General features: G+C 51.2%; 55 protein-coding genes (2 of these 55 running past the window's edge). 35 read left to right on the top strand and 20 right to left on the bottom strand.

The window, feature by feature from the left end:
- The 5 genes from B0B12_RS08415 to B0B12_RS08395 form a co-directional block, all read left to right on the top strand.
- A protein-coding gene (locus B0B12_RS08415) for a complex I subunit 1/NuoH family protein (RefSeq protein WP_076667419.1) crosses the window boundary here: on the top strand, positions 1–278 show its final stretch. 826 nt of this gene lie to the left of the window's left edge; the window shows 278 of its 1104 coding nt (coding positions 827–1104); its start codon lies off the left edge, out of view; it ends in the stop codon at positions 276–278.
- A gap of 184 nt (positions 279–462) precedes the next feature.
- The gene (locus B0B12_RS08410) at positions 463–1068 is read left to right on the top strand and encodes a NuoI/complex I 23 kDa subunit family protein (RefSeq protein ID WP_076667416.1); all 606 of its coding nucleotides are present in this window, start codon (positions 463–465) and stop codon (positions 1066–1068) included.
- 108 nt (positions 1069–1176) lie between these two features.
- A complete protein-coding gene (locus tag B0B12_RS08405; protein ID WP_076667413.1) occupies positions 1177–1689 on the top strand; it encodes an NADH-quinone oxidoreductase subunit J family protein in 513 nt (170 codons plus the stop codon).
- On the top strand, positions 1689–2003 hold the full coding sequence (nuoK, locus tag B0B12_RS08400) for an NADH-quinone oxidoreductase subunit NuoK (RefSeq protein WP_076667411.1): 315 nt from the start codon (positions 1689–1691) through the stop codon (positions 2001–2003). The genes B0B12_RS08405 and nuoK overlap by 1 nt, the downstream gene beginning before the upstream one ends.
- Positions 2004–2289: 286 nt before the next feature.
- Positions 2290–3597 (top strand): phage tail protein, encoded by a 1308-nt coding sequence (locus tag B0B12_RS08395; protein WP_076667408.1) that lies wholly within the window; start codon positions 2290–2292, stop codon positions 3595–3597.
- A 107-nt stretch (positions 3598–3704) separates the two neighbouring features.
- Here B0B12_RS08395 and B0B12_RS08390 read toward each other — a convergent pair whose 3' ends face one another.
- The 4 genes from B0B12_RS08390 to B0B12_RS08375 all read right to left on the bottom strand — a co-directional run bounded on the left by B0B12_RS08390 (position 3705) and on the right by B0B12_RS08375 (position 6199).
- The gene (locus tag B0B12_RS08390) at positions 3705–4031 is read right to left on the bottom strand and encodes a HesB/IscA family protein (protein WP_076667406.1); all 327 of its coding nucleotides are present in this window, start codon (positions 4029–4031) and stop codon (positions 3705–3707) included.
- A gap of 13 nt (positions 4032–4044) precedes the next feature.
- Positions 4045–4452: a hypothetical protein gene (locus tag B0B12_RS08385; protein ID WP_076667404.1), complete on the bottom strand. Its 408-nt coding sequence runs from the start codon at positions 4450–4452 to the stop codon at positions 4045–4047.
- A 15-nt stretch (positions 4453–4467) separates the two neighbouring features.
- The gene (gene iscU / locus B0B12_RS08380; RefSeq protein ID WP_076667401.1) at positions 4468–4881 is read right to left on the bottom strand and encodes a Fe-S cluster assembly scaffold IscU; all 414 of its coding nucleotides are present in this window, start codon (positions 4879–4881) and stop codon (positions 4468–4470) included.
- Positions 4882–4984: 103 nt separating this feature from the next.
- Positions 4985–6199, bottom strand: coding sequence for an IscS subfamily cysteine desulfurase (locus B0B12_RS08375; RefSeq protein WP_076667398.1), 1215 nt, complete (start codon positions 6197–6199; stop codon positions 4985–4987).
- A 116-nt stretch (positions 6200–6315) separates the two neighbouring features.
- Between B0B12_RS08375 and mce the strand changes: the two genes are divergently transcribed.
- The 3 genes from mce to B0B12_RS08360 all read left to right on the top strand — a co-directional run bounded on the left by mce (position 6316) and on the right by B0B12_RS08360 (position 8970).
- Positions 6316–6717, top strand: a complete 402-nt coding sequence (gene mce, locus B0B12_RS08370; RefSeq protein ID WP_076667823.1) for a methylmalonyl-CoA epimerase — start codon at positions 6316–6318, stop codon at positions 6715–6717.
- A 97-nt stretch (positions 6718–6814) separates the two neighbouring features.
- Positions 6815–7387, top strand: a complete 573-nt coding sequence (locus B0B12_RS08365) for an L-threonylcarbamoyladenylate synthase (RefSeq protein ID WP_076667396.1) — start codon at positions 6815–6817, stop codon at positions 7385–7387.
- A gap of 155 nt (positions 7388–7542) precedes the next feature.
- The gene (locus tag B0B12_RS08360; RefSeq protein ID WP_076667393.1) at positions 7543–8970 is read left to right on the top strand and encodes a CCA tRNA nucleotidyltransferase; all 1428 of its coding nucleotides are present in this window, start codon (positions 7543–7545) and stop codon (positions 8968–8970) included.
- 121 nt (positions 8971–9091) lie between these two features.
- On the opposite strand, the gene B0B12_RS08355 is transcribed toward B0B12_RS08360, so the two are convergent.
- Both B0B12_RS08355 and B0B12_RS08350 read right to left on the bottom strand, forming a co-directional pair.
- Entirely contained in the window at positions 9092–11617 is a 2526-nt protein-coding gene (locus B0B12_RS08355) for a GIN domain-containing protein (protein WP_076667390.1), read from the bottom strand.
- Positions 11614–11958 (bottom strand): PadR family transcriptional regulator, encoded by a 345-nt coding sequence (locus tag B0B12_RS08350; protein WP_076667388.1) that lies wholly within the window; start codon positions 11956–11958, stop codon positions 11614–11616. Before B0B12_RS08350 ends, B0B12_RS08355 begins: the two co-directional genes overlap by 4 nt.
- Positions 11959–12242: 284 nt before the next feature.
- Here B0B12_RS08350 and B0B12_RS08345 point away from each other — a divergent pair, with 284 nt between their 5' ends.
- From B0B12_RS08345 to B0B12_RS20265, 3 genes are read left to right on the top strand one after another with little or no spacing between them, the layout of a single operon-like run.
- On the top strand, positions 12243–13337 hold the full coding sequence (locus tag B0B12_RS08345) for a putative type IX sorting system protein PorV2 (protein WP_076667384.1): 1095 nt from the start codon (positions 12243–12245) through the stop codon (positions 13335–13337).
- A gap of 28 nt (positions 13338–13365) precedes the next feature.
- Positions 13366–18423, top strand: a complete 5058-nt coding sequence (gene porU2 / locus B0B12_RS08340) for a putative type IX secretion system sortase PorU2 (protein ID WP_076667382.1) — start codon at positions 13366–13368, stop codon at positions 18421–18423.
- A 60-nt stretch (positions 18424–18483) separates the two neighbouring features.
- Positions 18484–18645 carry a hypothetical protein gene (locus B0B12_RS20265; RefSeq protein WP_170871833.1) on the top strand — a complete coding sequence of 54 codons (162 nt, stop codon included), beginning with the start codon at positions 18484–18486 and terminating at the stop codon, positions 18643–18645.
- Here B0B12_RS20265 and B0B12_RS08335 read toward each other — a convergent pair.
- The 3 genes from B0B12_RS08335 to B0B12_RS08325 form a co-directional block, all read right to left on the bottom strand.
- Complete coding sequence (locus B0B12_RS08335; RefSeq protein ID WP_076667379.1) at positions 18620–19111, bottom strand: dihydrofolate reductase; 492 nt, start codon at positions 19109–19111, stop codon at positions 18620–18622. The genes B0B12_RS20265 and B0B12_RS08335 overlap by 26 nt on opposite strands.
- Positions 19112–19235: 124 nt before the next feature.
- The gene (fmt, locus tag B0B12_RS08330) at positions 19236–20162 is read right to left on the bottom strand and encodes a methionyl-tRNA formyltransferase (protein WP_076667376.1); all 927 of its coding nucleotides are present in this window, start codon (positions 20160–20162) and stop codon (positions 19236–19238) included.
- Between the two features lie 4 nt (positions 20163–20166).
- The gene (locus B0B12_RS08325) at positions 20167–21399 is read right to left on the bottom strand and encodes an exo-beta-N-acetylmuramidase NamZ family protein (RefSeq protein ID WP_076667374.1); all 1233 of its coding nucleotides are present in this window, start codon (positions 21397–21399) and stop codon (positions 20167–20169) included.
- Positions 21400–21503: 104 nt separating this feature from the next.
- Here B0B12_RS08325 and B0B12_RS08320 point away from each other — a divergent pair, with 104 nt between their 5' ends.
- Entirely contained in the window at positions 21504–22718 is a 1215-nt protein-coding gene (locus B0B12_RS08320) for an ABC transporter permease (protein ID WP_076667371.1), read from the top strand.
- Positions 22719–22805: 87 nt separating this feature from the next.
- On the opposite strand, the gene B0B12_RS08315 is transcribed toward B0B12_RS08320, so the two are convergent.
- From B0B12_RS08315 to B0B12_RS08305, 3 genes are all read right to left on the bottom strand, one after another.
- Entirely contained in the window at positions 22806–23660 is an 855-nt protein-coding gene (locus B0B12_RS08315; RefSeq protein WP_076667368.1) for a mechanosensitive ion channel family protein, read from the bottom strand.
- Between the two features lie 90 nt (positions 23661–23750).
- Positions 23751–24452, bottom strand: coding sequence for a peptidoglycan DD-metalloendopeptidase family protein (locus B0B12_RS08310; RefSeq protein WP_076667365.1), 702 nt, complete (start codon positions 24450–24452; stop codon positions 23751–23753).
- Between the two features lie 46 nt (positions 24453–24498).
- A complete protein-coding gene (locus tag B0B12_RS08305) occupies positions 24499–25053 on the bottom strand; it encodes an HNH endonuclease (RefSeq protein WP_076667363.1) in 555 nt (184 codons plus the stop codon).
- Positions 25054–25310: 257 nt separating this feature from the next.
- On the opposite strand from B0B12_RS08305, the gene B0B12_RS08300 reads away from it, so the two are divergent.
- The 3 genes from B0B12_RS08300 to B0B12_RS08290 all read left to right on the top strand — a co-directional run bounded on the left by B0B12_RS08300 (position 25311) and on the right by B0B12_RS08290 (position 29553).
- Complete coding sequence (locus B0B12_RS08300) at positions 25311–26396, top strand: ferredoxin--NADP reductase (protein WP_076667360.1); 1086 nt, start codon at positions 25311–25313, stop codon at positions 26394–26396.
- Between the two features lie 132 nt (positions 26397–26528).
- Positions 26529–28241, top strand: a complete 1713-nt coding sequence (locus tag B0B12_RS08295) for a M3 family oligoendopeptidase (protein WP_244554639.1) — start codon at positions 26529–26531, stop codon at positions 28239–28241.
- A gap of 187 nt (positions 28242–28428) precedes the next feature.
- Positions 28429–29553, top strand: coding sequence for a copper resistance protein NlpE N-terminal domain-containing protein (locus tag B0B12_RS08290; protein WP_083704110.1), 1125 nt, complete (start codon positions 28429–28431; stop codon positions 29551–29553).
- Positions 29554–30377: 824 nt separating this feature from the next.
- Here B0B12_RS08290 and paaD read toward each other — a convergent pair.
- The 5 genes from paaD to B0B12_RS08265 all read right to left on the bottom strand — a co-directional run bounded on the left by paaD (position 30378) and on the right by B0B12_RS08265 (position 34089).
- Positions 30378–30863 carry a 1,2-phenylacetyl-CoA epoxidase subunit PaaD gene (gene paaD, locus B0B12_RS08285; protein ID WP_076667351.1) on the bottom strand — a complete coding sequence of 162 codons (486 nt, stop codon included), beginning with the start codon at positions 30861–30863 and terminating at the stop codon, positions 30378–30380.
- A gap of 106 nt (positions 30864–30969) precedes the next feature.
- Positions 30970–31725, bottom strand: coding sequence for a 1,2-phenylacetyl-CoA epoxidase subunit PaaC (paaC, locus tag B0B12_RS08280; RefSeq protein WP_076667348.1), 756 nt, complete (start codon positions 31723–31725; stop codon positions 30970–30972).
- Between the two features lie 2 nt (positions 31726–31727).
- Positions 31728–32357 (bottom strand): phenylacetic acid degradation b, encoded by a 630-nt coding sequence (locus B0B12_RS08275; protein ID WP_076667346.1) that lies wholly within the window; start codon positions 32355–32357, stop codon positions 31728–31730.
- A gap of 91 nt (positions 32358–32448) precedes the next feature.
- Entirely contained in the window at positions 32449–33435 is a 987-nt protein-coding gene (gene paaA / locus B0B12_RS08270) for a 1,2-phenylacetyl-CoA epoxidase subunit PaaA (RefSeq protein WP_083704109.1), read from the bottom strand.
- A gap of 81 nt (positions 33436–33516) precedes the next feature.
- A complete protein-coding gene (locus tag B0B12_RS08265; RefSeq protein ID WP_076667344.1) occupies positions 33517–34089 on the bottom strand; it encodes a TetR/AcrR family transcriptional regulator in 573 nt (190 codons plus the stop codon).
- A 306-nt stretch (positions 34090–34395) separates the two neighbouring features.
- On the opposite strand from B0B12_RS08265, the gene B0B12_RS08260 reads away from it, so the two are divergent.
- The 10 genes from B0B12_RS08260 (at position 34396) to B0B12_RS08215 (ending at position 42707) form a co-directional block, all read left to right on the top strand.
- The gene (locus B0B12_RS08260) at positions 34396–35205 is read left to right on the top strand and encodes an enoyl-CoA hydratase/isomerase family protein (RefSeq protein ID WP_244554638.1); all 810 of its coding nucleotides are present in this window, start codon (positions 34396–34398) and stop codon (positions 35203–35205) included.
- Between the two features lie 44 nt (positions 35206–35249).
- Positions 35250–35759, top strand: coding sequence for a sterol desaturase family protein (locus tag B0B12_RS08255; RefSeq protein WP_083704108.1), 510 nt, complete (start codon positions 35250–35252; stop codon positions 35757–35759).
- Complete coding sequence (locus tag B0B12_RS08250; RefSeq protein ID WP_076667340.1) at positions 35732–36619, top strand: MerR family transcriptional regulator; 888 nt, start codon at positions 35732–35734, stop codon at positions 36617–36619. Before B0B12_RS08255 ends, B0B12_RS08250 begins: the two co-directional genes overlap by 28 nt.
- A 210-nt stretch (positions 36620–36829) precedes the next feature.
- The gene (locus tag B0B12_RS08245; RefSeq protein ID WP_076667338.1) at positions 36830–37339 is read left to right on the top strand and encodes an RNA polymerase sigma factor; all 510 of its coding nucleotides are present in this window, start codon (positions 36830–36832) and stop codon (positions 37337–37339) included.
- A 36-nt stretch (positions 37340–37375) separates the two neighbouring features.
- Positions 37376–38878 carry a phytoene desaturase family protein gene (locus B0B12_RS08240; protein ID WP_076667336.1) on the top strand — a complete coding sequence of 501 codons (1503 nt, stop codon included), beginning with the start codon at positions 37376–37378 and terminating at the stop codon, positions 38876–38878.
- A gap of 15 nt (positions 38879–38893) precedes the next feature.
- Complete coding sequence (locus B0B12_RS08235) at positions 38894–39727, top strand: phytoene/squalene synthase family protein (protein WP_076667334.1); 834 nt, start codon at positions 38894–38896, stop codon at positions 39725–39727.
- Between the two features lie 4 nt (positions 39728–39731).
- On the top strand, positions 39732–40268 hold the full coding sequence (locus B0B12_RS08230; RefSeq protein WP_076667332.1) for a hypothetical protein: 537 nt from the start codon (positions 39732–39734) through the stop codon (positions 40266–40268).
- Positions 40269–40274: 6 nt separating this feature from the next.
- On the top strand, positions 40275–40973 hold the full coding sequence (locus B0B12_RS08225; protein WP_076667330.1) for a lycopene cyclase domain-containing protein: 699 nt from the start codon (positions 40275–40277) through the stop codon (positions 40971–40973).
- Positions 40974–40979: 6 nt separating this feature from the next.
- Positions 40980–41831: a 4-hydroxy-3-methylbut-2-enyl diphosphate reductase gene (locus B0B12_RS08220; protein WP_076667328.1), complete on the top strand. Its 852-nt coding sequence runs from the start codon at positions 40980–40982 to the stop codon at positions 41829–41831.
- A gap of 186 nt (positions 41832–42017) precedes the next feature.
- Positions 42018–42707 carry a fatty acid desaturase gene (locus tag B0B12_RS08215; protein WP_076667326.1) on the top strand — a complete coding sequence of 230 codons (690 nt, stop codon included), beginning with the start codon at positions 42018–42020 and terminating at the stop codon, positions 42705–42707.
- Positions 42708–42891: 184 nt separating this feature from the next.
- On the opposite strand, the gene B0B12_RS08210 is transcribed toward B0B12_RS08215, so the two are convergent.
- The 3 genes from B0B12_RS08210 to B0B12_RS08200 all read right to left on the bottom strand — a co-directional run bounded on the left by B0B12_RS08210 (position 42892) and on the right by B0B12_RS08200 (position 46049).
- Positions 42892–43242 (bottom strand): heavy-metal-associated domain-containing protein, encoded by a 351-nt coding sequence (locus B0B12_RS08210; protein WP_076667324.1) that lies wholly within the window; start codon positions 43240–43242, stop codon positions 42892–42894.
- An 89-nt stretch (positions 43243–43331) separates the two neighbouring features.
- Complete coding sequence (locus B0B12_RS08205) at positions 43332–45554, bottom strand: TonB-dependent receptor (RefSeq protein ID WP_076667322.1); 2223 nt, start codon at positions 45552–45554, stop codon at positions 43332–43334.
- A gap of 81 nt (positions 45555–45635) precedes the next feature.
- A complete protein-coding gene (locus B0B12_RS08200) occupies positions 45636–46049 on the bottom strand; it encodes an HYC_CC_PP family protein (protein WP_244554637.1) in 414 nt (137 codons plus the stop codon).
- Between the two features lie 392 nt (positions 46050–46441).
- Here B0B12_RS08200 and mraZ point away from each other — a divergent pair, with 392 nt between their 5' ends.
- The 10 genes from mraZ to murC all read left to right on the top strand — a co-directional run.
- Positions 46442–46909, top strand: a complete 468-nt coding sequence (gene mraZ / locus B0B12_RS08195; protein WP_076667320.1) for a division/cell wall cluster transcriptional repressor MraZ — start codon at positions 46442–46444, stop codon at positions 46907–46909.
- Positions 46909–47811: a 16S rRNA (cytosine(1402)-N(4))-methyltransferase RsmH gene (rsmH, locus tag B0B12_RS08190; RefSeq protein ID WP_076667318.1), complete on the top strand. Its 903-nt coding sequence runs from the start codon at positions 46909–46911 to the stop codon at positions 47809–47811. Before mraZ ends, rsmH begins: the two co-directional genes overlap by 1 nt.
- A gap of 63 nt (positions 47812–47874) precedes the next feature.
- Positions 47875–48297, top strand: coding sequence for an FtsL-like putative cell division protein (locus B0B12_RS08185; RefSeq protein WP_342039362.1), 423 nt, complete (start codon positions 47875–47877; stop codon positions 48295–48297).
- Positions 48287–50386, top strand: coding sequence for a penicillin-binding protein (locus B0B12_RS08180; RefSeq protein WP_076667316.1), 2100 nt, complete (start codon positions 48287–48289; stop codon positions 50384–50386). Before B0B12_RS08185 ends, B0B12_RS08180 begins: the two co-directional genes overlap by 11 nt.
- On the top strand, positions 50386–51852 hold the full coding sequence (locus B0B12_RS08175) for a UDP-N-acetylmuramoyl-L-alanyl-D-glutamate--2,6-diaminopimelate ligase (RefSeq protein ID WP_076667314.1): 1467 nt from the start codon (positions 50386–50388) through the stop codon (positions 51850–51852). The genes B0B12_RS08180 and B0B12_RS08175 overlap by 1 nt, the downstream gene beginning before the upstream one ends.
- Before the next feature lie 40 nt (positions 51853–51892).
- Positions 51893–53113: a phospho-N-acetylmuramoyl-pentapeptide-transferase gene (mraY, locus tag B0B12_RS08170; RefSeq protein ID WP_076667312.1), complete on the top strand. Its 1221-nt coding sequence runs from the start codon at positions 51893–51895 to the stop codon at positions 53111–53113.
- Positions 53114–53132: 19 nt separating this feature from the next.
- Positions 53133–54476: a UDP-N-acetylmuramoyl-L-alanine--D-glutamate ligase gene (murD, locus tag B0B12_RS08165; protein WP_076667310.1), complete on the top strand. Its 1344-nt coding sequence runs from the start codon at positions 53133–53135 to the stop codon at positions 54474–54476.
- Positions 54477–54502: 26 nt separating this feature from the next.
- Positions 54503–55651 (top strand): FtsW/RodA/SpoVE family cell cycle protein, encoded by a 1149-nt coding sequence (locus B0B12_RS08160; protein WP_076667308.1) that lies wholly within the window; start codon positions 54503–54505, stop codon positions 55649–55651.
- Positions 55644–56756: an undecaprenyldiphospho-muramoylpentapeptide beta-N-acetylglucosaminyltransferase gene (gene murG, locus B0B12_RS08155; protein WP_076667306.1), complete on the top strand. Its 1113-nt coding sequence runs from the start codon at positions 55644–55646 to the stop codon at positions 56754–56756. The genes B0B12_RS08160 and murG overlap by 8 nt, the downstream gene beginning before the upstream one ends.
- A protein-coding gene (murC, locus tag B0B12_RS08150) for a UDP-N-acetylmuramate--L-alanine ligase (RefSeq protein ID WP_076667304.1) crosses the window boundary here: on the top strand, positions 56753–57487 show its 5' portion. The gene runs 660 nt beyond the window's last position; 735 of the gene's 1395 nt are visible here — the first part of the coding sequence; its start codon is at positions 56753–56755; its stop codon lies beyond the right edge, outside the window. The genes murG and murC overlap by 4 nt, the downstream gene beginning before the upstream one ends.

Here is a 57487-nt window from a genome sequence, read left to right as displayed (position 1 = left end):
TGTTTCTGGGAAGTTGGAACACGCCACTGCCAAACCTGACCACGCTGAAATTTGCCAACTGGACAACCGGCACGATAGGAGAGCTGTCCGGCATTCTGTGGGGCAGCTTCTGGCTATTGAGCAAAACTTTTGTGCTGCTGTTTCTGCAACTGCAGATCCGCTGGACCTATCCGCGCCTGCGCGTAGACCAACTGATGCACCTCTGCTGGAAAGTGCTCACACCTGTAGCATTAGGCCTTGTGCTGCTGGCAGGAATCTGGCGGCTGCTGATGGTATAAGTGTAGGAGTTGGAGAGTTTAGGATTAGGATCGTATAGTAATTAAGAGTTTTCGGTTTAGAGAGTTTGGGTTCAAGGGATCGAGCTGTTATTGAGTAGATGTTGATCTCGCTTCGACAGCCCAAGTATAGATCGTATTAATTTCCTGGGGAGGCCTGAATTCAGCTGAGCCCATTTAACAAGGTATGGAAAGATCGTCCGTAACACATAAAACTGGTTTTTGGGAAGTGACCAAGTCGCTGCTGAGTGGCTTGTGGCTGACCTGGCGGCATTTCCGGAATGCAGATAAAAGACGTGCCCCAGTGCCGGTGATGGACGGTGACTACTTCAAGCAGCCTGAGGGTCTGGTAACGCTAACGTATCCGTATGAGGCTATACCTGTTCCGGAAAACGGCCGCTACCGGCTGCACAACGAAATCGACGATTGCATTGTGTGTGACCTCTGCGCCAAAATCTGCCCGGTGAACTGCATCACCATCGAGTCAGTGAAGGCGACCGAAGACATTGGCATGACTTCCGACGGCACCAAAAAGCGCCTTTACGCGCCTGTATTCGACATCGACATGGCCAAGTGCTGCTACTGCGGCCTCTGCACCACCGTCTGCCCAACCGACTGCCTGACCATGACGCCCGTGTACGATTTTGCTGAAGTGGATATCAAAAACATGATCTACCACTTCACAGACCTGACGCCGGAGCAGGCCGATGAGAAGAAACAGCTGCTGGCCAAACAACAGGAGGAAATGGCCGCTGCCAAAGCAGCAGCCCTGGCGGCAAGGAAGCAACAATAGATTGTTGAATTGCTACATTGTTAAATAAACAGTAGCTACTTGATTGGTCATTAATTGACAGTTCACTTTCAACCGACGTAGTTTTAACTATAAGCGAGAATTCAGGAAATGCTTTTTTACATCTTCGCTGCTATTGCCGTACTCTCGGGAGCCTACATGGTGCTGACGCGAAATCTGCTTTACGCCGGTTTCTCGCTGCTCCTCACTTTGCTAAGTGTAGCTGCCATATACGTACTGCTCTTCGCTGATTTTGTGGCCGTCACACAGTTGATGGTATACATAGGCGGTGTGCTGGTGCTGATTCTGTTCGGGATCATGCTGAGCAGCCGGGTGCACGATAAGTCTGTGATGTCAGAAAATACGAATGTAGGCTGGGGCATCACCATTTCGCTGCTCACCCTCATTGGCTTAAGCTATACGATCTGGCAAGCAGGCTTCAGTTCTCTACCCTGGATTCAACAGGCCGGTACCGATGTGCTGGCTGGTCAGAAGAGCACCGTGCAGCTGATAGGTGTCAAACTGATGACTGACTTTGTGCTGCCTTTCGAAATAGCCTCTTTGCTGCTACTAATTGCGCTTATGGGAGCCGCCTACATCGCCACCGATAAACAGAAGGTATAATGCTGACTCAGGTTTCCTTAGAACATATCCTGCTATTGAGCGCCGCCCTGTTCACGATCGGCATACTGGCAGTCATTACCAAGCGCCATGCCGTGGTCGTGCTGATGGGTATAGAGTTGATCTTCAACGCCGCCAATCTTAACCTGGTCGCCTTCAGTCGCCACGATCCGCAACTGATACAAGGGCAGCTATTTTCGCTTTTCGTCATACTTGTTGCCGCTGCTGAGGCTGCTGTGGCACTGGCCATTGTACTCAGGGTGTACCAGCATTTCAAAACGGCTAATCTGAATCAGATAGTAAGTAAGGAGGGGTAAAAGCATTTCCCATCTTGTTGTCGCATGCCGTCCTAGCAGTCTTCAGTGCTCAGAACACTATATCTTCTCCTCTTCCAATCTAACTCCAAACTCTGCCATTAGTGATTTATCAGCTGATTAGTCAGTATGATGCCTATCTATTTCTGTTGTTTAAACATTGTTTGTACTTTCCAAATATTTTTAAATCCTTTTTGAACTTTCGGTATACGGTTAAGAGTTAGTGTAAATATTTTATAATAAAGTAGTCTTACTATAGGAATTTACAACTTTACTTTTAGCCATTAACATGAGGGGGATTTTTACTCATGCCGCACAAGTAGCGGCATTGGGGTTGCTATGGTGCGCAACAATCTTAGTTATACCTGCGAACGGGCAGGCAATTGAAATGGGGCGGTTTGTGACAACTTACACGCAGGATTTTAATACATTACCCACTACTACCAGTTCTTCTGTAGTCACGGTTCAGCTTGGTGTAGAAGCATTTATACCAGATGGTTGGACAGTACATCGGTCAAAGCCTGGGACTACTATCAACATTAATAACGGCTCATCTAATACGGGTGGTCTTTACAGTTATGGACATACAAATTCGATAGATAGAGCATTAGGTGGTATAACTGCAGATGTACCCGGTGAGTTTACCTATAACTTATTGCTGCACAATACCTCTGGCAGAACAATCACAGCGCTTGACATTGCCTTCGCTGCCGAACAGTGGCGAGTCGGGAGTAGAAATACAGATGTGCAGCGTCTGTTGTTTACATACGCTATTGCTGAGTACCCGTCCTCCTTCAATCGGACAGTAAAACTCAATACACCAGGCTGGACTATAGTCCCATCCCTTCAATTTAATAGCCCTGTTAACAAAACTACGGCCGGACACTACGACGGTAACGCGCCTCAACACCGAAAAGAATTCACCTATACCTTGCCCGAAGCTATACCTGATGGATACTATGTGATGCTGCGTTGGTATGATCCAGACGAACTTGAACAAGACCATGGATTAGCGATCGACGATGTCAAAGTAACATGGAATTTCGAACCTGATTACGTGGCACTTCCAGTTGAGCTGACCAAGTTTAATGCCCGAACAACTGGCAAAGCAATCGAACTGAACTGGACGACAGCCTCAGAATTAGACAGCAAGCATTTTGAGATTGAGCGTAGTGCAGATGCCAAAAACTTTACCACCATAGGTATTGTGAACGCCAAAGGTACCACTAGCCTAACTACAAACTATACCTTCCACGACAACGAACCCCTACTAGGAACTTCCTATTACCGACTAAAGCAAGTTGACGAGGACCTTACGTATACCTACTACCAGGTTGTGGCAGTTACGAATCAACATGCCAAGTTAGCGTCTGTATATCCGACGCTCGCTCAGCAAGAGTTGAAAGTAGAGTTACCATTCGCTCACATGGCTTACAACGCAGCTGTGTATGACAAAATGGGACGGGTGGTGTTGCGTCAAAACTTAAAAGGCTATACGCATGCGCTGGATGTAAGCCGCCTCGGACATGGCAACTATACCTTAGTACTCTCGAATGAAGTAGGAGAGAAGCAGACCTTACGATTCCTGAAGAAATAGCTATACCTGAGGCATAGCTATACCTGCCAAAGGTAAAAGGTATAATAGCAGAAGAGCCCGCTACATATGTAACGGGCTCTTCTGCTCTGTATAAGCTGCTGTTATCTTTAAACGGAGAAGCTGTCGCCGCAACCGCAGGTACGGGAGGCATTCGGGTTGTTGAAAAAGAAACCCTTACCGTTCAAACCGTCCGAGAAGTCAAGTTCGGTGCCGGCCAGGTATAGGAAGCTCTTCATATCCACCACCACCTTAATGCCTTTGTCTTCAAACTCCTGATCCATCGGCTTCACTTCATCGTCGAAGTCGAGGTTGTAGGAGAGACCAGAACAACCGCCTCCAGCTACAGATGCACGTAGGCGAAACGTATCGTCAAGCTGAGCGTCCTGCTTCAGTTTCAATACTTTGTCTTTTGCCTTATCTGATACTGTTATCATAACAATTCTTTCTTTAAGATACCGGATTCAATACAACACTGAACACCGTGATTGTGTTCATGTCACGGCCGAAGTAGAGCTTGTCCAACGCCTCATACATATTGCGGGCCCTGAAGTAGGAAGTGTTTAGTTCCTTGTCTCCGCGGGCCATCCACTGCACGGTATAAGGGCTTTCCTTTTCCTTATAACTCTGCACGTAGTCCCACATTTTACGGAGCGTGTCCACTCTGTCATATCCTATTTCGGTATGAAACAGGAAAGACTGATGGTGGCGCGGGTTTACCGTAATCAGGTCCAGACGCACTTTGTTGTCCAGCTTTCTGAATTCGAAAAGCAGACTGTCACCGCTCAGTCCCAAGTGGTTCTCAATCTGCTTTTGAATGCGTGCACTTTCTACATGCACCTCGGTCGTTGACTCCATTCGCGAGTCTGGTTCTTAGTGGTGAGACTTAGCCATCTCCAGCGCAGGAAGGCCGTTCTTTACTCTGTAGTCGTTGATGGCAGACTTAATCGCGTCCTCAGCCAGTACGGAGCAGTGGATCTTCACAGGCGGCAATGCCAGCTCTTCCACGATGTCCATGTTGTCGATGGCCAGGGCCTCGTCAACTGTCTTACCCTTCAACCACTCGGTAGCCAGAGAAGAAGAAGCGATAGCAGAACCACAACCGAAGGTCTTGAACTTCGCGTCCGTGATCACCTGGTTCTCGTCTACTTCAATCTGAAGGCGCATTACGTCACCGCACTCAGGCGCACCTACCAGGCCAGTACCCACGTTGTTCTTTGCCTTGTCAAGCGTACCAACGTTGCGTGGGTTATTATAATGGTCGATTACTTTATCTGAATAAGCCATAGCTGTTTATAATTACTAGTTAATAATGACTAATGATTAATGTATAATGAGTAATACAGAAGTTTAATTATTCATTACTCATTATACATTACTAATTAAAATCTTAATGTTCTGCCCACTCAATGGAGTTCAGGTCGATGCCTTCTTTGAACATCTCCCAAAGCGGAGACATTTCACGAAGCTTGGCAACTGCTTCTTTCACGTGTGAGATGGCGTAATCTACTTCTTCGTCTGTTGTGAAGCGGCTCAGGCCGAAACGCAGCGAAGAGTGCGCCAGGTCATCGCTCAAGCCTAATGCTTTTAGCACATAAGAAGGTTCCAATGAAGCGGAGGTACAGGCAGAGCCGGAAGAAACGGCAATGTCCTTCACACCCATCATCAGGCCTTCACCTTCTACATACTTAAAGGAAATGTTGGTTACATGCGGCAGACGGTGCTCACGCGAACCATTCACATAAGACTCCTCGATTGTCAAAAGCTCTTTCTCGAGTCTGTCGCGCATTGCTGAAAGGCGGGCTGTGTCTTTTTCCATGTCCTGCTTGGCAATCTCGCAAGCCTTACCAAGGCCTACAATACCTGGAACGTTCAGCGTGCCGGAACGCATGCCGCGCTCGTGTCCGCCACCGTCCATCTGGGCAGTTACTTTCACGCGTGGGTTTTTGCGACGCACATACAATGCACCAACACCTTTGGGGCCGTACATTTTGTGGCCAGAGAAGGCCATCAGGTCGATGCCGTCAGCTTCTACGTCTACCGGAATCTTGCCCACCGCCTGGGTAGCATCTGTGAAGAACAGGATGCCGCGCTTCTTGGCAATGGCGGAGATCTCGCGGATCGGCTGGATCACGCCCACTTCGTTGTTACCATACATGATGGAGATCAGGATGGTCTTGTCAGTGATGGCTTCTTCCAGTTGCTTCAGGTCGATCAAACCTTCCGCATTAACCGGCAGGTACGTTACTTTGCCACCGATCTTCTCGATGTGCTTACACGTATCAAGCACTGCTTTGTGCTCGGTAGTGGCCGTAATAATATGGTTTCCTTTTGAGGCATACATCTCAAACACACCTTTGATGGCCAGGTTGTCTGATTCAGTTGCGCCGGAAGTAAAGATGATCTCTTTTGGAGAGCAGTTGATAAGTGAGGCAATCTGCTCACGTGCATAGTCAACAGCCTCCTCAGCGTGCCAGCCAAAAGCGTGGTTGCGGGAAGCAGCGTTACCAAACTTACCTGTGAAGTATGGCATCATAGCCTCCAGCACGCGCGGATCGAGCGGCGTAGTGGCGTTGTTGTCTAAGTATATCGGAAATGTTAGCATATCACTATTTTTTATCTCTCGTTGTACTGTTTTATAAACAGATGGAAGAAATTATTAGTTTTGAATCCCTGCAAATTTAGCAAAAAAAGCTTACTTAGACTAATTACAAATTGAAAATGGTAAACGTAGAACATATAGGTATAGCAGTTAAGAATTTTAGTGAGGCAAACGCCCTCTATTTTAAGCTGCTGGGCGTAGAGCCCTATAAGACAGAGTTCGTGGAATCGGAGGCGGTGAACACCTCCTTCTTCAAGGTGGGCGGCACCAAGATCGAGCTGCTGGAAGGCACCACGCCCGATAGCGCCATCAGCAAGTTCATCGAAAAGCGCGGCGAAGGTATACACCACATCGCCTTTGAGGTAGAGGATATTCTGGCTGAGATGGAGCGACTGAAAGGAGAGGGCTTTACGCTGCTGAACGAAACGCCCAAGAAAGGTGCCGACAACAAGCTGGTGTGCTTCGTGCACCCAAAAAGCGCCAACGGCGTGCTGGTAGAACTGACGCAGGAGATTCGATAATTGTTGATTGTTAATTGCTGATTGATTTCCCCATTATTTTGGATCAATCACAAGAGGAGAATCAACAATTAACAACCAACAATTAACAATTATAATCATGAAAAACCTGGTGAAAGAGGTACAGGCGGCGGAGGAAGAATTGCTGGTAGGCAACGTAATCCTATACCCGACTGACACGGTATGGGGGATCGGCTGCGATGCTGAGAATGCAGAGGCCGTGAAGAAGATTTTCAAGATCAAAGAGCGGGAAGAGTCCAAGTCGATGATCGTGTTGGTGAGTGATGTGGAGATGCTGCGCCGCTACATTGAGAACGTACCCGAAGGCTTTGAAAAGCTAGCCGAGTCGCAGGAACGGCCGACGACCTTTGTGCTGTCGGGTGCCAAAAACCTGCCCAAAGAGCTGATCGCAGAGGACGGCAGCATCGGCATGCGCATTGCCAAAGACGAGTTCTGTCACCGGCTGATACAACAGATTGGCCGCCCGCTGGTATCCACCTCAGCCAACGTAAGCGGCGAGCCTTCCCCAAAAGCTTTCTCTGAAATCTCTGAAACGATAAAGGAGCGGGTAGACTACGTGGCGCTGTGGCGACAGGACGAAGAAGTGGAGTCAAGACCATCGCGGATTATAAAGCTTGATGAAAGCGGCAGGCAGACGGTTATTCGGGATTAGGGCATAAGGTATAGGTATAGGTATAGATATAGGTGCAGACCTGCTATACCTGTATTTTAGAGCTGAGGCAAAATTTTGGGCGCGTGCTTAAATTTTATCTCTTTATTTTTGTGCCTCAGGCGTTCCTATACCGCCTGAGGTTTTGATTTTTTTGAATGGATACAATAAAATTACCGGAGCACCCCATTTTTGACACTGTGGCCGCCGCTGCCGAAGAGGTGGGTGTAGATGCCTATGTGATTGGGGGCTTTGTGCGCGATCTGGCCCTGAAGCGGTCATCTAAAGATATTGACGTAGTGTGTGTGGGCGATGGCATCGAACTGGCTGAGCGCGTGTCGAAGAGGTTGCCGCACAAGCCGAAGGTGTCTGTTTTCAAGAACTTTGGCACCGCCATGCTGCGCTCCGGTGATTGGGAAGTGGAGTTTGTAGGAGCCCGAAAGGAGTCCTACCGCGAGCATTCCCGCAAACCCGAGGTAGAAACCGGAACACTCGAAGATGACCTCAAACGCCGCGACTTCACCATCAACGCCTTAGGTATAAGCCTGAACAAGGACAGCTACGGCCAGCTGATCGACCGCTTTGATGGACTGAAGGACATGAAGCGCAAGATCATCCGCACGCCGCTGGAGCCGGGCATCACTTTCTCCGATGACCCGCTGCGCATGATGCGCGCCATCCGCTTCGCCTCCCAACTCAACTTCGACATTGCCCCCGAAACCTTTGACGCCATTATCGACAATAAAGATCGGATCAAGATCGTGTCGCAGGAGCGGATTACCGACGAGCTGAACAAGATCGTGCTCTCGCCGAAGCCCTCTTATGGTTTCAAATTACTATTCGCCTCGGGACTGCTGCAGCTAATCTTCCCAAAGATGGCCGAACTTCAAGGAGTAGAGACCATCAAGGGCAATTCGCATAAAGACAACTTCTACCATACCCTGCAGGTTCTCGACAACGTGGCGGAAGTGTCGGATGACCTATGGCTGCGCTGGTCAGCCATTTTGCATGACATTGCCAAACCCGACACCAAACGCTATCACGAAAAGGCGGGCTGGACCTTCCACGGCCACGAGGAGCGCGGTGCCCGCATGGTGCCCAAGCTGTTCAAGGACCTGAAGTTGCCGTTGAACGAGCACATGAAGTTCGTGCAGAAACTGGTGCGCCTACACTTGCGCCCGATTGCCCTTGTAAAGGATACAGTAACCGATTCTGCTATCCGCAGGCTCCTGTTCGAGGCCGGTGACGACATTGACGCGCTGATGAAGCTTTGCCGCGCCGACATCACCTCCAAAAACGACAACAAGGTGAAGCGCTACCTGCAAAACTTTGACAAGGTAGAGAAACGCCTGGTAGAGGTAGAAGAAAGCGACAAACTGCGCAACTTCCAGCCGGTGATCACAGGAGAGGTCATCATGGAGACTTTTGACCTGAAGCCAAGCAAAACGGTAGGAGAGCTGAAGGAAGCGCTGACGGAGGCGATACTGGAGGGGACTGTTAAAAACGAGTTTGGCGAAGCCTTCGCTTTCCTCCTCAGCAAGGGAGAAGAGATGGGACTTCGCCAGGTAAACTCACCAAACAACTAAACAAATTGAGCAGGTATTAAACCTGTAAGTGGGTATATAGTTTTATTTTGTACTAAGAGCAGGTATAGTAAGGTATAGAGAAGGGATAAGCCAGGCGGCTTATCCCTTTTTTGTAGACTTCTTACATGCGCGACACTTTGCTTGCGCCGGCCACATCGGTAACCACGTTGTCCGGGTTGCCTCTATAGCGCACCTTGCTGGCACCAGCGGCATCGGCACGCAGGGTGTTGGTGGCGTGCACATCTACGTTACAGGCACCGGCAGCTTCCACTTCAACTGTATTTGCTACCAGTCGGGTGGCGTCCAGTTTGCTGGCACCCGCAATATCCATGTCAAGGTAGTCTGCACGGCCGGTGAATGTGCTTTTCGAGGCGCCCGTTATATCGGCCTTCAGCCTGTTTACGTTCACATCCACGAAAGCCTTCGTCGCTCCTGTCAGGGCAAGGGTGAGGTTGTCTGTCTTGATATGCCCGATATCGGCTTTCACAGCACCACTCAAATCGAGGCTGCGCAGCTCAGGAACCGTGATCTGAATCAGCACCGGATCCTGTTTGTCGAAAAACTTGAAGGTTCTGTCTTTGTGCTCTACTACCAGTTCACCATGGTTCTGGCTGATATTGAGTTTCTCCAGGTCGTCTGCGTCGCCACTGGCGGTTAGGCTGTAGGCATTGCCTTGGGTAACTTGCACATGGTAAGCACCGTTGACTGTGATCGCATCGAAATTGCTGAACTCATAGGTCTTCTTGTTAGAGCTATACTCTGATTCATCCATCAGCACGCTTCCGCCAGCGCCCATTGTGGCAGCGGCAGCGTAGGCAAAGTCGCTTTCAGCTACGTCGAGCGTATCAGAAGCGCAGGTGATGCAGCTTAACAGGTTGCCCTTTACCTGCCAGAGGTTACGCAGGGTTTTTTCGCGGCTGTACTCTTCTTCAAAGGCACTGCTAGGCACCATGCGCAGGAAGTTGCTGGTGAGGCGCAGTTGTTTGTCCTGCGGAATCATCAACGTCACGTCCATGCGCTGGCTGCGATAAGCCGCACCCGAGGCAAACTCAAAGCTGTCGTCGAAACGGAGCACAGAGTCGGTCTGAACCACGCGGTAAGTCACCATGCGGGCGTTTTGCTGCGCCTCGGCTTCGGTTTTGCCTTTGGCCTGCAGGCGTTGCTGCACTTGCACATCGGAACCAGTGTGACCTTGTACATCAAAATAGATGCGGTTTTCAAAAGACGAGTTCGTGTTATACCCATCCAGCGTAATGGTAGGGTATGGCCCCACCGGGAATGACTGGGTGTTCATCACTTCGCCGGAGCGACGGAAGTTATCAGCGTGCGCCGCGATAAAGGCGATCATGGTGAACAAGCTGATCAGCCAGATGCCGAACAGAGACCAGCCTACCAGCGGACGCATAAAGAAGCGCTTCGCCAACAGCCCGATAGAAAGCAGGATCAGGAACAGGATCGGGATAAGGCCTACAAAAAAACCAGCCACCAGTCCGAGCCGGGGAAAGCCCTCCAGAAGGACGGAGGCCGGAAAATCACCCATGCTTATCATATCGCCATCTACAATGCCCAGGGACACAAACAAGGAGGTGAAAAGCGCTACAGAAAGACCGAGCGAAATGACCAGCAGGGTAACGCCGGCAGCTACTCGTATCAGTGTCACCAGCACGCCCAGGATAGGACCCAGGGCACGACCCAGCCAGTTAATTATCTGCGAGATGATGCGAAAAGGCAGCAGCAGTACCTTAGCGGCAGTGCTTTCCTCGCCGTTCTGGTCTTTCATGTTCAGGTTTTCCTTGAGCGTGTGCTCAATACTGGCCAGCGTAACCGGGTTGCCCTGCATTTGCATACGTTCTGTCAGGCTGGCCGCCTCCGGGACCGCTACCCAGAGGATGATATAGGCCAGTATACCGAAACCACCCGCGAAGATCAGGGCCAGGAACAGAATGCGCACAACGGCCACATCTACCCCGAAATACTTGGCGATGCCACTTGCCACACCCGCCAGTTTCTTGTCGTCCGGGTCACGGAATAGCTTTTTCACCGTGATTTCAGGCAAGGTATAGTTTACTGGCAGCGCAATCCAAAGGATGATGTAGAGGACCAGGCCGAAAGAACCTGAGATGCCCTCTGTTATCGGCGTACCGATCACCAGGAACACGAAGATCAGGCGAATCCACACCGGGTCCACGTTCAGGTAGTTGGCTATACCTGCCGACACACCGCTTACCACTTTGCGGCTCACGTCGCGGTACAGGCGTCTTGGTCGGGCTGCCGTTGCAGCGGCTGCGGCTGCGGCACCACTACCGGCCTCGGCGAACCCAGGCTCAGGAGCGCCGGTGCTGTAGGCCTGTCTGGCGTGCGGCATTTCCACCTCCATCGGCTCGAGGATCTCGAAATCAGTTACTTCACCCATCTGCGCTACCAGGTCCTGCACATCTTCCAGTGTGATTACCTGTTTGCCCGGAGAGAGGCGCATTGAAAAAATCTCCGCTATACGCGCCTCAATGTCAGCTACGATCTCCTCGTGCCCTTCATAGCTCGAGAAGTAGTTGCGGATAGAGGAAAGATAGCGGCCCAGTTGCTCATACCCATCCTCCTCGATGTGGAAGATGATGCCTTGCAGGTTGATGTTTATGTTCTTTTTCATGATTGCTGCGCTTTCTTGTTTTGCATGATGAATTCAGTGGAAGCTACCAGTTCGCCCCATGTTTCCCGGAGCTGTTCCAGAAAGGTGCTTCCGGTTTCGGTCAGTTTGTAATACTTGCGGGGAGGCCCGGAGGTAGATTCGACCCAACTGTAGTCGAGAAGCCCCGCATTCTTGAGGCGAGTAAGGAGAGGATAAAGGGTTCCCTCCACTACTATCATCTTGGCAGCTGTCAGCTCCTCCAACATATCGGACGCATATACCTCACCACGAGCGATAATCTCCAGGATGCAGAATTCCAGAATTCCCTTCCGCATCTGCACTTGTGTGTTTTCTACTTTCATGATGATTCCGTTTAATGTTGAAGCAAAGTTAATAAAAGGTACTATGTGACGCAAGGTACTGTGTAAAAATAATTACGAAACTTTTTTGAAAGGGTTTATGCAGCACCTTATTGTGGATAAAAATGATTATTTTTGGATGCGAAAAAATGTCGCAGAAAGTCAACTAATTCAGTTTCTGAAGTGTTAGGAGGCAAATTGCCCTGCCAGGAGAGCGGTAAATATTTTTTTAACCGAGCGGACATATTTCTTTTTAAGACCCCTGAAGTGACAGTATACCTGTGCCTATGAACAGATTTACCCTTTCTCTACTTATTGCCGTGCTGTGTATTGTGAGTGGGGCTGCCGTGGCGCAGGTGTCCACGCCGAAGTACAGCAACGAGTTCTTGAACATTGGCGTGGGAGCCCGGGCGCTCGGCATGGGCAACGTGCAGGTAGCCATAGCCGACGATGCCACGGCTGGCTTCTGGAACCCGGCCGGTTTGGTGCAGCTTCGCAACAGGTATAACATCGCCTTGATGCACTCCGAACTATTTGCGGGCATCGCCAAAAATGACTTCGGTAGCTTTGCCATGCCCATCGACTCGAGCAGCGCGCTGGCCGTTTCAGTCATCCGCCTCGGCGTAGACGACATCGTGGATACCCGCCGCCTGCAGAACGAGTACGGCTACATCCAGTACGACAGCATCCGCTTCTTCTCCGTGGCCGATTACGCGATGCTGCTTTCCTATGCCCGCAAGAGCAATCTAATTGAAGGCCTTACACTAGGGGTGAATGCGAAGATCATTTACCGTAACGTAGGCGAGTTTGCCAATGCCTGGGGATTCGGTTTCGATGCAGGCGCCCAACTGCGCCGCGGCACCTGGCAGTTCGGCGTAATGGCCAAAGACGTGACCACCACCTTCACTGCCTGGACGCATAATGTGGAGGCGCTGGAGGAGACTTACCAGCAAACCGGCAACGACCTGCCCGAAAGCACAGCAGAGCTCACCCTGCCGCGTCTGGTGCTGGGAGCCGCCAAGAACTTCACCTTTTCCGATAAAATAACAGGCATTCTGGCCACCGACGTGGACTTTACTTTCGACGGTCGACGCAATGTGCTCCTCAAATCTGATTTTGCCTCTGTAGACCCGCATGTGGGGATGGAGCTGGCCTATGCCCAGACCGTGTTTGTGCGCGGCGGCCTGAACAATTACCAGCAATTCCGGAATTTTGACGGAGGGATGTCCTCCAAAGTGCAGCCAAACTTCGGTGTTGGCTTTCAGAATAATGGATTGAACATCGACCTGGCCATGTCGCGCATCAACGGACGCGATGGGAACACGGCCAACGCGGCAGGGCTTTACTCCATTATCATTTCCTTAGGGTATTCTTTCAATTAGCAACATACGGTTTTAAGTTTTACAGCCGATGAAAATACATAGACTCTTCCTACAGTTTTTGTTCGTTAGCGTGCTGGCATTCGGTCTGCAGGCAACGGTCCAGGCCCAATCGCCCACGCCCTACGGCAACGAGTGGATCGACTACAGCAAAACCTACTACAAGCTCAAGGTGGTCAACACAGGCCTCCACCGCCTCAGCTACGGCTTCCTGGATAGTTTAGGCCTAGCCGGAACCAACCCACAGCACTTCCAGCTCTTCAGAAGGGGCAAGGAAGTCGCCATTCACGTGGCCGGCGAAGCAGATGGTCGTCTGGATAGGGAGGACTTCATCGAATTCTACGGCGAGCGCAACGACGGCCGCCTGGACCAGGATCTGTATAAGAATCCGGCCCATCAGCCACATCAGCTTTACAGTTTATATACAGATACTGCCGCCTACTTCCTGACAGTGAATCCTACCGGAGGAAAGCGTATGCAGGAGGTCAATCCTTCACCGGCGGGGAAAACGCCGGAGCCGTATCACTTGCATAAAGCCACTCAGTTTTTTGTGGACAGGTATCACTATGGTCAGCAACACGGAACGCCTAAATCCTTACTTTCCTGGATGGACGAAGGCGAGGGATATATGTCAGTTCATGCAAGAGTTGCTAAGAACTATGATGTGTCTGGCTTAATAAACGCTGAGCCAACAGGGCCGAAGCCCAGATTTGAGGCGGTAGTTTTCGGCGTGAATGCCAATATGCACGAAGGCAACTTAAATGCTGTGCCGCCTGTGGGCGCGGCCAGGACGTTAACCCGTTTCAAAATAGAAGGGTATGGCTATCAGAAGATATCCGGGGGCTTAGAATACAGTGATTTGTCTGCGAACGGGCTTTTCAGAGTACAGACACAGCCAGATGCCACTCCATCAAACGATGTATCACTGTCTTATGTAGCTGTTACTTTTGCTCGCAAGAACACGTTTGTCAGTAATGCCTTAGTGTTTTATACTGACTCTACACGTGCTTCTACTCCCTACTTTTTGTTTAATGGTGCCAACGAGACTACTGTGGCTTATGACATTACAGACCCCGCTAACCCTGTGCGCATAGTAGGACACATGAGCGGACAAGCGAAAGGTTTTGCAGTGCCTACAGAAAACAGAACGCACAAGATATTATTAGCCAATACAAGTCGTTCTTTTAAAGCATCTGGGAATGCAGAGACGTTGCGCTTCAGAAATATCAGTGCAGATGCACATAATTACATTATACTGACCAACAAACGCCTTATGAAACCTGTGGGAGCATCAAGGCCTGCCCCAGTAGAATATGCAGCTTATCGGGCATCGGCAGCTGGTGGTGGTTACGATACGTTGTTAGTGCATGTAGACCAAGTGGTTGACCAATTTCATTATGGTGAGTATTCGTCGAATGCGGTGCGCAAGTTCATGTCATACATGCTCACTGCCAGCCGCGAGAAACATTTGTTTATAATCGGGAAGGGGATGAAATATGCCTGGGATGATTACAGAGCGGTGCATAATAATAAGTGGAGTTTTTACCATATTGGAGACCGTCACCCCAAAGTGTATGAATATGACCTGGTGCCGACGGGGATGATACCATCATCTGATGTTTTCTTTACCGCCGATTTTAGGAACAATCGGTATGAACCCCGTGTGCCCACTGGCCGACTGCCTGCCACGACGCCTGAAGACATCATTTCCTATTTGAATAAAATGAAGGAAAATGAAGCACTTCCGGAAGGCTTGGCCTGGCGTAAGAATATGATGCATCTGGGAGGAGGGGCAACCAGTGCTCAAATCAGCCTATTTAAAAATTGGTTAACAAACTATAAGAATATAGCTAAGGGGCCTTTCTTTGGAGCAAACGTACTTGAAATGTTCCGTCAAGAAGTAAGTGAAGCAATTACCAGACTTAATGTTTCTGAAGAGGTAAATGCTGGACTTTCTTTAATGACATTTTTTGGGCACTCAGGTGTGAATACATCTGAAATTGATATTGGGTATGTATCCGAAAGCATTCACGGATATAAAAATAAGGGTAAGTATCCAGCTGTATTAATGAATGGCTGTTACAATGGTGATGCTTTCATTTATAATTTCAGGTCATTTGGCGAGGACTGGATATTAACACCTGAAAAGGGAGCCCTCTCTTATATGGCTCAGACCTACATTGCAGCTGATGGACCTCTAAATGAGTTCTCCAGTAGGGTTTATCAAGTGGCTTTTGCTGATAATGCTTTTTGGGGACGCACGATCGGAGAGATTCAGCAAGAAGTAATTAAGCGCTATTATTCTACAAGTTCAGCTTATCACCGAGGGGAGCATGTCGCTACAATGACCCAGATGGTATTGCAAGGAGACCCTGCATTTAAATTCTACTCCCCTGCCAAGCCAGATTATGCTTTCGAGAACAATAACTATAGTTTAAGAGATGCTGACGGGAATGTGGCTATTGCAGCAACAGAAAATCTTGTACTGACTGTCAATGCAATAAATCTTGGTAAAGCTATAACAGATTCTGTGTCTGTAACTGTAAAGCGAACATTACCTGATAACACGCAGTTAGCTCCTGTCATTATAAAAGTGAAGCCAATATTGTACAGAGAGCAATTAACGCTTCCTCTGTCCAATAAAGAGTTCACATTTGTTGCAGCGGGCATGAACAGGATTGAAGTAATTTTAGATAGTCCGTCGAATATTGATGAAATAAATGAAGGCAACAATACCTTGATATTAAATCATTTTTTTCCCAGTTCAGGTATTTCCTTGCTCGCTCCGATGGAGTTTGCAATTATAAATTCGCCCAAGGTGAATCTGGTTGTTCAGTCTACTCAGCTCAGGGCCGAACCTAAAGGAGTTTACTTTGAAATTGACACGACACATAAATTTAACTCTGGGTTAAAACAGTTTAAGCAAGTTCAGGCAGGCACTCTGCCCGCATGGGAGGTTTCACTTCCAATTCAAAACACTAATACGGATAGTACAGTATTTTACTGGAGAGCACGCTTTGCCTCCTTTGCTGAGTCCGAAGATACAGTCTGGGTCAATAGTTCATTCAGGTATGTAAAAGATAGCCAAGGGGGATGGTCGCAAAGCCATGCGGGGCAGTTTAAGTCAGCTAAGAAAAGTGGAGTTGAAATCAAGGATAAAGAACAAACCTGGAACTTCAGCGAACTTTATAAAAATATTGAGATAAGGACTATTGGAGGAGATAAAAGATTTACCTATCCGATTCACACTATTGTCAATAATGGAATCGCAGAGTTGGACCCAGCTTGCGGTAACTATCGCACTTCAGCTGTTCCACGCATGTTCTTCATCGTTTTTGATGATAAGAACTTAAACAAGTCAAGGGTGCCGGGATTCAATCCGTGCTCTATTATACCAAACATATATCAATTTGGAGACTTAAATAACCCAACTATACGGGCAAACTTACAGCGATTTCTGACAAACATTCCTGCAGGCTATTATGTGGCGGGAGTTAGTGTTAATCAAGTGCCGTTTGAATTATTTACACCCGAACTGAAAGCGGCGTTTAGAAGTGTCGGTTCAAGCTTAATTGATGAATTAAAGACAGGTTACCCGTTTGCCTTTGTCGGTCATAAAGGTGCTGAACCTGGTAGCATACAAGAATTAGGCCCTAATCTTTCGGATGAAATTTTACCTACTTCTCAAGAAATTGCTTTACGAGCTACCATTAATACTTTCAGCATCCAAGGTTCCATCACCTCCACCTTAATCGGTCCTGCATTGAAGTGGGGCACCCTGCACCACAACATTGAGCGTTATAAGGCAGGCAATGACAGCTATCTACTGAAGCTGTTTGGAATTGGAATTGACGGAAATCGTGAGTTACTGAATGATGCGGTAACGACCAAATCCTTTGACTTAAGCCAGATAGATGCCGCAAGGTACCCGCATCTGCAGTTGCAGGCAGAATTATCGGATACAGAAAACCAAACAGTACCGCAACTGAAACAATGGCTGGTATATTATCAGGCAGCCCCAGAAGGGGTAATAAGGCCTGACTTGGTAGAAGTAAGTGATGAAATAGTGGGACAGCAAGCAAACCGCGGCAGGATAGAAATGCCGATGGCATTCCAAAATGTGACACCTTATGCATTCCGTGATTCGATAACAGTGGAGGTAACACTTACCGGTGAAGGTATAGAGCCCCGTGTGTCTCAATTTAAAATCGAGGCACTAGAAGGAAATAAAACAGCCACGTTCAATTATACGATGCCAACGCTCGACCTAGATGGGAATTATAAGCTGAGCATGTACGTGAACCCGCAGTTGCAGCCGGAACAGCAGTACCAGAACAACATCTATGAAGTGAACTTTGGGGTAAAATCGAAGTTACACCCGATTATGGATGTGGCTTTTGACGGCGTACATATTATGGATGGAGAACTAGTGGCGCCAAGTCCTCTCATCAGCATTACCATGAAAGACGAAAACAAACATGTCTATTTAGAAAATGCTGATGCAATGGAAGTCTACTTAACTAATAATGCAACCAATGTCTCAGTTGATGTTAGAGAATCTGCAAAGCCGAGTGAGCTTCGTGTTTTCCCGGCAGACGAAAAAAATGATTTCCGTTTCGAGTACAAGCCAGAACGTCTGGAGAATGGCATCTATACCTTGGAAGTAAAGGGCAAAGATGCGACAGGAAAAGCCTCTGGTAATTCTTCATACAAAATCAACTTTGAAGTAGAGAACGAGTCTAAGATCACGAACTTTTACCCGTACCCAAATCCTTTCTCTACCAAGACGCAGTTCATTTTTACGCTAACCGGTGGCGTAATTCCAAATGATTTTAAAATCCAGATCATGACCGTGACGGGCAAGATTGTAAAGGAGATTATGCGGGAGGAGATCGGTCCGATCCGTATTGGCAATAATAAAACGGAGTATGCTTGGGATGGTACCGATATGTATGGCGACAAGCTAGCTAACGGGGTGTACCTCTACCGTGTAGTAATGCCGAAAGATACAGAGGAGATGAAGCATATCTGGAAGAAGGGTGACAAGGGCTTTGTGAACGGGTATGGCAAGGTTTACATCCTGCGGTAAGCCGAGTACCTAAATTCACATTCAAATAGAAAAGGAGCACCGTTAGGTGCTCCTTTTCTATTGCGGCTATACCTTGCGGCTATACCTTGCGGCTATACCTTGCGGCTATACCTTGCGGCTATACCTTGCGGCTATACCTTGCGGCTATACCTTGCGGCTATACCTTGCGGCTATACCTTGCGGCTATACCTTGCGGCTATACCTTGCGGCGAAGCTCTTTGAAGGTATAGGCATACTTGTTTTTCTCGTCCGGATCATGGCTTTCCGCATATACTTCCTGCCAATCCTCCTCCTTCAACTCCGGAAAGAAAGTATCGCCCTCAAATGCATGATGCACTTGTGTCAGGTATAGCGTGTCTACAAACGGTAAGGCTTGCCTGTAAATCTCAGCGCCTCCCACAATGCTTATCTGTTCGCTGTCCAGTTCCTTGCCTTTTTCGATCGCTTTTTCCACGGAGTTCACTACAATACAGCCTTCGGCCTTGTAATCTTCCTGCCGCGTTACGATGATGGTGGTGCGGCCGGGGAGGGGCTTGCCGATAGACTCGAACGTTTTGCGACCCATAATCATGGGATGCCCCATGGTCTTTTGCTTGAAATGGCGCAAGTCGGCGGGCAGATACCAGATTAACTGGTTGTCCTTCCCGATGACGTTGTTTTCGGCAATGGCGACGACGATAGCGATCATAGTGTAATGTGCTAATTTATTAATGTGCTAATGTGCGAATTGGATACCGTGCAAGGGTAATATATATGTTGAAGGAGGCCTTGCTATACCTTCACCTTGCACGTTATACCTAAACTGACTTTTGCTATACCTCAAACTTATATCCCCTGAGCAGATCCTGCACCGGCATGCGCTTTTTGCCTTCCATCTGGAGGTCCAGGATTGAAAGAGCTCCCTCGGCAGTCTGTACGTGCAGGTAGGTTTTGTTATCGGTTTTGATTTGGCCAGGTGTTAAGGTATAGCCAGCGTTTTCCAGCACTTCCGTCTTGAAGATTTTAAATGTCTTGCCATCAAATCGCGTCCAAGCAGCGGGGTAAGGGGAAAGGCCACGGATGAAATCTCTTACCTGACGGGCAGGCTGATTCCAGTCTATCTCGCAGGTTTCTTTGAAAATCTTAGGCGCATGCTTCGTCTCAACAGTGGTTTGCTGTGGTTGGGGCTGTATTTCGCCTCGTTCGATGGCCTGCACGGTACGCACGGCAAGCTCGGCCCCTTTGTGCTTCAACTTCTCATACATACTGCCGAAATCATCTTCCTCCAAAATCGGCACGCGGTCCTGGAAAATCAGGTCGCCGGTGTCGATTTCGTGTTTCAGGAAGAAGGAGGTAACTCCTGTTTCCTTTTCGCCATTGATGATGGCCCAGTTGATAGGGGCGGCACCGCGGTATTGCGGCAGCAAGGAGCCATGTATGTTGAAAGAGCCCAGTTCCGGCATCGCCCACACCACTTCAGGCAGCATACGGAACGCCACAATGATCTGCAGGTTGGCCTGGTAGCTGCGCAGCTCATCCAAAAAAGCTTCCGACTTCAGATTGGTAGGTTGCAGCACGGGTATACCTTGCGACACGGCGTATTCCTTCACCGGTGACTGCTGAATCTTCTGACCACGACCCGCTGGTTTGTCAGGAGCAGTGATGACGGCTACTACGTTATACTTATTCTCAACGAGTGCTTGCAGGGTAGGCACGGCAAAGTCGGGCGTACCCATAAACACGATGCGCAATTCGGGCATGGTTCTATTCAAAATCAGGGTATAGCAAGTAGTTTTTGCGGAGCACTTTGTAATCCGAAAGCTCCGGCTCCCAGCTGGCTTTTATCTCAGCTTCTGTTTTGCCGGCAATCACTTGCTTGCGCAACTCCGAGGTGCCCGCCAGCTTCTCGAAGAAGTTGTTGAAGAATTTCTCTTTATTCGACGAGTTGTTGTACATCTCCAGCAGGTACTTGAGCGTGAAAGGCTGTGCATGCGATACGTCAGTCAGATCCATGCCATAGCAGGTTACGCCTTTGTGGGGTGGGTCAGTGGCGCCCGGCATGCTCACAGGAGTAAACGAGTAATCCTCCTTCTGGTAGAACGGCGAGCCGATTACCTGAAACGGAGTAGGTGTGCCGCGGCCTACGCTCACGTTCGTGCCCTCAAAGAAGCAGATCGAAGGATATAGCGCGATAGACTGCGTGTTCGGCAGGTTCGGGGAAGGACGCACAGGCAGTTCGTAAGCCATCGTGTGGTCGTAGTTGTCCATTTTAATCACGGTCAGGTCGCAGCTTCTCTCGCCTTCCAGCCATTTCTCGCCGTTGATCATCTCAGCCAGTTCGCCTACGGTGAGGCCGTGCACAATCGGAATCGGGTGCATGCCTACGAAGGACTTGTGTGCCATATCCAGCACAGGGCCGTCTACATAGTGACCATTCGGGTTCGGACGGTCCAGCACGAGCATCTTTTTACCATTCTCGGCGCAGGCCTCCATGGCGTAGTGCATCGTACTGATGTAGGTGTAGAAACGCGTGCCCACGTCCTGAATGTCGAACACTAGCACGTCGAGGTTCTTCATCTGGTCTTTCGATGGCTTCTTGTTGCTGCCATAGAGCGAGATGATTGGCAATCCCGTTTTGGTGTCTTTCGCGTCCTTGATGTGCGCACCAGCGTCGGCTTCGCCACGGAAACCGTGCTCAGGGGCAAAAATGGTGGTCACTTGCACGCCACGGCTGATCAGGGTGTCTACCAAATGCGTCTTGCCAATCACAGAGGTCTGGTTCACGACCATGCCTACCCGCTTGCCTTCCAGTTGCTTCAGGTAACGGTCCATTTGCTCAGCGCCCAATACCAGGGGCTTGGCCGCAGGCGCTTCCGGGGCAGTGGTGGTTTCGGTTACGGGTGTGTTCTGTTCTGCGGTAGCAGCAGGGCTTTGCTTCGGCGAACAGCTGTTGAGGCCAAGTACTAAGGCACCGAGGATTAAGATGGGTTGTATCATGCGTGTTGGGTAAGTGTATGTGTGTGTTTAGGTGGCAAAAACGAATTTAAGCGGTACGAAGTCAAAATTCATACCTATATTTAAGGCAGTTTAGACGCAAGCGAGTGAACGTATCCAAATTCATATCTGATAAGATTTCCGAAGTACAGGCAGGTTCCTTCACCACGTCTGTGACAAAAATAGCAATTATAAGCATAGCTGCAGGCATTGCCATCATGATTGTGTCGTTTGCGATTCTGGAAGGCTTCCGTGACGAGATACGAAACAAGATTTTCAGCTTCGGGGCACACCTGCAAATCAGCAAGTACGACACCAACAATTCCTTCGAAGGCGCTCCCATCAGCACGGCCACAGGTATAAACAGCACCGAAGAAATAGCAGGTATACAGCACATCCAGTCCTTTGCCCGCAAAACGGCGATCATCAAAACCGACGACGAGGTGCTGGGTGTGGTGATGAAAGGCGTGGACAAAGAATACGACCTGAGCGCCATGCAACAGAACCTGGACGAGGGTGGCGTGGTGACTTTTTCGGACACGGCTTCTTCCAAAGACGTGATGCTCAGTCGAAAAATCGCCAACAAGCTGCGGCTGAAGGTGGGGGACGAGGCAATTTTCTACTTTATCCAGAACCCGCCGCGTGCCCGAAAGCTGAAGGTAGTGGGTGTTTTTAACACAGGACTGGAGGAGTTTGACGAGGTGTTCGTGATCGGCGATTTGCAACTGGTTCGGGAGCTCAACAACTGGCCCGATACCCTGGTGGGCGGCGTAGAGATTTTGCTCAGGGACTTCAACCAGATTGACCAGGTAGCCGACCAGGTGTTCGATCAGATGAATTACGACCTGCAGCTCGAGAAAATAACTGACCGCCACGCCCAGCTATTCGACTGGTTGCAGCTCCTGCGCAAAAACGTGGTTATCTTTCTGGTGCTGATTATTTTTGTGGCGACCTTCAACATGGTGTCCACGGTGTTCATCATGATCATCGAACGCATCAGCATGATCGGCGTACTCAAAGCCATCGGTGCCACCGACGCCCAGATCCGGAAAATCTTCTACTTCCGCGGCCTCAGCCTTACGCTCAAAGGTATGCTCTGGGGTAACATCATCGGCCTGGGCTTCTGTGCCATCCAGTACTACTTCCAGCTCATCCCGCTCGACCCCGAAAACTACTACATGGACACCGTGCCCATCAGCTGGAACTTCGGTATCATCATCGCCCTCAATGTGATTACCCTCCTGATGACCATGCTCGCCATCCTTATACCTGCTGCCATGGTCGCGCGCATTAAGCCGGTAAGGGCGATTAAGTTTGATTAAGAGAAGCAGTAGCTTATAAAAAAACAAAAACGGCAGCCCTTACCTGAGCTGCCGTTTCCATTTCCATTTCCATCAATAACCTCCAACCTATACCTGAGCCGCCGCTTTCGGAGCCGGCCCACTGGCACTGCCCACCATTTCTCTGCGTGGCACTGGCATTTGTATACCTTGCTCCTCGAAGGCTGATTTAGCGTGTTCGTTCATGTCCCAGAAAAAGGCCCAGTAGTTCTCTTTGTTCACCCATACCCGCACGCTCAGGGTCAGGGAATGCTCGGCAAAGTCTGTTACCACAATGGCAGGCGCCGGATCGGGTAGCACACGCTCGTCGGCTTGTATCAGGTCCTGCAAAATCTGGCGCACTTTGCCAATGTCGTTGTTGACAGATACGGCAAATTTCAGCTCCACGCGGCGGGTTTTCTCGATCGTAAAGTTTACCACCACGCTGTTGGCCAAAGGGCCGTTCGGTATAAAGATCGTTTTGTTATCCGGCGTTTTGAGCACCGTGTTGAAGATATTGATCATGTCCACGGTGCCTGACTGCCCCTGCGCTTCGATGAAGTCGCCCACACGGAAAGGCTTTATGGTCAGGATGAGCACCCCGCCCGCAAAGTTGGAAAGGCTACCCTGCAAAGCCAGACCAATGGCCAGACCCGCCGAACCCAGTATGGCAATGAACGAGGTCATCTCAACGCCCAGCTGCGCAATAACGATGATAATCAGGAGGATGCGCAGCGCCACAGCAAATACGCTTTTCAGGAAAGGGCGCAGTGAAATGTCCACATCCTTTTTCACCATCAGGTTAAAAATAACGCGGTTGAGCCAGTTGATAACCCAAAGACCGACCAAAAGTGTAATAATGGCAGCTACCAAACGCATGCCATAGACCATCACAAAATTGGTGATGTTGGCGCTGTAGGTATCGAAATCAAAGAGGTTTTGCATATTTCTCGTTGTGGGTGAAAATAAAAACTCTGGTACCCCTGCAGGGGTACCAGAGTCCAAATTTGGTCAATTTCTATAGCAAAGGCAAAACTAAGCCAGGTGGCGGCAGTTCAGAATCAGGTTGGGGTCCGGGCAAATCGCCTCGTACATAGCCTGTTCAGACAGCCGTGCCACGCCCGGGTAGTCGCCTTCTTTTCCGTCCATCGAGCACATCACCTGAAAGTGCAGGTGTGGCGGCCAGTCGCCGTTTTCGGGGTATGGTCCTACCTCGGCGATCTTGTCGCCTTTGTGGATCTCTTTTCCAACCGATAAACCCTGAAGGCATTCCTCATTAAGGTGCCCGTACAAGGTAAAGAACGTCACGCCCTCGAGTTCGTGCTCCAGGATGATGGTAGGGCCATAGTCGCCGAAGTTGGCGTTGTCGGCAAAGCTGTGCACCCGGCCGTCGAGCGGGGCGAACACGGCTGTGCCCGCAGGCAGCCACACATCTATACCCAGATGCAGGTCGCGGCTCTCCTCGGCCACGTCGAAGTGCTGACTGCGGCGGTAGATGAAGCGATTCTCCATGTAGCCGCCCACCCCGATGGTGGCATTCTGTTCCCGCAGCATCTGGTCCACGGCTTCGTTGAAGGTGGCAGTGTTGCGCAGGTCGGTTTGTTGCAGCAGCTGGTTGGCTGCCGTAAAATCAAGACGGCACACATGTTCGCCGTTCAGGTCCGCATCGAGTACGGGCCCGAAGGCAACAGTGTGCCGTCTTAGAATGTCGCTAAGTTTCTTTTCGGTATTCAGCATGTATAGGTAAGGCGGGGAATGTGCCGCCACGCAAGTATAAGAAGAATTATGCGAGTTCTTCTACATACTTGGAGAGTGTCTTCAGGCTTTTGGTCTTGCCAAAAAGCTCTTCAGACTTTTTGCTGTAAGCCTGCGCCGCTTCCTGCAACGTGTCGAAGGTGCCGAGGTTGATGCGCTGCTTGTTGTGGTGGATGATGGCACGGTACTTTTGCGCCTCTTTGTGCACGCCGCGCACGCCCAGTTTGTTCTCTGTTTTGGAGGTGTTGCGCACAATCTTGCAGAGCGGAGCCCACTCCAGGTTTTCGAGGCGGCAGTCGAGTTTGTTGCCGTTCTTGAAATGCACGTAAAGCTTAATGTTGCTTTCTGGCTTCTCAATCAGCTGCTCGCCAATCATCTTGTGCAGGTAAATGGTTTCGTTGCGGTACTTGCCGTTTTTCAGCGGCCAGTTCTTCTGGAAGAAAGCATACCCGTTGGAGTGGATGCGCAGGTGCTTCAGAAAGTCAATTTGCTGCAGGTAAGCATTGTTTTGAATATACTCGTAGGTGCGGTCGTCCACCATTACGGTTTTTTCACAGTTTTTGAGAGTTAGTTTGTAGAGCATTGGTGTTTTCAGTAATTGTATGGTAAAGAACGGAACGTGAGGTTGGTTATTACCCCACTACAGCACTTGTATGTACTATGTTACAAATGTGCAGTTTTTTTTTCATTCAGCATTCCTTCTGTTAATGATTTGGTTATAATACGTGATTCGTGAAATCGGTTTTAAAAATTCCCCGAAATTTTCACTCAACAGGCCAGATTGTCGTAACTTTCAGTTTGAAACCATGTTTCCCCCTAAAAGACTAGTAATAAAACGATATGAGTAACCCTTATTTCATGCTGAAGGTGGTGGAGATAACCCGCGAAACCTCAGATGCGATTACGATACACTTAGAAGATCCCGATAAAAAACCGATTCCATTCAAGGCAGGGCAGTTCCTGACACTTATCCTTCCGATAGACGGAAAGAAAGTCCGCCGTTCTTACTCACTGTGTTGCGCCCCGAACGAGGGGAGTCGACTGTCAGTAACTGTTAAACGTGTGGCAGGCGGTCTTGTTTCCAATTATTTGCTTGATAATCTGCAGGTTGGCCAGGAAATTGAGGTTATGGAGCCACTCGGCAATTTTAACCTTGTGCCGGAGGCTGGCAAAAGCCGCCAGATCATCCTTTTCGGGGCCGGAAGCGGCATTACACCACTTATGTCGATGCTCCGGGCAGCACTGCGCGAGGAGCCCAACACGAAGGTGGCTCTGCTATACGGCAACCGCGACGAGGACTCGGTTATTTTCAAGCAACAGCTGCAGGAACTGCAGGCTGCCAACCCGGATCGCCTGCACGTGGAGTACATCTACAGCCAGCCCAAGCAGGCCTGCGACTACCGCGGACGCATGAACCAGAGTGTCATACTCAAGATTCTTGAGCGCCTGCAGCTGGCCAAACCAACGGATGCGCTCTACTACATGTGCGGACCGGAGGGGATGATGGAGGAGGTGCGTAGGGCACTGAATGTGCTGCACGTGCCAGCCGATCGCATTTTCCGGGAGAGCTTTGTGAGCAACAAGCTGGTGGAGCAACAGGAGCAGGAGCACCACGGAGCCGTGTCTTCGTCTGACGACGACGGCGAGATTACGACCCAAACCGTGACCATCATTTACGAAGGCGCCGAGTACAGCGTGGTGGTGGAGCCGAACCAGACCATACTGGAAGCGGCGCTGGACCAGGACGTGGACCTGCCTTACTCTTGCCAGGCCGGACTGTGTACTGCCTGCCGTGGCAAGTGCCTGAGCGGAAAAGTGCACCTGGACGAGCGCGAGGGACTTTCTGATGCCGAGCTCGACGAAGGTTACGTGCTCAACTGTGTGGGCCATCCACTGACTTCCGATGTGGTCATCGAAATAGGATAGAATTAACTGTTGGAACTTCATTTTAGCTGCACTATATTTTACATATATAGTGCAGCTTTTTTTTTGCACTTTCAGGAGAAGTGTCTATATTACCTCTTCTTTACAGAACTATCGATGAGTAAAACAGAAGCTATGATACAAGTACCCGAACGAAAGAAGCGGGTTTACCTGTCCGAAGACTTTAAAATAGATAATTGGGAAACCATACAGCCATATTTTGAAGAACTGAAAAGCCGCGCCATCCATTCGGTGGAGGAGCTGGAGAAGTGGATGAAAGACCGCAGCGAACTCGAGAGCGTGCTCTCCGAGGACCTGGGCTGGCGCTACATCCGCATGACCTGCGACACCCAGAACGAGGAAATCACGAAGGCTTTCCAGTATTTCGTGTCAGAGATTGAACCCCAGATCGCCCCTTACGACCACGAACTCAACCTGAAGTTGATGCACTCGCCATACGTAAACGGGATCGACAAAGACAAATACCGCATTTACCTGCGCGGCGTAGAACGTGCACTGGAGATTTTCCGGGAAGAAAACATTCCGCTCAACACCGAAATCAGCACCAAACAACAGCAGTATGCCGCCATAACCGGCGCCATGACCGTGACGCTGGATGGCGAAGAAATGACGCTGCAACGCGCTGCCGACCGCCTGAAGCGCAACGAGCGCGAAGTGCGCGAGGAAGCCTGGCGTGCCATACAGGAACGCCGCACGCAGGACCGTCAGAAGCTCGACGATCTGTTCGACGAACTACTGAAGCTCCGTACACAGGTGGCCAAAAACGCCGACTTCGACAACTTCCGCGACTACATGTTCGCTGCCATGGGCCGCTTCGACTACACCCCACAGGATTGCTTTGATTTCCACCAGTCCATCGAAGAGACCATTGTGCCCGTGCTGACAGGCATAGACCGCGAGCGCAAGCAAAAGCTAGGTATAGCCGACCTGCGCCCCTGGGACCTGGACGTAGACCCGAGTGGAAAAGCCCCGCTGGAGCCGTTCACTTCGGGCGAAGAATTGCTCGAGAAAACCATTCAGGTATTCTATAACCTCGACACCTACCTGGGCGACTGCCTGGCCACCATGCGCGAGATGGGTCACCTCGATCTGGAATCCAGAAAAGGGAAAGCCCCGGGTGGGTATAACTATCCACTCGACGAGATCGGCGTGCCGTTCATTTTCATGAATGCCACCTCGAGCCTGCGCGACGTGATTACGATGCTGCACGAAGGCGGCCACGCCGTGCACTCCTTCCTGACCCGCGACCTGACGCTGGGTGCTTTCAAACACCCGCCATCCGAAGTAGCCGAGCTGGCCTCTATGTCCATGGAGCTGATTTCGATGGATTATTGGGATACCTTCTTTAGCGATGAAGACGAGCTGCGCCGCGCCAAACGCACCCATCTGGAGAGCGTGCTTGAGACCTTCCCGTGGGTGGCCACCGTGGACAAATTTCAGCACTGGCTGTATGAGCATCCGAGCCATTCGCAGGAAGAGCGCCATCAGGAGTGGCTCAATATTTTCGGCCGCTTCAACCACCAGGAGGTGAACTGGAGCGGACTTGAGAAGTACAAGCCCTTTATCTGGCAGAAACAGCTGCACATTTACGAGGTGCCGTTCTATTACGTGGAGTATGCCATGGCACAACTAGGTGCGATCGCGGTTTGGAAGAACTACAAAGAGAATCCTGCCGAAGGGCTGGCCGCCTACAAGCGCGCCCTGAGTCTGGGCTATACCGTCACGATCGGCGAGGTGTATGAAGCCGCTGGCATCAAGTTCGATTTCAGTACTGAGTACATCAACAGCCTGGTAGATTTTGTGAAAGGAGAGATGGCCAATATTTAAGGTATAGCTATACCTGGGCAGAAGCCCCGTCGTTCCGAAAGCGGTGACGACGGGGCTTCTGCATTAATAGGCGGTTGCTGTTAGCGGTTTGGTAGGTATAGCATCCTCGCCAGTTTTATTTTTGGTACTCCAACTACCTGTGCAAAGAGCTTTTTCGTAGAGATTTTTATACCTGTCCGAAAGAAAAATGAACCCGCTCAAACTATTGCTTCCCGTTGGGATTCTTTTGTTTTGCATCGTTGCAGCCTGCTCTAATGCGCCAACTTCCGTAACACAATCGGATGCGCCCATGTCGAATGCCGAGGTGGCGCGGGCAGCTGTGGGTTCGTGGGTGGGCACCATCCCCTGCGCGGATTGCCCGGGCATCGCCTATACCCTGGACCTGAATCCGGACAGCACCTACCGGGAGCGCATGGTCTACCAAGGTCGGAGTGCGACTCCCTTTGTGCAGTCAGGCACGTGGGGTGTGGGTAAGGGTAGGGTACAGTTGAAAAAGCAAGGCCCGGGTAACAGTCAGTTTGCCCTGGACGGCGATGCGCTGGTGATGCTGGATGGCGACGGAAATCGCATTGAGTCAGCACTTGCCGATGCATACCGATTGCGCCGCAAGAACCCGGATGAACCCGAGGACAACCCCAGTTTGTGGCGTGAAAAGTACGAGAGAGGAGTAGACTTTGCCGCTATTGGGAACGAGCCGTTCTGGTCACTGGAAATTGACCTGGAAAAAATGCTCGAGTTCAGATTGCTGGATGAAGAAGATGGCAGTGTGCTGACGCCTATACCTGTTGCGGAAAAACCTGAGTCAGGTGAGGGTACAATCTACCACGTTCAGACCGTGTCGGGCAGCCTTGAGATTCGACTGATGAAAGAGACCTGCATCAACACCATGACAAGCCGCGAATTCCCCTATACGGTTACAGTCCTGAAAGACAGTGTGGAGTACAAAGGCTGCGGCATGTACCTCCGCGACTCCCGCCTAGAAGGCTCCTGGAACCTGGTGGAACTGCAGGGCAAAGCAATCAATTCGAAAGACTTTGAGAGAAACCCGCCGACTTTGTCGATCGACCTGGCAAAGGGTAGTGTGTCAGGCAGTGCAGGTTGCAACAGAATTACAGGCACGCTCGAGCCGATCGGTGATCGAATCAATTTCGGGCCTCTTACAGCCACTAGAATGGCTTGCCTGAATATGGAGGTGGAAACTCAATTTTTGGGGGTTTTGAATAATGCGGACTTAAGGTATAAGGTAAGAGAAGAGTGGCTGGAGCTGATATTGGATGGCAAGGGGGTGATGATGTTTAAGAGAGGTGAGTAGGTATAGCCATTATCCAAGGCATGAGCATTCACACTCGTGTCTACTATCGTGAGGCCTTTGGCCTGGGTTAGGTATACCTACCGTGGGTTCTGTATTGCTATACTTGGCGTGTCTTGTTTTATAGCTTCGCCTGTGCGGCGGGCACTCACTTTTTGTCTTGACACAAAAAGTAAGCAAAAAAGTCAAGACCCTCCAAACTCGCTGACCGCTCAAACAGTGGAGTGTCAATTGGTGCACTGGGCACCGCTTTCTGTTTCATTGGTCAAGTGCAAGTTAGTCTTGCTATACCTATCAGTGTTTATTTGCTACAGGGCTATACCTGTGAGAAGGCAGTGGCCAAACTCTCCCCTTGAGGACAAGTGAGACGCGAGTCGAAACTTGGGAGCGAAGCTCACAGAGGGGTGTAATCGTGTACTAAGATGCCTTTACTACAGCACCTATACCTTTAAACTGGCGACTCCAAGTTCCCCGCCTTAGAAAAGGAGGGGTTAGGGGTGGTTGGACCCGGCATAGTAAAACAGAAAATACAGAGCTTATACCTATAGAAATTAGTAATAGTAAAAACAGTCCCTTTGGAGGGGACAGGGAGATGTTAATCGTGCACCGGAATCCTGTTAATTCTTTAATCCTGAAAATCTTGATTCAGACAAACTATACCTGCGTAACTAATAAGACCCTCGCAAGTCTAAAAAAACTACAAGTTCAGCGCTTTCGATACCACATTTCTAGGAGTAGCTGCTCATCTTTAAATTCTCCAAACCCCACTATAAAACATAAATCGCCTGTCGTTTCCAACAGGCGATTTCATTTCATAATCCAACTCTTTACAGCGGTTTGAATTGCTCGAACATCTGCCGGCAATCGTTGCAGTAGTGCATGGAGCGGCAGAGGGTGGGGCCGAAAGGCGTGCGCAGGTCGGTGTTTTCACTGTCGCAATAGGGGCACTTCACATGCTCCAAAATATCCAGGTCAAGGATCAGGTCGTACTTGGGCGGTGGGGCCAAACCGAACTCTTTTAAGTGCTGACGACCTTTCTCTGTAAGCTTGTTGCTGTCCCAAGGCTTATCGAAGGTCATAGTAACGGTGTGGTTCGTAATGCCGTGCTTTTCCAAGATGCGCTCCACGTCTTTTTTCATGTAGTCCATGGCAGGGCAGCCGGCAAAAGTCGGTGTCATGTTCACGGTTACATGTCCTTCCTCCGAGATGTCCACACCCGTGATCACACCCAGGTCCACCAGCGACAACACCGGTATCTCAGGGTCTTTCACCTCTTCCAACAGGGTCAATATGTTTTCCTTGGTCAGCTCCATTTTGTTTGATGCGTATCAAGTACCACGTAGCAGGTATCAAGACTTTTTCATGATTTACTCGCTGAGTATGTGTGCTACTTGAAATGTGTGTCATGATACGAGATAACTACCATTCAGCCGTCGGATCGATCTTGAATACCTCGGCCATTTCATCCAACAGCGGTTGCAGGTGCTCCGTGTGCTCGCCGTGACGGCCTCCAAACTTGGGCTCGATCGTGTTCAGGTCTGGCAGTTTCAGGTCTGTCTTTTCGATTACCGCCTGTATGCGCTTCAGCCACTCAACTTTAACCGCTTCCTCACCAGCGTATACGCCCGCTTCAATTAACTCCTGCTCGTACTGCGATGGCTCAAACATACCCAGAGCGTAAGGTATAGCTTCATTCAGCGACGCCTGCAGACGCAGGATGGCTTCTTCCGTTGATGTGCCCAGGTTTTTGATCCAGGTGTTGGCGTGCAGCACGTGATACTTCACTTCGCCTTTCAGCTTGGTGGCCACCTTGGCAATCGGCTCGTAGCTCGATTGGCTCAGCATTTCGAAGCGGATGATTTCGGCGTTGTCGTAGAGGAAGTGGCGGATCAGGCTGAAATCGTACTCACCATTTGGCAGCTCTACCAGCTGGCTGTTGTGGAACTGATTGGCGTTGCGGGTGAAGGCCACCGTGTCCGGGTCGGCTTCGCCAAGCTCCTGCAGCAAGGTATAGAAAGCCAGGCTGTGGCCGATCTTGTCCTGCGCCATCGACGAGAAAGCAATGTCCTCTTCCAGTATCGGGCCGAAGCCGGTCCACTCGGAGTTGCGGTGCCCCAGTATCAGTTGGTCATCGGCCAGTTTGTACAACAGGTCTTTTATTGCGAGCTCGTTCATGCTTAAGCAGTCGTTTTGTTTTCTTCTTTATACTTGGTGATTTTGTCCATCACTTTATAGGCGATGGCTTCGCGGTACTTCTTTTCAGGTATAGTCGTCCACATGTCTTTGTCCTCTTCCGCTGACTGCAGCACATGCTTCGATTTCACCACCCATACGTTCACAATCGGGCCTTTCTCGCCAAATTGGGTACGGGCTTCGTGCAGTGCCTCCTGGTAAGAAGTCGCCATGACACGACCCGTATGGGTATGGGCTTTGCCACGCTTCTTCAGGTGGAAGATCTCGTACGGCTCCGGCTGCTCGCTGCGCTCTGCAGGTTCTTCTAGGCGCATCAGGTCGTATACGTTTTCCTGGTCGCCGGCATAGGGTGTCACCATGATGTTTTCAGTGCGCACAATCCACAAACCTACGCAAGGGAAGCGGCGGCTGTACTGCTCTTTGGCGAACAGGAAGGCCACATCTTCGTTCGGGGCATGTACCGGACCAACGTAGGTATGGGCAGTACCTTCTTTCTTTTGATGAAAGGCCTCATATGTTTCAAACTGATCTAGTTCCTGCTTCGGCTCGGCAGGAGGCATTTCACCTTCCGGCAGGTTCAGTCGGGTAACTCTTGGGTCAAGTGACTTCAACATGGTTATGTTAGTTAAGAGCTTCAATTGAGTTAAGAGTTGCTGCAGATAAATCACTTTCAACTCTCAACTTTTAACTGAAACCGTTACGCCTTTATGCTAATGGTTTCACATATTTTGCTTTCGGGTTGAGGAGGGCTCTGCGCACCCAGGCGCCGCGCTCTTCAGCGGTACGGCGCACGGCCAGTCGCTCGGCGTTGCACGGTCCGTCGCCGTTGATCACGCGCTTGAACTCATCCCAATCCGGCTCGGTGTATTCCCACTGACCGGTTTCCATGTTCTTCTTCAGCTTCGGATCCGGAACGGTCAGGCCAAGCTCCCAGATCTTCGGCACGTACATGTCGAGGAACTGCTGACGGCACTCGTCGTTAGAGGCCATCTTTACTTTCCAGCGCATAAGCGTTTCGGTGTGCGTACTCATTTTGTCAGACGGACCGAAGAAGGTCATGATCGGCGGCCACCAACGGTTCAGAGCAGCCTGAATCATTTCGCGCTGCTTCGGTGTGCCGGTCGCCATGTGCACCACGGCGTCGTGGCCGTACTTCAGGTGAAAGGCCTCCTCGGCGCAAATACGCTCCAAAGCTCTGGAGTAAGGACCGTACGATCCTTTGGCGTTGGCCATCTGGTTCACGATCGCGCCCGCGTCAATCAGCCAGGAAATAATATTGGAATCTGCCCAGGTGAAAGCCGGGTAGTTGAACACGTTGGAGTACTTGCTCTTGCCGTTGATCAGGTCGGTCAGCATCTGCTCACGTGTTTTGCCCAGGGTTTCGGCAGCACTGTATAATAACTGGGCGTGTCCTACTTCGTCCTGCACCTTGGCCATCTGGGCCATTTTGCGGCGGAAGCCCGGCGCGCGCGTAATCCAGGTACCTTCCGGCAGCGCACCGATGATCTCGGAATGTGCGTGCTGCTCGATCATGCGAATGAGCTGCTTTCGGTACAGTTCCGGCATCCAATCGTTTGGCTCGATCTTCTCGCCACGGGCGATGCGTGCTTCAAACTCGGCCAGCTTTGCAGGATCTTCGGTCTGCAGGTTGTCGAATTTGGTGGCTTCAAAAACGTTTCCTCCTCCGTACATACTATTTTCAGTTTTAAGGTTCAGTAAAAGGTGCCGGACTGTTTAAGGTGGGTAGCCCGGCAAAGGTTAGGTATAGATCAGTTAATTAAGGTTCGTCTTCAATCCGTTCAGCAACATGGCTGACAGGTTCTCGGCAATCTCCGCTGGTTTCATCTTGCCCTCCGGCTTGTACCAGGTATGGATCCAGTTCAGCCCGGACAGGATGGTGAGCACGGCGAACTTCTCGTCCGGCACCTGAAACTCGCCCTTGGCTATACCTTGACGAATGATCTCGCGGAAGTAATCTTCATACCGGTCGCGCAAGGCCAGAAACTCGGTATGGTAAGGCTCGCTCAAATGGCGCCACTCCTGCAGGAAAACAGCCGAGGCCTCTGTGTTGCGGGTGAGCACCTGCACATGGGCCGAAATAGCTCGCTTCAGTTGCTCGGTTGCGGTGGCATCCGCTGCTTTCACAGCCTCAATCGCCCCGAAAAATTCCTCCGCCATCCGGAAGCACACCCGCTGCAGAATCTCCTCTTTGGAACGGATGTGGGAGTAGATGCTGGCCGCCTCTATACCTAGTGCATTAGCCAAGTCACGCATGGACGTGGCCGAAAAGCCTCGGTTCTTAAATAAGGCTGTCGCTGTCTGCTCTATCTGTTCTTTTCTGCTCAAGGTATAATTGTGTGGTATTTAGCTAAAACAAATGTAAACAACCTAACGTTCGTTAGCAAATTAATTTACGGTGTATAATGCCTATTGTTTTCATCCGGAGTAAGATTCGATTTGTTCTGTGTTGAAAAACGCAGGTATAGCGCAGCCTTTAATGAGGAAAGAAGAAAACGTGGCCGAGAATTTGTGCTTAATTTACTGCGACTTTCACCTAATTTGTTTATCTTTTTCGAGCCTTAGTAGTTTGCTCGCGTATACCTGATACCGGCTTGCCGGCACATGCAACCAAAATTTAAGAGACTACACACCATGACTGACACGACACAATCGCCTGCAACGCAAACCATGGATTTCGTGCACTACGAAGTCAAGGAGCGTGTGGGGTATATCACCCTGACCAGATCGGAGAAGCGCAATGCTCTGAATGCCGAGATGGTGACCGAACTAAAGCGCGCCTTTGCCGCTGCCGAAGACGACGAAACTTGTAAAGTGATCGTGCTGCGCGCCGAAGGCAAGGTGTTCTGCGCCGGCGCCGACCTGGAGTACCTGCAGCGTCTGCAGCAGTACGACTACCATGACAACCTCGCCGACTCCACCCACCTGATGGAGCTTTTCCGGCAAATCTATACCTTGAAGAAAGTAGTGATCGCCCAGGTACACGGCCACGCCATAGCGGGCGGCTGCGGACTGGCTGCCATCTGCGACTTCACTTTTGCCGTGCCAGAGGCCAAGTTTGGCTATACCGAAGTAAAGATCGGCTTTATACCGGCCATCGTGAAGGTGTTTCTGCTGCGCAAAATAGGGGAGGCTCGCGCCAAGCAACTCCTGCTAACCGGCGATCTGATCTCTGCCGAAGAGGCCCAAACCTACGGCTTGGTGAATTACGTGGTGCCTGCCGAAACGCTCGAAGAAAGAGTGTTCGCCTTCGCCCAAAAGCTCTGTAGAGAAAACTCCCGCCAGAGCATGGAGGTCACGAAAGAGATGATCGCGCGCGTACAGGAAATGTCCTTGGAAGAGGGCCTGCAGTATGCCGCTGAAATGAACGCCGTGGCCCGTGGCAGTGAGGACTGCCAGCGCGGTATCGACGCTTTCTTAAATAAACAGGCGCTGACTTGGTAGATTTCTGTTAAACTTTCAAAACCATTTGTTAAACTTGTTGTTTGATGAGTATGCTGATGGGTCTTGGAATCATGCTGATGACGTTTATAGCCATGGAGGGCGTGGCCTGGGCCATGCACAAGTATGTGCTGCACGGTTTTCTGTGGTTCCTGCACAAGTCCCATCACACGCATCACAAGCACGCTTTTGAGTGGAATGACCTGTTTTTTGCCTATTACGGTACGCTCGCCATGCTGTTCTTCGTGTTCGGCAGCGAGCCCATCGACTATAGGTTCTGGATAGGGGCAGGCATTACGCTCTACGGTGTGGCTTATTTCCTGATACACGATGTCTTCATACACAGGCGCATCAGGCTTTTTGGTGGTACGTCTAATGTTTACCTCAAAGCCTTAAACATGGCGCATAAAGTGCACCACAAGCATACGGGTCGCGACGGCTCCGAATCTTATGGCATGCTGTGGGTGGCACCGAGGTACTTCAGGGCGGCATACTCAATTATACAAAAAAGACAACAAGGGGAACAGACGTGGCGCAGTACACCATCAAAGAGCTAGAACACCTATCAGGTATCAAAGCTCACACGATCCGCATCTGGGAACAGCGCTATAACGTGCTGTGTCCGCAGCGCACCGATACCAACATCCGGTATTACAGCGATGCCGATCTGAAGACGCTGCTCAATATCTCACTCCTCAACGAGCAAGGCTACAAAATTTCCAAGATCGCCAAGATGACGCCCGAGCAGCTGAAGCAGACGGTGCAGCAACTGGCCGAACAGGAGAACACGACCCTCTCACACCACATCAACAACATGGTCACCGCCATGATCGACATGGATGAGGAGCGTTTCGATAAGACCTTCTCTACCGTGACGCTGCAGCTGGGCTTTCAGGACGCCATGCTGAAGGTGCTATACCCTTTCCTGCATAAAATTGGCATCCTGTGGCAGACGAACAACATCAGCCCGGCGCACGAGCATTTTGTGAGCAACCTGGTGCGGCAAAAGCTGATTGTGGCCATTGACGGGCAGGTGGTGAAACGCAGCGCCGACGCCCTTACCTATTTGTTATACCTACCGGAAGGAGAACTGCATGAGATCGCCTTGCTCTTCATAAATTACCTGATCCGGGCGCACCACCAGCAAGTGATCTACCTGGGGCAGAACCTGCCTTTCGAGGACCTGAAGCGCACCTACGAGCAACTGAAGCCTTCCATTATTTGCACGGTACTGACGATCGTGCCGGAGCGCGAGTTTGTACAGGAATACATCGAGCGGGTGGCGTCTACTTTTCCGGAGGCGCAAATCTATTTTTACGGCTACCAGGCACAACACAGCTTCCTGGAGTTTCCTAAAAACACACAGCGCCTGAGCTGCATTGCTGATTTTGAAGCCGTGTTGAAAAAAAATATTTAGAAGTTAAACAGTCTGCTAACGCAGGTATAGTTCAACAAAAAAGGCCAAGCCAATTTCGGTTTGGCCTTTTTAGTTGCCTAAAGTTATAATTTATGGTCTTCTATATCTTCTAATTTGTGTATGTTTTACAAATAAATGTTAAACAAAATTTGACAAAAATTAATTAAGCCCGTATAATTGTTTAGTGATTACCAATAAATGTTAAACAGTATGACGGCAGTAGAATTTTCCAATCATATCCTCTTGGCAGCTGGTTCGTTGAAGCCGGTAGCCATGAACCTTACTCGCAATGCGGACGATGCCAAAGACCTGGTGCAGGAGACACTGCTCAAGGCGCTGTCAAACCGCGAGAAGTTTAACACCGGCACCAACCTCAAGGCCTGGCTTTATACCATCATGCGGAACACGTTTATCAACAACTACAACAAAATAACAAAGCGCAGCAGCAACGTCGATAGCACAGAATACCTGCAGTACATGAACACAGACGACACCTTCGTGACGGTGAATAAAGGGACGGCGGCATTTGTGATGAGTGATATAAAGGCAGCCATTGCGAAATTAAATGAGGAGCACCGCACGCCTTTTATGATGTACTACATTGGGTATAAATACTTAGAAATCGCTGAAAAACTGAACATTCCGATCGGAACGGTAAAGAATCGCATCCACATAGCGCGCAAAGAACTGAAGCAGATGCTGCAGGTTTATGGCGACTAATTACAACTTATACCTGATTTTGTAGTAAATTTCTAGATGATGTCAAAAAAAGTGATCGTGATCGGTGCCGGCTTCTCGGGTCTTTCGGCTGCCACCAGCCTGGCTGACCAGGGGTATGAGGTGACGGTGCTCGAAAAGAACGCCACACCCGGCGGTCGCGCCCGCAGCTTCGAGGCCGACGGCTATACCTTCGACATGGGACCGAGCTGGTACTGGATGCCCGACGTGTTTGAGTCGTACTTCAACAAGTTTGGCAAAAGCGTTTCCGATTACTATGACCTCGTCCGCCTTGACCCTTCCTATACCGTGGTGTTTGGCGAAAACGATTTTGTCGACCTGCCTGCTTCGCTGGACGAACTGAAAGCCCTGTTTGAGCAATGGGAGCCGGGAAGTGCCGCCCGTCTCGACCAGTTTCTGGAACAGGCCGCCTACAAATACGAAGTAGGTATAAACCAACTCGTGTATAAGCCCGGCCGCTCTGTGACAGAGTTTATGAGCCTGCGCCTGTTGCTGGATGTGCTCCGCATGGATGTGTTTCAGTCCATCCACACGCACATCCGCCGCTTTTTTTCACACGAAAAGATCATTAAGTTGATGGAGTTTCCGGTGCTCTTTCTGGGGGCACTACCACAGAACACACCGGCTTTGTATAGCCTGATGAACTATGCTGACATCAGCCTGGGTACTTGGTACCCGTTGGGCGGTATGTACAAGATCATTGAAGGGATGGTACAGTTGGCCGAAGAGAAGGGTGTATCGTTCCTCTACAACCAGGATGTGAAGGAGATAGAGGTGGAGCAAGGAATAGCCCGCCGGGTGCGGACTGCCACCGGTATGTTCGAGGCCGACGTGGTTGTGGCCAGTGCCGATTACCACCACGTCGAACGCCAATTGCTGGCACCGGAACTTAGAAGCTATACCGAGGATTATTGGGACAAGCGGGTGATGGCGCCTTCCTGTCTGATCTTCTATTTAGGTATAGGCAAGAAACTTAGCAACCTGCGTCACCACAACCTGTTCTTTGACGAAGATTTTGGTCCGCATGCCCACGAAATCTATACCGACCCGAAATGGCCGGCTAAGCCGCTGTTTTATGTGTCAGCTCCGTCGGTAACAGATGCTAGCGTGGCGCCGGAAGGCTGCGAGAACCTGTTTGTGCTGATGCCAGTAGCCCCGGGTCTGGAAGACACAGAAGCCTTGCGGGAACGCTACTACGATCTGATCATGGAACGCCTCGAGCACCTGACCAAGCAGGACGTGCGCAGCGCTGTGGTCTACAAACGCACCTACGCGCACCGCGATTTTATAGCTGACTACAACGCCTTTAAAGGCAACGCCTATGGGCTGGCCAACACCTTGATGCAGACCGCTCTGCTCAAGCCTAGCCTCAAAAGCAAAAAAGTGAAAAACCTCTACTATACCGGACAGCTGACCGTGCCGGGTCCGGGCGTTCCGCCTTCCCTTATCTCAGGGCAGGTAGTGGCCAAGGAAATAGCCAAGGAATATGCGCCAGGTCAGCGACTACCAGTAAGCAATTAACGCCCCAGTAAAACTATGGATTTATTTAAAGACACCTGCCTGAAGTGCAGCAAGCTGATTACTGAGGCGTACAGCACGTCGTTTACGCTCGGTATCAAAACGCTGCACCGCAAATTCCATGACCCGATTTACGCCATCTATGGTTTTGTGCGCTGCGCCGACGAGATCGTGGACACGTTTCATGAGCACGACAAGCGCAAACTGCTCACGGAATTCAGCCGCCAGACCTTTGAAGCTATTGAACAAGGCATCAGCCTGAACCCGGTACTGCACGCTTTTCAGTGCGTGGTGAACGAGTACAAGATAGACCGTGCCTACATCGAGGCTTTTCTGAAGAGCATGGCCATGGATTTAGAGGATCATGTGTACGATCCATCTTTATATAAGGAGTACATCTATGGCTCTGCGGAAGTGGTGGGGCTGATGTGCCTGAAAGTATTCTGTGAGGGCGACGAAGAACAGTTTGAGCGGCTTAAAAAACCAGCCTGCAGTTTGGGGGCAGCCTTTCAGAAAGTGAACTTCCTGCGCGACATGCAGAGCGACTTCAAGGACCGGGGCAGGGTGTACTTTCCGGCCGTGAACATTCATACCTTCAACAATGTGTGCAAAGCGCAGATAGAGGCCGATATCGCTCAGGATTTTGAAGACGCCTATGCCGGCATACTGGCTTTGCCCCGTTCGGCACGCATGGGTGTATACCTGGCCTATGTCTATTATCTGAAGCTTTTCCGGAAAATCAAAGGGCTGCCGGCAACCCAGATCTTAAACGAGCGCGTAAGAGTACCTGATAATACAAAGTTTGCCTTACTTTTAGGCTCTTATGTCAGGTACCAACTTAACGCCATCTAACCACGTGAAGAATAGCTTACAATTACTTTTCGCTTTCCTGTTTATTAGCTTCTCGGCGCTGGCTGACAACACCAGGGAGTACAAATTATCGAAGCTGCGCGTGCAGTTTCTGGAGGCCAGCAAGGACAGCAAGGCTGGTAAGGAGTTTCATAAGCTGATGAGCAATTACGAGGACAGTAACCCCGTGGTACTGGCCTATAAAGCGGTATCGGAGGCGATCATGGCCAAGCACGTCTGGAACCCTTACATGAAGATGAAGCACTTGCAGAAGTCTTCTGAAATATTTGAGGAGGCGGTGCAACTCGATGCCGCGAACCCCGAAATACGGTTTCTCCGCTTTACAGTGGAGCATTACGTACCGCGCTACCTTAACCTGAGCAAGAACCTGGAAGACGACAAAGCCAAAATCATCGCCGGTCTGGAGCGTCACCCGAAATCCGGCTTGTCGAACGAAATGGCCCGCGATATCCGTGCTTTCATGCTGACGAAGGACCATTGCACCGAACAAGAAAAACAAAGACTCAAACGCATATCGATTTAAATACTGATGCCGCTATACCTGTACCTGAACATCTTCACGATCCTGTTTCCCCTGTTGCTCTCGTTTGACAGGAAAGTGACTTTTTACAAGAACTGGCCCTACTTGTGGCCGGCCATTCTCATCAACGCGGCCCTGTTCATCATCTGGGACGAACTCTTCACGCAGGCAGGTATATGGGGCTTCAATGAGGAATATCTGGTAGGCATTTACCTCTTCAACCTGCCACTGGAGGAAGTCCTTTTCTTCATAACCGTACCCTACGCTTGTGTCTTTATCTACGAGTGCCTCAACGCTTACATCACCAAAGACTTGTTGCAGCCATACGCCAAAAGCATCACCTTTTTCCTGATTCCGGTGCTTTTGCTCCTGGCCGCTTTCAACCTCGAGAGACTCTATACCTCCATCACGTTCACCTTGCTGGCTGCTATGCTGGGGGTGCACTATTATTATTTCAATACCCAAAGGTTGGGACGTTTTTACCTGGCCTACATCGTGCACCTGGTGCCGTTCCTGCTGGTCAATGGCGTGCTCACCTACCTGCCGATCGTTTGGTATAACAATAGTTACAACCTGGGGCTGCGCATTGTGTCTATACCTGTGGAGGATTCGATGTACTCCATGCTGATGCTCCTGCTCACCATTTCGATCTATGAGGGCTTAAAGCAACGCTTTGCAGTTAAACAATATCAACGTCTGGCTGTATAAAGGTATATGCGAAACCTTCAAGTCACCATCGATCCAAACTCAGGCTTTTGCTTCGGCGTGGTCTATGCCATTCAGATGGCCGAAGACCTGCTTGCCGAGCAGGGCTACCTGTATTGCCTGGGCGACATCGTGCACAACGACGTGGAGGTGGAGCGCCTGCAGCAACGGGGCCTGCGCATTATCGACCATGCGCAGTTAAGAGAGTTGCGCGGTGAAGCCGTGCTTATACGCGCCCACGGCGAGCCTCCTTCGACTTACCAAATAGCCTTGCAGAACAATCTGACCCTGATCGACGCTTCCTGTCCGGTGGTGCTCAAGCTGCAGAACCGGATCAAAAGCTCTTACGACAAAGACGAGCCGATCTACATCTATGGCAAGCACGGACACGCGGAGGTAATGGGGCTTTTGGGGCAGACAAATAACAAGGCGGTGGTGTTTGAGAGCATGGAGGAGCTTTTTCAGCGTGAATTGCCGCAGAAGATCACCCTCTACAGCCAAACCACGAAGAGTACGAACAACTTCTATAACATCAAGGACAAGTTGGAGCAGCAGGGCTACGAGGTCGACGCCAACGACACCATCTGCCGGCAGGTATCGAACCGCGACAAAGACCTGCGCAAGTTCGCCGCCCAGTTCGATAAGATCGTTTTTGTGTCGGGCACCAAGTCGAGTAACGGCAAGGTGCTGTACCAGGTATGCAAAGACACTAATCCGGATACTTACTTTGTCTCGAAGGTGGAAGAACTGCAGCCTGCGTGGTTTGCCGATGGCGACACTATTGGTATTTGCGGCGCAACCTCAACACCGATGTGGCTGATGGAACAGGTGCGGGATGCGTTGTTGGGCGAGAAGGTATAGGTATATCCTGTTGTAGTGACAGGTCGCGACCTGTCCAATCTTGCATAGGTATAGGTATAGGCTGCGGGAATTAAGCAGGTCAATACTCTCGCCAGATTTATCAAAGCGGTATAGTTTCCCAGAAACCCAGCATTGAACTAATCATCAGCCCCATCTTTTATCAATGTATCTTTGGTCAAAAGAACTATGGCAAAATCAATCCGAAAAGATAACAGAGGTATAGTCATCGCGGCCCTCATCGTGGCCTGCTGGTCTGGCTTGCTGCTATACCTGTTGCGCTTCCCGGTTGACTTTACTTCGCCACTCCCATACCTGTTCATGTTGGTGCAGACGCACCTCTATACGGGTCTGTTCATCACTGCCCACGATGCCATGCATGGTGTGGCTGCTCCTGGCCGGCCAAAATTGAACCGTTTCATCGGTACCGTCACCGCCTTTCTTTTTGCCTACAACTGGTACCCGCGGCTACTGCCCAAACACCATCAACATCACCGGCATGTGGCGACAGAAGAGGATCCGGATTACCACCACGGTTCCTTCTTCCCCTGGTATTACAGCTTTCTGAAGAATTACATCACCTGGTGGCAGATCGTGCTGATGGCCATTACCTACAATGTGCTGCAGGTCTTTTTCCCACTCGAAAATGTGATTATGTTTTGGATGGTGCCAGCCATTATCGCGACTTTTCAACTTTTCTATTTCGGTACCTATCTGCCACACCGCGGCGAGCATGCACCTGATAACCGGCACAAGTCCGGCACACAGTCCAAGAACCACCTGTGGGCTTTTGTTAGCTGTTATTTCTTCGGCTACCACTACGAGCACCACGACAAACCGTATTTGCCCTGGTGGCAGCTGTATAAGGCAAAATCCTGAGGGATTTTTGACAAAGGATAGGTTGACAAGAGACAAAGGACTTTAGGTATTGAAAAGGCCTGCTTCTGATAGCGCAGAAGCAGGCCTTTTTATTAATTAATACTATACAATGCAACTATAAAGGCGGAGTGAAAGACTAAACTCAAAGAAGTCTTTTGTCCTTTGTCACATTGTCCCAAAGCGCCTAGTGCGCGCCAGCTTCCTTGCGGCAGCAGTCATCCAGTTTATTGTAGGCGCGCGGCGTGGCTGGTTTGTCGTCAGCGTCGTAGCCAGTATCGTTTACAGCCTTGCGGATCTTGTCTTCGTTGGTCTTCTTCGGGTCGAAAGACACGGTGAGCATTTTGGAGTCTACATCGAGCGACGATTTCTTTACGCCCTTCTCATAGGCCATCGCCTTTTCTAAACTTTTCTTGCACATGCCGCATACAGCGGAGGTCTTGATCTGAATGGTTTTTTCGTTTCCGCTCTGCGCCTGCACGCTGAGTGTGGCAAAGAATAGGATGAACGCTAGGCTTAGGTTTCTGAAGATTTTCATGATGTGATGAATTATTGGTGAAAATTTGAATGTATGATGGTGATTTAATTTTTTTTCAAGGCTCGTAGAGTCATGCAAACGATGTGCCGTTACTCAATCTTAAAGCGCAAGCCAGCATAAATAATTCTGCCCGTGATCGGTCCCCAGACCATGCTGGCGTCGAATTCAGAACCGAACGGATTGGCTGCCCCTCTGATCGCGTCAGGTTGGCGGAAGTTCAGCAGGTTTTCACCACCGGCATAGATCTCCCAGCGTTTAAAGGCCCGCGATACCTGCCCGTTCAAGGTATAGAAAGAGTCCGACTTCTGAACGTTCGCTGCGCCGCCATGGCCTTCCATGTACGCCAACGGCATCTGGCCGAAGAACTGCGTTGTCAGGTCGGCGCGCCATTTATCAAATGGGGTGGCAAAACCGAGGTTCACGAAAAAGCGGTGCTGTGGTATCATCGGCCGCTGTTGTAGATTGCCATTATAGGCGGTTTGCACGTCAAAGTACTTGTAGGCCGTCTTCACGTCGAAGCCCTTGAGCACCTCATACTGCAGCTCTGCCTGGAAACTGCGCGAGAAGGAGCGGCCCTGCAGGTTGTAAAACTCCACCTGGTTTGCGCTGCTGTACATGTCTGCCACCACCTGGTTCTGAAACGTGGTATAGTAGTAGTCGGTGATGAAGGAGCCCGGACGGCCGCCCAGCTCGAAGTACTGCGTGAAGGACCCACCCACATTCCAGGCCTTTTCCGGCTCCAGTGCCTCCCGGAAAGTAAAGGCGCGGTTGCTGACCAGCGCGGCCGTGTTCTCGGCAATCGGGTTGGCTACCCGGAAACCCTTGCCTGCCGCCACCCGGAAAATGGTGTTGGGCGTGAAATCATACTTCACATTCAGGCGTGGGGTGAATACCGTACCGTAGAGGTTGTGGAAGTCGGTGCGGGCACCTGCCACCACGGTCAGGTTTTCGGCATTGTTGAAGATGTACTCCGCAAAGATACCCGGCACGCGTTCGGTTCTTGCCAGCCTGGTCTGCTCCAGCCGCTCGGTATAGTCGTCATACAGGAAGCTGGCGCCTACCTTATAGGTATGGCCGGTGTGTCCGATGATAGACTGGAAGATGAAGCGGAGATCGCCGGTGTTCTGCTCGCCGTTGTAATGGCGGCGTCCATAGAGGGAATTGAACTTGTGGTGTACGCCGGAGGTGATCAGGCCCAGGCTCTGGTACGGCCTGCCCGGAAAGGTATAAGAGGTCTTGTTGTAAAAAGACAGGCGATCGGTTTCAGACTCGGTACCATAGCGCTGAGTCGGACTTACTGGTTCTCCCTTCGTGTAATTCATCTGCCCGCCCAGCTTTGTCTCGCGGAGGGCGTTGAAGCCGAACTCCGATACCCAGGTGTCGCCATGCTTATACTTCCACTTGTTGTACACATTGTGGTGCGTGCCCAGCGCCAGGTCCATAAAACCGTCCTTATTGCGGTCCACGCGGTTGCCCAGGTGGTCGGAGTGCAGCATCAGCAGCGTGCTCCACTTCGGGCTCACCTGCGCCGACACGTTCAGGTTGGCGTCGAATTTGGCCAGGCTGTTGCCATAGAGATTGAAGTATAGCCGCTCGGTTTTCTCCGGGTCCCGCAGCTTCACGTTCACCTGCCCCGATATCGACTCGTAGCCGTTGAGCACCGAGCCCATTCCTTTGATGATGTCAATCGACTCGATGTAGGTGCCCGACAGGTAGTTGAGGCGGTAGGGAGTAGAGAGGCCGCGCAGGGCCGGCACGTTGTCGGTGGTGAGCAAGGTATAGGAGCCGTCGAGCCCCAGCATCTGGATCTGCTTGGCGCCCGATACGGCATCTGTGGTGGACACTTCCACGGAGGCATTGGTTTCAAAGCTTTCCGCCAGGTTGCAGCAGGCCGATTTCTCCAGGTCGCGGGTCGTGATGATCTGGGAGTTGGTAGGGGTGAGGGCGGAGTAGCGCGTCTGCTGCCCTTCCACAACTACTTCTTTAATGGAACTGGACGGAGCAAGGCTAATAGTGATAGAGGTCTTGCCGCTCACGTCAATCGTGTCGGGCTTATACCCGAGGTAGGTCACGATGATTTCCGGGGTCAGGGCGTCGCTGAGCTGCAGTGTAAAGTTGCCCGCCTCGTCAGTGGCCGTACCTTTGGAGGTGCCCTTCCAGACGGCATTGGCGCCGATCAGGGGGAGTTCGGTGGTGTTGTCTACCACTTTGCCCGTCAGTTGCTGCGCTGTGGTAGGAAACAGGATGCTTAAAAGGAGTGCGAACGTACCGAAAGCGCGGAAAAGGTGTCGCACAGGTAAAATGGAATGCATGAATCGTATTCGTTTAAAATTTCAGAATGCAGGTATGGGCACAGGTATAGCAACCGGTGCTGGCAGAGGCAAACTAAAATGCTAAACGATCAGGATGTGCAGGGAATGCAGCAGTAGGCGCCCATAGAGTGGGGGGGAGCTGTCGGAGTAGGTGAGAATGCGCTGGTCTGTGGCGGTAGCCGGAGCCCAGGTGGTAAAAAGTGGTGTGAACTGAATGGCGAAGAATACCGGAAGCTCCAGTGTAAAGCCTTTGATGGACGAAACTGGCTCCAGCTTTTCGAAAGTCATCGCTGTGGTGCAGCAGTCTTCGTCTTCCTGTTCTTTATGCTCCTGCGAATCAGACTTTTGGCAGCATCCGTCCACCTGCTCCTGTGCGGCCGTCATTTTCAGGCCGGTCATCAGGCACAACTGTTCGCTTAAGGCAACGCCCACCGAGCCCAGCAAAATGCTCAGGGTCAGCAGCAATAAAACCGTATGGCGGATGGTCTGATTCACAGCACAAATATACGGGATTTCCTCCCACAATACCACCAAAATTATCCACCCCTGGGATTTCGCCCCACTCTCTTCCACTTTCTCCACTTTGTCCCACTTTTGCTCAAAACCTGTTCCTGAGGATGGCTGTTATACCTGATTATGGGTCTAATTATTTGATTTACAAGTGTTTATAATATATAATCTCTCGTATATTAAAAAACGGCCATGTTTTATGCAAATAAACTTATCCGCAAAATACGTCGGCAAAATGTGGATAATGTGGATAAGTGGGGTGGATAACCGTAATTTATCCACAAAGTGGTAAAAAGTGGGAGATTGTGGTTGCGGACATTTGTTGTTTCGTTACATTTGTATACTCCGAGAACTCTACGGACATAACTGCTATTTCCATGAACTTCCTGTCTGGCGAATATGAATGCAAGATTGACCCGAAGGGAAGGTTGGTTTTACCTGCAAAGATAAAATCCAACCTGCCGGAGGCGTCGGGCAATCATGTCGTGCTGACAAGGGGTTTTGAGCCCTGCCTGGTGCTCTACCCGAAATCGGAGTGGAAGACGATCTACGACAAGGTGGCGGGGCTGAACGAGTTCAATGAGGAGTATCGCCAGTTTCAGCGCAATTTCTTCCGTGGCAACACGGAGATTGAGCTGGACGGCACCGGCCGTTTCATCGTGCCGCGCACCATGGCCCGCTTCGCCGATCTGGAGAAGGAAGCCATTGTGGTGGGGCTGGGAAACCGCGTGGAGATCTGGAATCCGGACAGGTATGAGGATTTCCTCATCAAGGACCAGCAGAGTTTCTCGCAACTGGCTGAAAAGTTTTTAGGAGATAAACCGGCCGAAGCGCCTATGCTATAATGGAGTACCACAGACCGGTTATGCTGCAGGAATGCATCGACGCCCTTGACATTAAACCTGACGGTGTGTATGTGGATGTGACGTTTGGAGGGGGAGGGCACTCCAGGGTAATCGCGAGCAAGCTGACAACCGGTCAGCTTTATTCTTTTGACCAGGACCGTGACGCCGAGGAACAGTCGAAGAAGATCGACAGCCCGGCTTTTACGTTTGTGCGGGCCAACTTCCGGGATCTGAAAAAGTACCTGCGCCTGTACCGCGTGAAAGAGGTGGACGGTATTCTGGCAGACCTGGGTGTGTCGTCGCACCAGTTCGACGAGGCCGAGCGCGGCTTCTCAACCCGCTTCGACGGTCCGCTGGACATGCGTATGGATCCGGAGTCGGGCGTGCCGGCCAGTGAGGTGGTAAACACCTACAGCCAGGAGCAACTGCACAAGATCTTCGGCATTTACGGCGAGGTGAAGAATGCCAAAACGCTGGCCGCCGTGATCGTGGCGCAGCGGGCCCGGAAGCCGATCGAGACGATCGGAGAGTTTAAGCAAGCCATCAGCTCCTGCACCCCGCGTGGGAAGGAGAACAAATACCTGGCGCAAGTGTTTCAGGCGCTCAGAATAGAAGTGAACGACGAGCTGAAAGCGCTCGAGGAAATGCTGGAGCAGGCGGCCGACGTGCTCAAGCCCGGCGGACGACTAGTGGTGATGTCCTACCACTCCCTCGAAGACCGGCTGGTGAAGAACTTTATCGCGAAAGGCAAGTTCTTCGGCGAAGTGGAGAAAGACCTGTTCGGCAATGAGATAAAGCCACTGGAGGCCGTTAGCCGCAAGCCGATCACAGCCTCCGAACAGGAGTTGCTCGAAAACAGCCGCTCACGCAGTGCTAAACTAAGAATAGCAGAGAAGAGATAGCGAATGCAGAAATAGATTTAACAACAGTGTAGTAACCTAAACTTAACTATGGCTCCTAACCTTATGACTAAGACAGCTGCCGCACCCAAAGGCAACACGCTGCGCGTGAAGCACGAGGAAGAGGTGAAGCCGGAGGTAAAGGCTAAAAAGAAGGGGTTCAGTCTTTTCAAATGGCTGGACAAATACACCAATGTTGACTTTCTGTTTCAGGAGGGCGTGCCAACCAAGTACCTGCCGCACGTGCTTTTCCTGACCGGCATTACGCTCTTCTACATCGGCAACACCCACTATGCCGAGAAGACCATCCGCAAAATAGCTAAGATCAAAGTAGAGACCGAAGACCTCCGGGCGGATTACACCACCCTGAAGTCCGATTATATGGGCGCCAGCAAGCAGTCTGAAGTGGCGCGCAACGTGGCACCCCTGGGCCTTGTTGAAAGTTCGTCTCCACCATATCAAGTAGAAGTAGCGGAAGATGAATATTAAGAAGTCTATCGTACTGCGCGTACGGATCGTGTTTTTGCTGGTATGTCTCTTTGCCTGTGCCATCATGTACAAAATTGTGCAGATACAGGTGCTGGACGGTACTAAGTGGAAGCAGATCTCAAAGGAGCGCCGCATCCGTTACCAGCCGGTGCCGGCTACCCGTGGCAACATATACTCTGACAACGAGAGCATATTGGCCACGTCGCTGCCGTTTTACCGCGTGGCCTTTGACCCGGCCATTGCCCAGACAGAGACCTTCAATGCGGGTATAGACTCGCTGGCCATGCTGCTGTCGCGCTTCTACAAAGACCAGTCGCCGGAGCATTACCGTCGCAAGATCAAGAACGCACGGCATGCCGGCAGGAGGTATATCAGACTGAATAGCCGCCAGATTAACTACCAGGAGAAAAAGTTGATGGCGGGCTGGCCTATTTTCAGGGAGGGCAAAAACAAGGGCGGCGTGATCTTCGAGAAAGTGGAGAAGCGCTTTAAGCCTTTCGGGATGCTGGCCGAGCGAACGATCGGCTTTATCAACGAAGACAAGAACGGCGCGGGACTGGAGTACAGCTTCAACGGCGATCTGGCAGGCACCGATGGGGAGGCCCTTTTTGAGCGTATAGCGGGCGGCAACAAACCGATCTACGACGGCACGGAAGTGGCCCCGCAGAACGGGTATGACATCAAGACCACCATCGACATCAACCTGCAGGACGTGGCTGAGAACGCCCTCTACAAGGCATTGGTGGAGAAGAACGCCGACTACGGTTGCGTGATCCTGATGGAGGTGAAGACCGGTGAGATCAAGGCGATGGCTAACCTGGGCAAGACGAAGGGAGGCTACATCGAAGACTATAACTATGCGGTTGGTAACCAGGGACGTACAGAGCCGGGCTCTACCTTCAAGCTGGCTTCCATGATGGCCCTGTTCGAGCACTCCAACGTGGAGCTGACCGATACAGTGGACACAGGCGACGGCCGGTACCGCATCAAAAACACGACCATGACCGACGTGAAAATCGGCGGTTACGGCAAGCTCACGACACAAGAGGTGTTTGAGAAATCTTCGAACATAGGTATAGCGAAGCTGATCCAGGATAATTTCAGCGACAATCCGCAAGCCTTTGTGGACTACCTGCACAAGTTCGGTTTGAGCAGCACGCTGGGTTTCCAGATGGATGGCGAGGCAAGACCATACATCAAGAACGCGAGCGACAAAACCTGGTATGGCACCACACTCACCTCCATGTCGATTGGCTACGAGATGAAGCTGGCTCCACTCCAGACGCTGGCGCTTTACAATGCTGTGGCCAACAATGGCGTGAAGGTACAGCCGATCATTGTGAAAGAGATTCGCCGTGCCGACCAGGTCGTGCAGACTTTCCAGACGCGTGTGCTGAACGAGCGCATTGCTTCGGAGGAGACGATTAAAAAGGTGCGCACCATGCTCGAAGGCGTGATACAGAACGGTACGGCCAAGAACCTCCGCAGCGCCGACTACAAAGTAGCCGGCAAAACCGGTACGGCGCGCAAGGTGAAGGATGGAAAGTACGTGCGATTGTACTCTACTTCGTTTGCGGGTTATTTCCCGGCCGACAACCCGAAGTACAGCTGCATTGTGATCATCGACAGTCCGCGCGGGGTGAACGTGTACGGCGGCGATGTGGCCGCGCCGGTGTTTAAGGAAGTGGCGGATAAGGCCTATGCCCGCGACCTGGCCATGCACCAGCCGCTGCGTGCCCGAGTGGCGCCAAACAAGGACAGCCTGCCACAGGTGAAAGCCGGCAGCCTCGACGATCTGAGCCTGATCCTGAACAGGATTGGTGTCAGCAACCACTCCACTGCTACCAGCGACGACGAGTGGGTGCGCGTAACGCCGCAAATGCGATCGCTCAAATTTGAGCCAAACCCGGTAAGGGGTGGGCAAGTGCCGGACGTGACAGGTATGACACTGCGCGATGCGCTGTTTATTCTGGGGAATCAGCACCTGAAAGTGAGTGTGGAAGGCACAGGCAAGCGTGTGGTGAAGCAATCGGTGCAGGCAGGCACTGAAATAAATAAAGAGACTAAAATTACGATTGTACTGAGCTAATGCAGCTATTGCAGGACATATTGAAAGACGTTACCGTGCTGGAAAGCCACGGCCCACTGAACGTGAAGGTCGAGTCAATCACCTTCGACTCGCGTCAGGTACGGGAGGGAGTGCTGTTTGTGGCCATGCGCGGCGTGCAGGTGGATGGACATGACTTCATAGCGAAAGCTGCGGAGGCAAAGGCGGTAGCCATTGTGTGTGAGGAACTGCCTGCAGAGTTGGCGAGTGGAGTTACCTATATCAAAGTAAAAGACAGCGGTCAGGCTTTGGGCTTGATGGCTGCTGCGTTTTACGGCCATCCATCCAGAAAACTGAAACTGGTGGGCGTAACGGGCACCAACGGCAAAACCACTTCGGTGACGTTGCTACACAAGCTGTTCCGCGAGCTGGGCTACCACGTGGGTATGATTTCCACGGTGCAGAACCAGATTGACGAAGAAATTATACCTTCGACGCATACCACGCCGGATGCGGTGTCACTGAATGCGCTGCTGGATAAGATGGTGAAAGCCGGTTGTGCTTACGCCTTTATGGAAGTTAGTTCGCATGCCATGGTGCAGCAGCGTGTGGCAGGTATACACTTCGCAGGTGGCGTGTTTACCAACATCACACACGACCACCTCGATTACCACGGTACCTTCGACGAGTACATCAAGGCTAAGAAGTCCTTCTTCGACATGCTGCCAAAAGGTGCCTTTGCCCTGATCAACGCCGACGACAAGCGTGGTCCGGTGATGGTGCAGAACACTAAAGCGGACGTGCGCTATTTCTCGCTGCGCAAAGTGACCGACTTCAAAGCGCGGCTGATCGACAACACGCTGCAGGGGCTACACCTGGAGGTGGACGGACACGAGATCTGGGCCAAGCTGATAGGAGCCTTTAACGCCTACAACCTGTTGGGCGCCTATGGGGTGGCCGTGATGCTGGGCGAAGATCCGGTAGAAGTGCTCACGGTGCTCTCAAGCTTGAACACGGCGGCGGGTCGTTTCGACTACATCGTGTCGGAGCAGGAGCAGATCACCGGTATAGTAGACTACGCCCACACCCCAGACGCACTGGAGAACGTGCTGAACACGATCCAGCAAATCCGCACGCCGTTGCAAACAGTGATTACCGTTGTGGGCTGTGGCGGGAACCGCGACGCGACCAAGCGCCCGGTGATGGCGGACATTGCCTGCCGCCTGAGCGACAAGGTGATCCTGACATCCGACAATCCGCGTTTTGAGGAGCCACAGGCCATCCTCGAAGACATGCAAAAAGGCGTGAAACCGCTCGACTTTAAAAAGACGCTGAGCGTGCTCGATAGGAAAGAGGCGATCCGAACGGCCTGCATGCTGGCCGGCAAAGACGACATCATACTGGTGGCCGGCAAGGGACACGAGACCTATCAGGAGATAAAGGGCGTGAAATACCCATTCGACGACAAACAGGTACTGCAGGAGGCCCTGCAACTGCTTGGCAAATAAGCTATAGAAAACAACAGAATACGAACAGGCGATAGATTAAATGCTATACCATCTCTTTACATACCTTGACCGTGAATACGACCTTTTTGGGGCGGGTGTATTTCAGTACATCTCGTTCAGGGCAGGTATGGCGACACTGACGTCACTATTGATTGCGATGATTTTTGGTGGCCGACTCATTAAGCTGCTGCAGCGCAAGCAAGTGGGCGAAAGCATCCGCGACCTCGGTCTGGAAGGCCAGATGGAGAAGAAGGGCACCCCGACCATGGGTGGTCTGATCATCCTGCTGGCGATCCTGGTACCGACGCTGCTGTTCGCCCGCCTGGACAACGTATACGTGCTGCTGATGATCGTTTCGACAATTTGGCTGGGGCTGATTGGCTTTCTGGACGACTACATCAAGGTGTTCAAAAAGAACAAAGAGGGACTGGCCGGAAAATTTAAGGTGCTGGGTCAGATAGGCTTAGGAATTATTGTGGGTTTGACCCTATACTTTAGTGACGATGTTGTCGTAAGGCAGTACATCTTCACTGATGGTTCTACCTCCGCCGTGAACGCCACGAGCAAGTGGGTGGACATCAAATCCATGATTACGACTATACCTTTCCGCAAAAATAACGAGCTCGATTACTGCAATCTGTTTTCTTTCGCGGGTCCGCTTTTCGCAGACTGGTCGTGCTACCTCTATATCCCGTTTGTGATTCTGGTGATCACAGCCGTATCGAACGGTGCCAACATCACCGACGGCATCGACGGGCTGGCGGCAGGCACTTCGGCTATCATCGGCCTCACATTGGCGATCTTTGCCTGGGTATCCGGTAACACTATTTTCGCAGACTATCTGGACATCATGTTCATCCCGAACTCAGGTGAGCTGACCATTTTTGCCCTGGCCTTTGTGGGTGCCTGCGTGGGTTTCCTTTGGTATAACTCGTACCCGGCACAAGTGTTTATGGGCGACACCGGAAGTTTGGCTATTGGCGGTATTATCGCGGTAATGGCCCTGATTGTGCGTAAGGAATTGCTGATTCCGATCCTGTGCGGCATTTTCCTGATCGAGAACCTGTCGGTAATGCTGCAGGTGAGCTATTTCAAGTACACGAAAAAGAAGTATGGCGAGGGCCGACGCATTTTCAAGATGTCGCCGCTGCACCACCATTACCAGAAACTGGGCTACCACGAGTCCAAGATCGTGTCACGCTTCTGGATTGTGGGCATCATGCTGGCAATTTTAACATTGGCAACCCTTAAACTGCGCTAAAACCTAACGAAAACAAACCATGAAACTAGCGATACTCGGAGCGGGAGAAAGTGGCGTAGGCGCAGCATTGCTGGCCAAAGCAAAGGGGCTTGATGTGTTCGTGTCCGACATGGGGCAGATCAAGGATGAGTACAAAGCCAAGCTCGCAACAGCAGCTATACCTTACGAAGAAGGCACCCATACCTTCGAGCGTATCCTGGCCGCCAACGAAATCGTGAAGAGCCCGGGTATACCGGACAAGGCGGCCATCATTCGGGAGGCAACCCAAAAGGGAATTCCGGTGATATCGGAAATAGAGTTCGCCGGCAGGTATACCGATGCGAAGTTCATTTGCATTACGGGCACCAACGGCAAGACGACCACCACGCTGCTGACTTACCACCTGCTCAAGAACGCAGGCATCAACGTAGGGCTTGCGGGTAATATAGGAGAGAGTCTGGCCGAAAAGGTAATTGACAACAAGCACGAGTACTACGTGGTGGAGCTGAGCAGTTTTCAGCTCGACAACATGTACCAGTTTAAAGCACATATTGGAGTACTGTTAAATATTACGCCAGACCACTTAGACCGGTATGGCTATGACTTAAACAAGTACGCCGCCTCTAAGATGCGCATTGCGCAGAACATGAGCGGCGCGGACTATTTTATCTACAACAGCGATGATGATATTATCCGTAATGCGTTCGATTCTGCGTCTTTTGGCGGAACCACAATCCCATTCTCGCTCCAAGGAGCGCCAGGTGCGAAAGTACTATGTGAAGGGGCGCATGTAAAAGTCAATGTGAAGTTCTTCGAAGGCGATGTCGATGCGTCGCGCTCTGCCCTGATTGGCAAGCACAACCAGTACAACACCATGGCCGCCGTGGCGGTCGCTAAGCTGATGGGCGTGGAGGACAGCCAGATTGAGAAGGGACTGGAAACTTTTGAGAACGCCGAACACCGCTTGCAGGTGATCACGGTCTCAAGGGAAGTTACTTACATCAACGACTCAAAAGCGACCAACGTGGAGGCTGTGTACTATGCCCTGGAAGGCATCAAGCAGCCGATCATCTGGATTGCGGGTGGCGTGGACAAAGGCAACGACTACAGCGTGCTGACCGATCTGGCCAAAGAGAAGGTGAAAGTGCTGGTGTGCCTGGGCAAGGACAACGACAAGCTGAAAAAGGCTTTCGGGCGCATTGTACCGGTGGTAGTGGAAACGACTTCGATCGAGTATGCCGTGCGCATGGGCAAGTTGCTGTCCACGCCAGGCGACGTGGTATTGTTGTCACCGGCCTGCGCCAGTTTTGATTTATTTAACAATTACGAGCACCGGGGGCAGCGCTTCAAGGAGGCCGTGGAGAAGATAGTATTGAAAAAGTAAGTTTTTAACTTTTAGCCAAAGGTATTATGATCAAGCAGTGGTTACAGCGAAACCTGAAAGGGGACGCAGTGCTGTGGGGCATCGTGCTGATGTTCTCGCTTATCAGCATGGCAGTCGTGTATTCGGCTACCGGTACCCTGGCGTACAAGCAAAAAGACGGCAACACCGAGTACTTCCTTTTCAAACACTCTTCTTTGATCTTCATCGGGCTGGCCTTTATGTGGCTTGCGCACAAGATCGATTACCGTTACTATTCCCGACTATCGCTGGTGGCGCTCATCCTGGCGGTGCCGCTGTTGCTCTATACCTTCTTTTTTGGTTCGAACATCAACGAAGCCTCCCGCTGGATCACCATCCCGGTCATCAATCAGACCTTTCAGCCTTCAGATTTGGCGAAGTTGGCCCTGATCTCATACCTGGCCAGCATGCTGTCCAAGAAACAAAATAACCTCGACGATTGGAAGCGCAACCTACTGCCGATCTTCGCCTGGACGGGTTTTATCTGCGCCTTGATCGCCCTGACGAATACCTCTACAGCCGTGTTGCTTTTCCTGACAAGCCTGTTGCTGATGTTCATTGGACGTGTGCCCATGAAGTCGCTGGCGGTTTTTGTGATAGCAGGTGCTATGTTGGGCGGGGTAGGCTTAGCGGCAGGTCAGCGTCTGGGTACGGCCATCAGCCGGGTAGAGGCTTTCTTCGACGAGTCTGAAACCGCCTTCCAGCTCGAGCAGTCTTATATCGCGATCGCGACAGGCGGTGTGGTAGGCAAAGGCCCGGGCAACAGCGACCAGCGCGACATCCTGCCGCACCCTTACTCGGATTTTATCTATGCGATCATACTGGAGGAATATGGTTTGCTGGGAGGCGTGTTGGTACTCTTCCTATACCTGGCCCTACTATACCGTGGATTGGTAACGGTTACCAAAAGCAACGGTGCCTTCGGTGGTCTGCTGGCGGCCGGCTTGAGCTTTAGTCTGGTCTTGCAGGGCATGATTAATATGGGCGTGGCCGTTGGGCTGGGGCCGATCACGGGTTTGCCTTTGCCGCTTCTAAGTATGGGTGGTACGTCTCTGATTTTTACAGGTATCTCCATCGGGATTATCCTGAGCGTGAGCCGCACCGTGAAAGGAGAAGAATCATTTAGTTCAACCCCTAAAGTGCCGGCCAATGCCTAATCCGCAGCGTCCATATCGCTTCATCATCAGCGGTGGCGGCACTGGCGGGCACATCTACCCGGCCATTGCCATTGCCAACCAGATCAAGGTGGTGCATCCTGATGCCGAAATCCTGTTTGTGGGTGCGATCGGGCGTATGGAAATGACACGCGTGCCGGAAGCAGGGTATAAGATTGTGGGTCTCTGGATCAGCGGACTGCAGCGCCGCCTCACACTGGACAACCTCTCTTTCCCCTGGAAAGTGATCTCCAGCATCCGGATGTCGAACAAGATCATCCGCGATTTCAAACCCGATGCGGTAGTGGGCGTGGGTGGTTATGCGAGCGGTCCGCTGTTGTATGCAGCTACCAGGCAAGGTATACCGGCGCTGGTGCAAGAGCAAAATTCCTATGCCGGCATCACCAATAAACTGCTGGCCAAGCGGGTGCAGAAAATCTGTGTGGCCTACAACAACATGGAGGCCTTCTTTCCGGCCGAAAAGCTGGTGCTGACGGGCAACCCGGTTCGCAAGGACATCATGGAGCTGGAGGGCAAACGCCGCGAGGCCTTGTTGCACTTCGGGCTGACCTCTGAAAAGAAAACGATTTTGGTGATAGGCGGAAGCCTGGGTGCCAGAACGATCAACCAAAGCATGGCCGCCGGGCTGCAGCAAATTGCAGACGCGGGTTACCAACTGATCTGGCAGACGGGCAGAGCCTTTTACCCACAGGCGCAGGAATTGGAAAAACCGTTTGCTGCGGCAGGTATACGGGCTTTTGATTTCATCCGACAGATGGACCTGGCCTATGCCGCCGCCGATGTGGTGGTCTCCAGAGCCGGAGCACTCTCGATTTCGGAGTTGTGTCTGGCCGGGAAGCCGAGCATACTGGTGCCTTCGCCAAACGTGGCTGAAGACCACCAGACCAAGAATGCCATGTCGCTGGTGCAGGAGCAGGCCGCCCTGTTGGTGCGAGATGCCGAAGCACAGCAGAAATTGGTGCCGACTGCACTGGAGCTGGCCGGAAATGAAGCAGAGCAGCACCGTCTGGCGCAGAACATACTGAAACTGGCGCGGCCAAATGCCGCTGTCGATATTGTAAATGAACTGTTAAAGTTGATCAAGTGAGACTGGAAGACTATAGCTATATCTATTTCCTGGGTATCGGCGGCATCGGCATGAGTGCCATCGCCCGCTGGTTCAATGCCCGGAAGCTTCCGGTATGGGGCTACGACAAAACGCGCACCCCGCTCACCGAGGCACTGGAGCAGGAAGGCATCCGGGTGCATTATGAAGATGATGTGAACCACTTGCCACAAGAAATACTGGATAACAAAGCCGCTACATTAGTGGTGCTCACGCCAGCTATACCTGCCGATCATACCGAGTGGGCCTACCTGAAGGAAAACGGCTATACCATCAAGAAGCGCTCCGAGGTGTTGGGTATCATCACGGGTTCGGCTTATACCGTGGCTGTGGCGGGTACGCATGGCAAAACGACGACTTCTTCCATCGTGACGCATTTGCTGCACGAAGGCGGCGTGGACTGCTCTGCTTTCCTGGGAGGCATCGCCACGAACCTGAACTCGAACCTTTTGATCGGGAAAGGCACGGCAGAGCAGGAAACCATTGTGGTAGAGGCAGACGAGTACGACCGATCTTTCCTGACACTGTATCCGGACATCGCCATCGTGACCTCGGCTGATCCCGATCACTTGGATATCTATGGCGACAAGGAGGAGATGATCCGAACCTTCCAGAAGTTCATCAGCCAAGTGAAGCCCGGTGGCTACCTGATTTTGCACAGCGCCATTGATCCGCGCTTACTCCAAAAAGTGCAGGATGGGGTGCAGGTGATC

Source organism: Pontibacter indicus (assembly GCF_900156345.1).
Taxonomy (GTDB): domain Bacteria; phylum Bacteroidota; class Bacteroidia; order Cytophagales; family Hymenobacteraceae; genus Pontibacter; species Pontibacter indicus.
Note: the sequence above shows the minus strand (reverse complement) of the source record. Positions and strands in the feature narration are given on the sequence as shown.

Excerpts from the sequence above, each read along its gene's own strand:
- B0B12_RS08410 (WP_076667416.1), top strand. The coding sequence starts at position 463 with ATGGAAAGATCGTCCGTAACACATAAAACTGGTTTTTGGGAAGTGACC.
- B0B12_RS08405 (WP_076667413.1), top strand. The coding sequence starts at position 1,177 with ATGCTTTTTTACATCTTCGCTGCTATTGCCGTACTCTCGGGAGCCTAC.
- nuoK (WP_076667411.1), top strand. The coding sequence starts at position 1,689 with ATGCTGACTCAGGTTTCCTTAGAACATATCCTGCTATTGAGCGCCGCC.
- B0B12_RS08395 (WP_076667408.1), top strand. The coding sequence starts at position 2,290 with ATGAGGGGGATTTTTACTCATGCCGCACAAGTAGCGGCATTGGGGTTG.
- B0B12_RS08390 (WP_076667406.1), bottom strand. The coding sequence starts at position 4,031 with ATGATAACAGTATCAGATAAGGCAAAAGACAAAGTATTGAAACTGAAG.
- B0B12_RS08385 (WP_076667404.1), bottom strand. The coding sequence starts at position 4,452 with ATGGAGTCAACGACCGAGGTGCATGTAGAAAGTGCACGCATTCAAAAG.
- iscU (WP_076667401.1), bottom strand. The coding sequence starts at position 4,881 with ATGGCTTATTCAGATAAAGTAATCGACCATTATAATAACCCACGCAAC.
- B0B12_RS08375 (WP_076667398.1), bottom strand. The coding sequence starts at position 6,199 with ATGCTAACATTTCCGATATACTTAGACAACAACGCCACTACGCCGCTC.
- mce (WP_076667823.1), top strand. The coding sequence starts at position 6,316 with ATGGTAAACGTAGAACATATAGGTATAGCAGTTAAGAATTTTAGTGAG.
- B0B12_RS08365 (WP_076667396.1), top strand. The coding sequence starts at position 6,815 with ATGAAAAACCTGGTGAAAGAGGTACAGGCGGCGGAGGAAGAATTGCTG.
- B0B12_RS08360 (WP_076667393.1), top strand. The coding sequence starts at position 7,543 with ATGGATACAATAAAATTACCGGAGCACCCCATTTTTGACACTGTGGCC.
- B0B12_RS08355 (WP_076667390.1), bottom strand. The coding sequence starts at position 11,617 with ATGAAAAAGAACATAAACATCAACCTGCAAGGCATCATCTTCCACATC.
- B0B12_RS08350 (WP_076667388.1), bottom strand. The coding sequence starts at position 11,958 with ATGAAAGTAGAAAACACACAAGTGCAGATGCGGAAGGGAATTCTGGAA.
- B0B12_RS08345 (WP_076667384.1), top strand. The coding sequence starts at position 12,243 with ATGAACAGATTTACCCTTTCTCTACTTATTGCCGTGCTGTGTATTGTG.
- porU2 (WP_076667382.1), top strand. The coding sequence starts at position 13,366 with ATGAAAATACATAGACTCTTCCTACAGTTTTTGTTCGTTAGCGTGCTG.
- B0B12_RS08335 (WP_076667379.1), bottom strand. The coding sequence starts at position 19,111 with ATGATCGCTATCGTCGTCGCCATTGCCGAAAACAACGTCATCGGGAAG.
- fmt (WP_076667376.1), bottom strand. The coding sequence starts at position 20,162 with ATGCCCGAATTGCGCATCGTGTTTATGGGTACGCCCGACTTTGCCGTG.
- B0B12_RS08325 (WP_076667374.1), bottom strand. The coding sequence starts at position 21,399 with ATGATACAACCCATCTTAATCCTCGGTGCCTTAGTACTTGGCCTCAAC.
- B0B12_RS08315 (WP_076667368.1), bottom strand. The coding sequence starts at position 23,660 with ATGCAAAACCTCTTTGATTTCGATACCTACAGCGCCAACATCACCAAT.
- B0B12_RS08310 (WP_076667365.1), bottom strand. The coding sequence starts at position 24,452 with ATGCTGAATACCGAAAAGAAACTTAGCGACATTCTAAGACGGCACACT.
- B0B12_RS08305 (WP_076667363.1), bottom strand. The coding sequence starts at position 25,053 with ATGCTCTACAAACTAACTCTCAAAAACTGTGAAAAAACCGTAATGGTG.
- B0B12_RS08300 (WP_076667360.1), top strand. The coding sequence starts at position 25,311 with ATGAGTAACCCTTATTTCATGCTGAAGGTGGTGGAGATAACCCGCGAA.
- B0B12_RS08295 (WP_244554639.1), top strand. The coding sequence starts at position 26,529 with ATGATACAAGTACCCGAACGAAAGAAGCGGGTTTACCTGTCCGAAGAC.
- B0B12_RS08290 (WP_083704110.1), top strand. The coding sequence starts at position 28,429 with ATGAACCCGCTCAAACTATTGCTTCCCGTTGGGATTCTTTTGTTTTGC.
- paaD (WP_076667351.1), bottom strand. The coding sequence starts at position 30,863 with ATGGAGCTGACCAAGGAAAACATATTGACCCTGTTGGAAGAGGTGAAA.
- paaC (WP_076667348.1), bottom strand. The coding sequence starts at position 31,725 with ATGAACGAGCTCGCAATAAAAGACCTGTTGTACAAACTGGCCGATGAC.
- B0B12_RS08275 (WP_076667346.1), bottom strand. The coding sequence starts at position 32,357 with ATGTTGAAGTCACTTGACCCAAGAGTTACCCGACTGAACCTGCCGGAA.
- paaA (WP_083704109.1), bottom strand. The coding sequence starts at position 33,435 with ATGTACGGAGGAGGAAACGTTTTTGAAGCCACCAAATTCGACAACCTG.
- B0B12_RS08260 (WP_244554638.1), top strand. The coding sequence starts at position 34,396 with ATGACTGACACGACACAATCGCCTGCAACGCAAACCATGGATTTCGTG.
- B0B12_RS08255 (WP_083704108.1), top strand. The coding sequence starts at position 35,250 with ATGAGTATGCTGATGGGTCTTGGAATCATGCTGATGACGTTTATAGCC.
- B0B12_RS08245 (WP_076667338.1), top strand. The coding sequence starts at position 36,830 with ATGACGGCAGTAGAATTTTCCAATCATATCCTCTTGGCAGCTGGTTCG.
- B0B12_RS08240 (WP_076667336.1), top strand. The coding sequence starts at position 37,376 with ATGATGTCAAAAAAAGTGATCGTGATCGGTGCCGGCTTCTCGGGTCTT.
- B0B12_RS08235 (WP_076667334.1), top strand. The coding sequence starts at position 38,894 with ATGGATTTATTTAAAGACACCTGCCTGAAGTGCAGCAAGCTGATTACT.
- B0B12_RS08225 (WP_076667330.1), top strand. The coding sequence starts at position 40,275 with ATGCCGCTATACCTGTACCTGAACATCTTCACGATCCTGTTTCCCCTG.
- B0B12_RS08220 (WP_076667328.1), top strand. The coding sequence starts at position 40,980 with ATGCGAAACCTTCAAGTCACCATCGATCCAAACTCAGGCTTTTGCTTC.
- B0B12_RS08215 (WP_076667326.1), top strand. The coding sequence starts at position 42,018 with ATGGCAAAATCAATCCGAAAAGATAACAGAGGTATAGTCATCGCGGCC.
- B0B12_RS08210 (WP_076667324.1), bottom strand. The coding sequence starts at position 43,242 with ATGAAAATCTTCAGAAACCTAAGCCTAGCGTTCATCCTATTCTTTGCC.
- B0B12_RS08205 (WP_076667322.1), bottom strand. The coding sequence starts at position 45,554 with ATGCATTCCATTTTACCTGTGCGACACCTTTTCCGCGCTTTCGGTACG.
- mraZ (WP_076667320.1), top strand. The coding sequence starts at position 46,442 with ATGAACTTCCTGTCTGGCGAATATGAATGCAAGATTGACCCGAAGGGA.
- rsmH (WP_076667318.1), top strand. The coding sequence starts at position 46,909 with ATGGAGTACCACAGACCGGTTATGCTGCAGGAATGCATCGACGCCCTT.
- B0B12_RS08185 (WP_342039362.1), top strand. The coding sequence starts at position 47,875 with ATGACTAAGACAGCTGCCGCACCCAAAGGCAACACGCTGCGCGTGAAG.
- B0B12_RS08180 (WP_076667316.1), top strand. The coding sequence starts at position 48,287 with ATGAATATTAAGAAGTCTATCGTACTGCGCGTACGGATCGTGTTTTTG.
- B0B12_RS08175 (WP_076667314.1), top strand. The coding sequence starts at position 50,386 with ATGCAGCTATTGCAGGACATATTGAAAGACGTTACCGTGCTGGAAAGC.
- mraY (WP_076667312.1), top strand. The coding sequence starts at position 51,893 with ATGCTATACCATCTCTTTACATACCTTGACCGTGAATACGACCTTTTT.
- murD (WP_076667310.1), top strand. The coding sequence starts at position 53,133 with ATGAAACTAGCGATACTCGGAGCGGGAGAAAGTGGCGTAGGCGCAGCA.
- B0B12_RS08160 (WP_076667308.1), top strand. The coding sequence starts at position 54,503 with ATGATCAAGCAGTGGTTACAGCGAAACCTGAAAGGGGACGCAGTGCTG.
- murG (WP_076667306.1), top strand. The coding sequence starts at position 55,644 with ATGCCTAATCCGCAGCGTCCATATCGCTTCATCATCAGCGGTGGCGGC.